The organism is Rhodococcus mengyinensis (genome assembly GCF_048381435.1).
GTDB classification, from domain to species: Bacteria; Actinomycetota; Actinomycetes; order Mycobacteriales; family Mycobacteriaceae; genus Rhodococcus_F; species Rhodococcus_F opacus_D.
Genome location: NZ_JBLWIT010000018.1, coordinates 1 through 57,671, shown reverse-complemented (window position 1 = coordinate 57,671; position 57,671 = coordinate 1). Strand labels below are relative to the sequence as shown.

The window sequence follows — 57,671 nt, the reverse complement described above, 5'->3', positions numbered from 1 at the left end:
GACCGCGACCTGGAACCGTTCAGCCGCCCGCCGCAGCGGCCACCCATCATCAACGACACATTGAGCAAGGCGCAGGCGACCCGTTTCGGACAACGGGGCATTTACGGTGGACCACGAAGACCTCCTGAGTGCTCATAGTCCGCGTAGGCGAGATCCGCCAGTAGCCGGGGGCCGAGGCCGGGCCAGCTGAACGTGCCCTCGAGGACCAGGTTCTCCCCGCGGGACAGACAGATCTCGGTGATGATGTCGAGGAGTTTCGTCGACTCGGTGTGCACCAGGGTGGCGAGTTCGCGGGGCATCAGCCGGTGCCCGTCCGCGAGGTCGATTGTCAGCAGGTCGGTGTAGACGCCCTGCTCGATGGAATCTCGGAGCAGGTAGTCCTTGATCGTGTCCGCATCGAGCACCCGCCATCCCTGCCCGGCGAGGTGCCGGCGGTCGATGCTCGACGACTTCCCCACCCCCGGTGGGCCGGCGGTTGCCAACGCCAGGTACTGACGGCCGATCCCGACGTCGGTCTGCTCGGCCAGGTAGGCGTCGACGATCGTGTCCCGCGTTCGCCGGCGGGCGACCGGGTCGAACAGGTGAATGGAAGCGGAAGGGCCGTCCTTATCGAGGAGCCCGCCGGGCCGGCACCAGGCCTCGAGGTCGGCGGCGACCGCGGCGGGGTCAGCGCGCATTCGCCCGCGCACGCCGGTCCGCGGTGGCCGCGAGCAGCACCCGGTAGTCGTCGTCGCTCAGGAGGTCGCGGGAGCGTTCGATCTGATCCCACGTCCCCCGCATATAGCTCTCCCCGAGCGGATCATCGCCCGGGACGTGCCCGAAGGTGTACTCCCAGGCCACCAGCTCGGCCATCATCCGCTCGTGGTCGATCCGCTTCGCCGCGTGCTCGAGCAGCACCTCCCGCGGTGAACGGTCGCGGGCCGCCGGGTTCAACCGCAGCTTCTTCACGATCCGGCTGACCTCCGGCTGCGTGACGGCCAGGTTCTTCGCGATCACCCGCTGCGGCACCCGATTGTCCGTCGCGTGCGCCACCGCCCGCAGCAACTTGATCTGCAGCAGTTCCTTCTCCGCCGGGATCGCCCGCAGATCCCGCTCCACATCCTCCAACGCCACCACACACCACCGTTCAACTGCAGTTATACAAAATGGTATCAACTCCGTGGAGGACACCAGGTTGGCAGCCACGACGGCGGGAAGCAGAAGCACCCATGGAGTGGGTACCGATCCGTCGGGGCGCGCCGATCTGCCGAGTGTGTTGACACCGTATGGACAGTCGAGGTCGTCGCGCGCCGCGATCCCCGGGCGTTGATTCCTCTCCGCACAAGATCGGCTGCACCGCGGCGCCCCGACCGCATGGCCGGCACCAGAGCGCCGGGAATGAGGTCGACGGTGTCACCGTGATGGGTCCGCATCGATGGGTTTGGCGGTGGCGGCAACGGCGTTCCACAGAGCTTGGGCGTCCGGATTGGGGAGTGCGCCGGGGCGGGTGGCTACCGCTACGGTCCACACGAGGGAGGCCTCCTCCAGGGGGACCAGCCTGATGGGCACTCGAGTGGCCTGCGCCAGGGAGCGGGGAACGATCGCGACGCCTATTCCGTGTGCAACGAGTTCGAGCAGCGATCCGATTTCGTTGCAGGTCACCCTGATCTGGCGTTCGATACCGGCGGCGGCGAAGGCATCGTCGGTGGCTTGCCGTGCTGCGAGTTCGGTGCTGAAGTCGACGAACACTTCGTCCTCGAGCATCGGAAGGGTGGCTGTCGGACGGTCAGCGAGTCGGTGACCCAGGGGACACGCCAACACCATCGGGTAGGTGGCCAGTGGGGCCAGATGTAGATCCTCGGGTGGATGCCGCTGGGGCATCGTGACGAATGCGAGATCGATCTCGGAGTCGTGCACCTTGTGGAAGAGGTCCAGGGGGAACCCGACCGTGATGGCCACGTTGACATCCGGATTCTGTGCGATGAACTTGCTGACCAGGGCTGCGAGGTCGAGACCCGCGAACGAGGGGATCGATCCGATCGTGAGAGTCCTTTTGGCAGTCCGTTTGCTGCGTCGGACCTGCTCGCTCGTCGCGTCGAGCGCTGCGAGGGCACGGCGGGCTCCCGCATAGAGTTCTCGGCCGGCTTCGGTCAGTTCCACCCGTCGTGCTCGGCGGACGAAGAGTTCCACGCCCAGTTCGCGTTCGAGCTCTTTGATCGACGACGAGATCCCTGGTTGCGAGATCACCAGGCGGGTCGCCGCGCGTGTGAAGGTGCCTTCGTCCGCCACGGTGACGAAGTACTGCAATTGCCGCAGTTCCATTATCACTCCTACTTATGGGAAGCCGTAATTATCGGTATTGGACTCTCTTCAGTTATGTCAGACATGCTGAAGACCGTACGGGAAGTGACCTGCACAACACAGCGCGATGGGACGTGATGACGGATGCTCACCTGTCTTGCCCGGGTGTTCGCCGCAGCGTGTCGAGCGGCCACCACACCCCTCGTGCTGATCGAGACGGTCCGTGCGGTGCAGACGCATACGGGCTCGCGGGGCTTTCCGGCCACAGTCACCGAAGGAGAAAACACACGATGACACAGAACGAATTTGCTCACGGTTGGGCGAACGAGGTGTCGCTGACCGGATTGCCCGCCTCTGGCCGGTGGTCCGCCCTCATCGAGATCGGATGCGAGCGGTTCGGCATCGAGGTTGCCGACTCACGGTTGCGGGTGATCGAGGACGTCAGCATCAACGCCACCTGGGACTTCGAGTACGCCGTTTCCGAGCAGGAGTGGACTGGGTTCTGTGCGGTTCCGCCGGCGCGCGGGTTCACCAGCGCACAGGCGATGGTCGCGACTCAGGGCTCGCAGCGGGTGCGTGGTGATCGGGCTGCGTGGGCGCGTGGGGCCGCGGTGGTCGACAGGGTGCTCGACGCGCGCCGGCGCCTGGCGAACGTTGCTCAGCCCGCAGTGGTGCCCAGCCCGGCACCCCGGCAACCAGGTCCAGGTATCAGTCCGATCGAGGGCCGCTATGTGCACCTCGACGTCCAGGGGGTGCGGCAACGCCTCTACTTCGAGGCGGCAGGTGAGGGTCCGGCGCTCGTGTGTTTGCACACGGCCGGTGCGGATTCGCGCCAGTATCGGTACATGCTCGAAGACAGTGAGCTGACCGCGAAGCATCGGGTGTATGCGTTCGACATGCCTTGGCATGGCCGCTCGGATCCACCGGACAACTGGGCCTCGACCCGATATGCGTTGACGACAGAGACGTACGCGGCGACGGTGCTCGGCTTCATCGATGCACTCGGCATCGAGGCCCCGATCTTGATCGGTTGCTCCATGGGCGGTGCCATCGCCCTGTATCTGGCCAGTCGGCACGGAGACCGGTTCACCGGTGTGTGCGCCCTGGAGGGAGGGCTGGGAAATCCGGGACGGTTCGTCGAATGGACCAACAGGAGCGATGTGGACCATTCCACCTTCCTCACCAGCTGGGTCGGTGGCCTGATCGCACCCACCAGTCCGGACGGTCCCCGGAACCAGACCCTGTGGGGCTACGCACAATCCGGACCCGGCGTGTACCAGGGGGACACCTATTTCTACTCGCAGGACCTGCCCAGACACGCGCAGGATCTGTCCCCGGCCACGTGTCCGCTCTACGTGTTCAGCGGCGAGTACGACTACTCGGCAACCACGGAAATGAGCCGCGACGCCGCCCAGCGGCTCGGCGGCGAACTCGTCGACATGCGGACCAAGGGGCACTTCCCGATGTCGGAAGACCCGGTCGGCTTCGCCGGGTACCTGTATCCCGTCCTCGAAAAGCTCACCAGCCGACCCGCACTCTGACAGACACCCACCCACCACGACAGGTACGTCGGCCGCGGTCGACGATCTCAGGAAAACGGTTGATCCACATGAGTTCTCACCCCAGCGCACCACCCGATCACACCTCAGTGACCGATCGACGGGTCCTCGTGGCCACCGGCATCGGCAACTTCATGGAGTGGTTCGACTTCGCGGTCTACGGATTCTTCGCCGTCAGTATCGGACGGACGTTCTTTCCCACCGACAACCCCACAACATCGCTGCTCTCCACACTGGCCGTCTACGGTGTCGCCTTCCTGATGCGGCCCGCCGGGGGCCTGTTCTTCGGCTCTATCGGCGACCGACTCGGTCGTCGGAAGTCACTGTCGTTGGCCGTGGTGATGATGGGAGCCGCCACCGCACTCATCGCGCTGCTCCCCTCCTACGCCACCGCAGGTCTGGTCAGCCCGATTCTGCTCGTCCTGTTGCGGGCTCTGCAGGGGTTCTCGGCGGGCGGGGAATGGACCGGTTCGTCCGCGTTCATCGTCGAGAACGCCCCATCGGACCGGCGCGGTCTCGCGGCCAGCATCGTGCCGGCCACGGCCGCCTTGGCTGTTGCCGCCGGCGCGGGCACCGCGCTGCTCATCAATTCCCTGGTCAGCGCCGAGTCCGTCGACAGCTGGGGGTGGCGCCTGCCGTTCCTCGCCGCCTTCCCCATGACCGTCGTGGGCCTGTACATGCGACTCAAACTCGAGGAGACACCGGTCTTCCGAGAGATGAAGGAGTCCGGCACCGTCGAAGGGTCACCACTCACAGGCGTCGCGCGCCGGGACCTACGATCGCTGGGGATCGCCTTCGCACTGGCCAGCATCACCGTCCTCGGCTTCTACTACCTCGCGACCTACGTCACCACCTTCTTGACGGTCACGGTCAAGATGCCCCGACCCGATGCCCTCGCAGTCGTGGCAATCGGTGCCCTGCTCTACGGACTCCTATGTCCACTCGCCGGCGCAGTGTCCGACCGCATCGGACGCCGACCGGTCTCACTCACCGGCGGCGCGGGTCTGGCAGTATTCGCCGTCCCCGCGTTCCTGCTGATGGCGACGGGACAACCGGCGCTCGCGGTACTCGGCATCGCATTGTTCGGCCTCTTCGAAGCCCTGCACAACGTCACCACCACGGTGATGCTGATCGAATTGTTCCCGCCGGGCACCCGCGCAACCGGAAGCGCCACGGGCTACAACCTGGGAGCCGCGCTGATCGCCGGCCCCGGCCCCCTGATCGCCGCCGCCCTGGCGGCAGCGTTCCCCGGAACTGCAGCACCGGCGATCTACATGGTTCTGGTCGCGGTCGTCGCCACACCGGTGTTGTGGCGGTGGCTCCCCGAGACACGGTGGAAGGGAATCGGACTGAGCGACCACACCGAGACACCCCGAACCACCCACCTCACACCCGAGGTGTCGCGATGACCGGGCTGCCGCTGGCCGGAGTCACCGTCGTCAGTGTCGAACAAGCGGTCGCCGCCCCCTTCGCCACTCGCCAACTCGCCGACCTGGGCGCACGCGTGATCAAGGTGGAGCGACCCGACGGAGGCGACTTCGCCCGCCAGTACGACGAAACTGTCAAGGGATCCTCGAGCTACTTCGTCTGGCTCAATCGGGCAAAGGAGTCGATCACCCTCGACCTCAAGCAGCCGGGCGGGCGTGCCATCCTCGGCGAACTGCTCTCCGGTGCTGATGTTTTCGTCCAGAACCTCGCCCCCGGCGCGGCGCAACGGCTGGGCCTGGATGCGGCATCACTCGCCGATGCACATCCGTCGCTGATCGTGTGCAACGTCAGCGGGTACGGCACCGGCGGACCATGGGATGCCCGCAAGGCCTACGACCTTCTGATCCAGAGCGAAGTCGGGTTGGTATCGGTCACCGGAAACCCGGACTCGGTGGCGAAGGCCGGCATCTCCATCGCCGACATCGCCGCAGGCATGTATGCCTATTCTGGAATCCTCAGTGCCCTCTATGCTCGCGCTCAGACCGGGATCGTCAATACCGTCGACGTCTCCCTCTTCGACGCCCTCGCGGAATGGATGGGTGCCTCCGCCAACTACACCATGTACGGCGGACACCCTCCCGCGCGGACCGGGGCCCGACACGCCACCATCGCACCCTACGGGCCCCACACCACCGGCGACGGGAAGCAGATCGTGCTCGCGATCCAGAACGAACGCGAATGGGCATCGTTCTGCACAACCGTGATGGACTCTCCCCGCCTGGCCGGCGATCCCTCGTTCGGGCGCAACAGCCTCCGCGTCGCCAACAACGACCGACTCCGCGTCCTTATCGACGACCGGTTCGCCGCCCTCGCGTACCGAGAGGCCCGTGACCTGCTCGACCGTGCGGGCATCGCCTACGCCGATGTCAACTCGATCGACGAATTCCTCGACCATCCCGTGCTGGCCACGCGGGGCCGGTGGCAGACCATCGACACCCCTGGCGGACCCGTCGAGGCATTGAAGCCGCCCGCGATCCTCAGCCACACTCCGCCGCACATGGGCCCCGTGCCGCACCTGGGCCAGCACACCGACGCCATCCTGCGCGGGCTCGGGCGATCGGAGTCCGACATTTCCCGGCTTCGCGACGACGCCGCCGTGTGACGGCGGAGCGCTGAACACCTATGCTTCCCGACATTTTTCGTGCAATCGAGAGAGACGCCCCATGACACAAGACGTGCAAACCCGGCCCACACTCCCCGTGCTCGACCTCTACATCGATGGGAAGTCGATCCCCTCGGCGACCGGCCGAACCTACGAGACCACCGACCCCTTCACTCGGCGGGCCGCATCCGTGGTCGCGGACGCGGACGCGACCGATGTCGATCAGGCAGTCGCTGCTGCGCGGGGTGCGTTGGACGGGCCGTGGTCGCATCTGACGGCGCCAGCCCGCGGGCAACTGCTCACTCGACTGGCCCGGCTCATCGAGCGGGACGCGGACCGGCTCGCCGCCCTCGAGACCCGTGAGAACGGCAAATTGCTGCGGGAGATTACCGGACAGGTGCACGCGCTCGCCGGGTGGTACGACTACTTCGCCGGCCTGGCGGACAAGGTGCACGGGGAGGTCATCCCGACCGACAAGAGCAACTTCCTGGTCTACACGCAGAAAGTGCCGGTGGGTGTCGTGGCGGCGATCACTCCGTGGAATTCTCCGCTGCTGCTGCTGACCTGGAAACTCGCTCCCGCACTCGCGGCGGGGTGCACCGTCGTCGTCAAACCGAGCGACTACACGCCCTCCTCGGCGGTGGCGCTCGCGAAATTGGCAACCGAGGCCGGATTCCCGCCCGGTGTGATCAACGTCGTCACCGGGTGGGGCCCGGAAACCGGCAAGGCCCTCGCCAGCCACCCGGGGGTCGACAAGGTCGCGTTCACCGGCTCCACTCAGGTCGGACGCGCGGTCGCACACGCGGCAGCGGACCGGTTCGCGCGGCTGACGCTCGAGCTCGGGGGCAAGTCGGCGCAGGTCGTCTTCGGCGACAGTGACCTCGATGCGGCGACAAACGGCGTCATCGCCGGCATCTTCGCCGCCGCCGGTCAGACCTGCATGGCCGGATCGCGCCTGCTCGTGCAACGCGACGTCGCCGACCGCCTGGTCGACAAAATCGTCGCCCGCGCCGAACAGATCACACTCGGTGACCCGCGGGCGCACGACACCGAGATGGGACCGCTGGCGAACCAACCGCAGTACGAGAAGGTGCTCTCGCACTTCGCCAGTGCCCGCGCAGAAGGTGTCACGATCGCCACCGGCGGTGTCGCGGACACCGACCTCGGTGGCTACTTCGTTCGGCCCACCGTGCTGACCGACCTCCCACCCACCGCCCGCGCGCTCACCGAGGAAATCTTCGGGCCCGTGTTGTCCGTGGTGCGCTTCGATACCGAGGACGACGCCCTCGAGTTGGCCAACAGCACCGAGTTCGGTCTCGCCGCGTCCGTGTGGACCAAGGACGTGCACCGCGGTCACCGCGTCGCCGGCCGACTACGCGCGGGCACGGTCTGGATCAACGCCTACCGGACCGTCGCCCCGCAGGTACCCTTCGGCGGGTTCGGCGCCTCGGGGGTGGGACGAGAAAGCGGGATCAGGGCCATCGATTCCTACCTGGAAGACAAGGCCATCTGGGTAGAGCTCTCCGGGCAGACACGCGATCCCTTCACCCTCGGGTAACCGACCAAGACAACCCACCGGCGGCCCCGACTCCCGACCGCGGTGGCATGGAGAACGAGAAAGATGAACCACGCCGAAGACGACGAATACGAAGTCGTCATCATTCGCTACGGAACGCGGGAAACCCTGCGCAGCAGAGTTTTCCTCAACTATGAAGTGTATGGCGAGTCCGACGGACCCATTCGGATGGATTACTACTTCTGGGTGATCCGCAACGCCCACCGCACGTTCGTCGTCGACACCGGATACAGCGAGGAGGGCGGCCAACACCGGGGCCGCCACCACCTGATCTCACCCGCAACGGCACTCTCGCTCCTGGGCGTCGACCCGGACCACGCGACGGTGATCGTGACCCACGCCCACTACGACCATGCTGGAAACCTCGATCTGTTCCCCCACTCGACCGTGATCCTTCCCGCCACCGAGTACGAGTTCTGGACTGGGCCGTACGCGCAGCGACAGCAGTACCGCCATGCCGTCGAAGACCGCGACATCGCACAGCTGCGGCGCGCCCACCGCGAGGGGCGCCTGCGCCTGCACGCGGGCACCTCGTCCCTCGCACCCGGAATCGAGATGATCGAACTCGGGGGGCACTCCCCCGGCCAGTGTGTTCTCACGGTCAACACCACCGACGGCGTGGTGCTACTCGCCTCCGACGCCACCCACTTCTACGAACAGATCGAGCGGGACATGCCGTTCCACATCGTGGCGGACCTGACGGCCATGTATGCCGGTTTCGACCGGATGAAGGACCTCGTCCGCGACACTCAGGTAATCCTGATCCCCGGCCACGATCCGGCGGTCCTCGATCGGCACCGCCCGTACGAGGGGGATTTGGCCGGCATCGCCGCCTCGATCGGTCAGGTGGCCGTCCGCACCTGACACTCACGCCACGACCCGGGGTGTAACCCTCGGACCGGGTAGCCACGCCGCCAGCCGGCCACCCGATAGAAGCCCCCGGGCGATCCCCATCACGCACCGAAGAACCCCACCGGAGACGACGATGTTGTACGAACTCGCCACGCTGACGCTCAAGCTGCACACCATCCCCCGAGCACTACCCCGGCTCGCGGACTACACCAACTCCCCGGACACAGCCGGACGCCTCCTGGGATGCTGGGAGACCGAGCACGGCGTGATCATCACCAGGCTGCTAGTGCTCCGTGCCTTCGAGGATGCTCAGCAACTCACCCACGAACGGGACCGACTGTTCAGAAGTGACAACCCCTTCGGCATCGGGGAGTTCCTCGAATCGTTCACCGCCGAAACCTACCTGCAGTTCCCGTTCCTCGAGGAGCCGATCAGGCCCGGAACCTATGGCCCGGTCTACGAATTCCGAACCTACCGACTCAAGGTGGGAGGTCTCGAACCGACGATGGCCGGGTGGGCGAAGGCCGCGCCGGAACGCACCCAACTGTATCCCCTCACCACCGTCATGTACGCCACCGACGGCCACCCCCGCATCACACACATCTGGCCCTTCCCCAGCCTCGACGAACGCCTGAGAATACGCCGCAAGGCAGTCGAGATGGGCATCTGGCCGCCGCAGAACGGCCCCGAAAGTATCGCGCACGCAACCTCCACGATTGCGATACCGGCCTCCATCTCCCCCCTGAACTGAGCCCGCGTCGGGGCAACCATCGACCCTCGCGGAAACCGGCGGCTTCGACGTGGTCGGGGCGACACCTCGGCCACCCGCGCGACCAGGCCTCGAAACCCGGGCTCCAATTCCCCACCATCACATCGTCAGAAACGCCCAGAAAGAAACGAGGAAGTTCCCATGTCCGAGAATCTCTACGACACCGGTCTCAGCATCCGCAAGGCCGTGGCCGGTGAACAGTACGTCGACGCATCGCTCGCCAACGCCGACAACTTCAATCTCGACTTCCAGAAACTCGTCACCGAGTACTGCTGGGGAGCAGTGTGGGGGCGAGAGACCCTCTCCCACAAGACTCGCAGCATCATCAACATCGCCGTGATCTGCACCCTCAACCGGCCGCACGAGCTGAAACTGCACGTCAAGGGCGCCATCCGTAACGGGGTCTCCAAGGACGAAATCCGGGAAGTCCTCATGCAGGTCGCCGTCTACGCCGGAGTTCCCGCCGGTGTAGACGGATTCCGGCTCGCACGCGAGGCACTCGACGAACTCGACGCCGCGGAAGCGACCCGCGCATGACCACACCACACAGCGGTGTCGTGGGCTGGATCGGGCTCGGCAACATCGGCGGCCCGATGGCAAAGCGTCTACTGCAGGCAGGGATCCGAGTCCTCGGCACCGACCTCGACGCAAAAGCGGTCGCCGCGTTCACCGACGCCGGCGGCGAAGCCGCACACTCTGCCCGCGAGATCGCCGAGCAGGTCGACACGGTCTTCCTGAGTGTGCCCAACGGTGCCATCGCTCGCACCGTCACCCTCGGCGACGACGGCCTCACCCAGGGCAGCAGACTGCGCCGAGTCGTCGACCTGTCGACGATCGGCGCCAGCGCCGCCGAAAGCCTCGACCGAGACGTGACCGCCGCAGGTCTGGCGTGGATCGATGCGCCCGTCAGCGGAGGCGTGGCCGGGGCAATGAAGGGAACACTCAGCGTCATGGCCTCCGGAACCCCAAGCGCGGTGGAGGACATCGTGCCCTATCTCGAGCATTTCGGGACGGTGTACCGGGTCGGCGACCGCGCCGGACAGGGACAGGTGATGAAACTCGTCAACAACTACCTGTCAGCGGCGGCACTGGCGACGACATCCGAGGCACTCGTCGTCGGTGTCCAGGCCGGATTGGCACCGACCACCATGCTCGAAGTCCTCAACGCCAGCAGCGGACGCAACAGCGCCACCCTCGACAAGTTTCCCCGCGCGATCGTGCCCCGCCTGTTCAACCTCGGATTCTCCACCGGCCTCATGGCCAAGGATGTTGGACTGTTCACAGACCATGCACGGCAACTGAGAGTGCCGCTGTGGGTCGGATCCTCAATCCAACAAATCTGGGACCACACAACCCACCAGAACGGGCCCCATGCCGATTTCAGCAGCATCGTGCAACCCTACGAGCGGTGGGCTGGTGTCGAAGTGGCCGAACAGCCGTCCACGACCGACACCGACTGAGCGCCATCACATGGCACGACTGCTCGGAGAGCAGGATGCGCTACCGCCGGATCCGGCGGTAGCGCATCGACGTGGTCATGGCGAGCATCGCCGTGTGGCCGCACCCGTACAATCCACCACGAGCGTACAAATCCACGACACGGCAACACCTACCAAGCAGATCGCTCGGCGGCTGACCGTGATCGCATCGGCAGAGATTCCAGTGGACGCACCCCTCGGCGACTGCAACCAGTCGCGGTGTAGGGGCGACCGGTTAGGCAATGTGCGACAGCGTCCCGTCCATGCCACCAGCGCAGCACTAAATATCCTGTCAGGAAGCCCTTTTCAAAGTTCCGACAACGAGCAATATGCCAACTAGGCCGCGGTGATCTCGCACCAGAACTCGGCCGAGCCCGACGTCGACCCCAAGAACTTCGGGACTACAACCTCGAAGGCCGAGTCAGTCGGGTCGAGCAGATCCCAACGACCCTCGGCTGCTCCTCACATTCGATGAAAGGATTGGGGGCAAGGCCAGAAGTCTCCCGGCTGATCAGCGCCCGGGCCACCAATTCGAAGGAAACCCTGGCGACGATCGACCGAGGCCGCCTCAGTGCTCACTTCCCGCCTGTTCCACGACCCACGCGGCAATCTTTGCGCGGGAGGTGAATCCGAGTTTGGCCAGTACATGCTCCACGTGTCCCTGAGCTGTGCGCGGCGAGATCACGAGTCGAGCTGCGATCTCCTTGTTGGTCAGACCCTCGGCGACCAGGTCGGCGACCTGACGCTCTCGCTTGGTCAGCTTCGGCGACGTTTCCGCGGAGGCCGGGGAAGTTGGCGCAGGCTCGCCGAGAGCATAGGCAATGGCGGCTTCGAGCCCCAGGGACCGGCCCTCCCGGCGGGCCGCCTCGTATGCTCGCTCCCCGAGAGTCCGACGACTCGATTGCTCGCACTGCTCATGGTGAGCGAGCATCGTCGGGAACACGACTCCGGCGCTGCCGATGGAGTGCCCGAGGGCTTCGGCCGCTGCGATCAGGACGATCGCGCGATGCGCGTCATTCTCGCCTGCGGCGAGCCAGCCGAGGCCTTCGAGGCAGGTGGCGACGGTTCTTGGGCTGTTCACCTGCCGCGCCAGACGCAGCGACTGTCCGAGTAGCCGTGCCGCCCGAACCGCGTCACCCTGCCGCCACACTGCAACGCCCATACCCCACAGCGCGTACGCGCGGTACATCGATTCACCGCGCGCTTCCGTGGTTGCGCGGACCTGCTCGTAGCACTCGATTGCCTGCTCAGTTCGCCGAGGAGTTCGTGGGCTATCCCGAGCATGTGTAGGGCCCCGATGTGCAGTGGATGGTTCTTGCGGCTGGTGAAAGTCGCGAGGGCACTGTGCAGGAGCGCAGGTGCACGACCGAGATTCCCGCTGAAGAGCGCGAGCATTCCGTCGGAATAGGCCACGAGTGCGCGGACCAACGGGTCGGTCGACTGTTCGGCCAGTGCGCGCCCCTCCGCCACGAGTGCGGTTCCCACCGAAATGTCGCCCTGCAGTTCGGCCAGCACGCTGTCCGCGTACAGCCCCTTGACTCTTTCGCGGGTAGGCAGCCTCGGAGCGCTGACCAGGAGACGGTCGAGCCAACGCCGTCCCTCGCTGTACCAGCTCTGCGAGATCCAGAAGGGGAACAGGGCGGCGGCGAGACGCAGTCCGGTCTCGGGACTGTCGGTCGCGCAGAACTCCAGCGCCTCTCTCAAATTCGCCTGCTCCCGCCCGAGCCGGGCGATCCAATCCAACTGCCTCGAGCTTATCCACTCGTCTTCCGCCGCAAGTGCCAACTTCTCGTACCAATCCCGGTGCTGCCTGCGAAATTGGTCGTACTCACCGCTCTCCTGCAATTGCATGCGACCGTAGTCGCGCAGAGTCTCGAGCATCCGGAACCGGACAACGGTGCCGGCTTCTTCGCGGATCAGTATCGACTTGTCCACCAGTGAGGTCACCAGGTCGAGGAGATTTTCCGGATTCAGGCCGCGACCGCCGATCTGTTCGGCGGCGTCGAGTTCGAAGCTTCCGGCGAACACCGCCAACCTCGACCACACCGCCTGCTCATCCGGTGCGCACAGCTCGTAGCTCCAGTCGATACACAGCCGGAGAGTTTGCTGCCGTGAGGGCGCCACCCGGCTGCCTCGAGTCAGCAGTGCATAACGATCGGTGAGCCGCGCCAGGATCTGCTCGGGGGACATCGCCCGCAGCCGAGCCGCCGCCAGCTCGATCGGTAGCGGCAACCCGTCCAGTCGGTGGCAGATTCGGGCGACTGTATCCTTGTTGGTGTCGGTGAGCTCGAATCCCCGGACGGCGATCGCGGCGCGGTCGACGAACAGGGTGACCGCGTCGTAGCGGGGTAGGCCCTGCAGCGTCGACTGCCGATCCGGATCGGGCACCGTCAGTGGCGGTACTCGCAGCGCCGCCTCCCCGCCGATCCCCAGGGGTTCACGACTCGTGGCGAGGACCCGCACCCCTCGGCAGGCGCGCAACAGGGTCTCGACCAGCCCGGCCGCCGCGTCCACGATCTGCTCGCAGTTGTCGAGAACCAGCAGCAATTCCCGGGAGGCCAGGAACTCCAGCAATACCTCGTGCAACGGTGTCCCCGCCTGTTCACGCAACCCGAGCGCGGCGGCCACGACCTCGCTCAACGACGTGCCATCGGACAGCTCTCCCAACTCGACCAGCCATACTCCGTCATCGAACTCACGTCGCATATTCTCGGCCACCCGCAAGGCCAGACGGGTCTTGCCGACACCGCCGATCCCGGTCAGCGTCACAAGATGGGAGTCCGACAGCATCGCTTTGGTGTCCGTCAGTTCACTCCGACGCCCGACGAAGCTGGTGAGCTCGACGGGAAGGTTTCCCTTGGCGCCCCGAGAAGCATGTGACGTCGGTTGGCGGTGCGCCAACGTAATGTGCTTGGCAAACGGTGAATCGTCTGGAACCGGTGATTGCTGCTGTGCGCCTGATTCGGAGTGCAGAGACATCTCGTCGACGGGGAAGCCGTGGCGCCGCTGGATCCGCCGCAGTTCGTCACCGAGCTCAGCAGCCGAGGGCCGGTCCCGAGGATTTGCGGCCATCGCGCGTCCGATCGCCGCTGACACGTCGTCGTCGATTCCGTGCTCGCGTAGGTCCGGTACCGGCTGGGTGGTAATCCGCAGGAACTGGGCCACCACCTGCTCGCCGCTGCGTCGCTCGAAGGCAGCATGACCGGTCAGGGCGCTGAACAGCGAGGCGCCGAGTCCGTATACGTCCGATGCCCGACTCGGCGGATCGCCACGGAGCACCTCTGGGGCTGTGAACGCCGGCGAGCCGGTCACTGTGCCGGTGCCGGTCTCGAATCCGCCGGAGATGTGTGCGATCCCGAAGTCACTCAATGCCGGATCTCGGTAGTCGGTGAGCAGAATATTTGCGGGCTTGATGTCACGGTGCAAGATCCCGAGCCGGTGAGCGGTCTCCACCGCTCCGGCCATCTTCACCCCCAGCCGCAGCGTCTCGTAGATCGGGAGCGGCCCGTGTCGGCGGATTCGCGCATCCAGCGAGTCCTGCGTGTGATACTGCATTGCAATGTAGTGGAGACCGCACTCGGTGACGCCGACTTGCAGCACGTTGACGATATTCGGGTGTCCGCTCAGCCTGCCCATCGCCCGCTGTTCCCGGAGGAATCGCGCTCGATTTACCTCGTCGAGGTCTGCGGTGAGCACCTTCACTGCGACGATACGGTCCATGTCCGGCTGAGTGCAGCGGTAGACTACGCCGAACCCGCCACGCCCGATCTCCTCGGCGTTCTCGAACCCTTCTGCCCCTAGCTGCGCAGCGACCGCTGCGCCCACGTTGCGTTGAGTTACGAGTGGATCATCATCTTCGGCCATCAGCTATCCAGCGATCCATCCGATCCGCGACGCTCGACGCCGCGCATACTCACCGTGAGAACCTGTGTTCTCAGGGTAACGCCGCCACCCGATGCCTCGGCCCTGTCTCGTCGTTCTCTCAACCTCGATCCGTCGGGGAGTTCAGCCGTCCGGGACTGCCCGTCCGGGTCGCACTCGGTCTGTCGCGAAGCAGACAGCACCGCTCGCTATGTTTGCGCCTGACAGAGATATGTCCACCGCTCGAACTCAATCCGATCCCGCTCGTCAACGTCATACGAGTCGAGACGATCCACGCAGTCGTGCCGCTTGCAACTACGACACTCGTTACCCGGTCCGGTCATCGCAGGCTCGAGTCTCGAGGTTCGAGCTGTATCAGGATGCAACGATGCGCTTTGGTAGGAGAATCCTCCCGGTACTGCGCGGCAGTGGGGCGTTGATTCGTCGGCCATCGGGCGAGCTGCCTTCGGAACGTTTTCTGGAGTCGCCATTCCTTGCGTTCTTCCTCAGTGAAACCTCCCCAAGTGCCGTGGGGTTCGGCCGTTTCCAACGCGTGGTTCAGGCATGCCGCTCGCACTGGACAGCGATCGCAGATCAGTTTGGCGGCACGTATCCGCTCCGCCCGTGCTTCGCCGCGTTCGTTGTCCGGATGGTAGAAGATTGTCGTGTCGGTGCCACGACATGCAGCGGACAACTGCCAGTCCCACACCTCGGAGATCGGCGTAGGTAGTTTCAGTAGCTTTGCTGGCATCCCTATTCCTTCGTGACTGCCCGGATGCCGGGAACTGACTGGCCCGTAGTGTACGAAGCGTTCGAGTTTGCATCCGGTCTCGGCGGAGAAGAAACTTCACGGAGGCGGGGGCCAGGTCCCGCTCGAAGAGTTCCAGGAACCGCTTCTGGTCGTGCCCGGGAGCGTGGAAGACGAGGTGGTTCAACCCGGCGTCGAGGTACGGGCGGATCTGCGCCACCGCCTCGTCCGGATCCGACGCCACGATCCACCGCTTCGCGACCTGCTCGATCGGCAACGCATCCGCCGCCTTCTCCATCTCGATCGGATCCTCGATCGAATGCTTCTGCTCCGGCGTCAACGACAACGGCGCCCAGAACCGCGTGTTCTCGAGCGCCAACTCCGGATCCGTGTCGTACGAAATCTTGATCTCGATCATCTTGTCGATCTCCGCGACATCCCGCTCGGCCTTGGCCGCCCCCTCCGCGACCGCAGGCATCAACTTCTCCGTGTACAACTCCATCCCCTTACCGGACGTGCAGATGAACCCGTCACCACTGCGACCGGCGTACCGGGCCACCACCGGACCACCCGCAGCGATGTACACCGGGATCCCGCCCTCGGGCACGTCGTAGATCGACGCCCCCTTCGTGTTGAAGTACTCGCCCTCGAAATCCACCCGGTCACCGAGCCAGAGTTCCCGCATCAACCGGACCGCCTCCCGCAGGCGCGCGAACCGCTCCTTGAATTCCGGCCACTCCCCGGCAAAACCGGTCGCGATCTCGTTCAGCGCCTCGCCGGTACCGACACCGAGCATGATCCGCCCCGGATACAGACAACCCATCGTCGCGAACGCCTGCGCCACCACCGCCGGGTTGTACCGGAACGTCGGCGTCATCACCGACGTCCCCAACTGCAACCGCTCCGTCCGCTCCCCCACCGCCGTCATCCACGCCAGCGAGAACGGCGCATGCCCGCCCTCGTGCCGCCACGGCTGAAAATGATCCGACACCGTCGCCGAATCCATCCCGTGCCGCTCCGCCAGCACACCCAACTCCACCAACTCCCGCGGACCGAACTGCTCCGCGGACGCCTTGTAACCCAACTTCATCATCATGCCTCTACCAATGCTTTGAGTGGTTCCAGAACCTCACCCGCGAATCGCCTGAGGGTGTCTGCGGCGGCGAAGTCGTGGAACCGGAGGACGAATAGTTCCACTCCGCGTTCGTGTTCCCGCTGAAACTGCTCGACCAGCTGCGCGGTAGTGCCGACGAGGGCGGCTCCCCACGCAGGTACCGGCATCCGCCGCGCAGTCAGTGCTGCCACGTGTTCGACGTCCGATTCGTCCGCTGCCATTCCGACGGCGTACTGGGCGGAGATCCGTGCTCGACCTTTCAGCTCGGACAGTTCCTCGAGTCTGTTCCGCGCTCCCCCGACGCAGTTCCACCAGTCGGCGTACCGGGCGACCAGCGGCATGGTCAGCGTCGGGCCACCACCGCCGATGTGAATGGGAATCCGGCCGTGCACGGGACGTGGAAGTCCGAATGCATTGTGCAGCTGGAACTGCCGACCCTCGTAGTCGAAGGGCTCGCCGGTGAACATCAGTTCCAGGATCTCGAGAGTCTCCCCCAGCGCTTCCGAGCGCTCACGTTTGGATCCGAGCGGAAATCCGAACGCGGACAATTCAGCCTCGACGGAGCCCCAGCCCAGTCCCAGATCGAGCCGCCCCCCACTGATCTGGTCCAAGGTGGCCGCCATTTTCGCGAGCAGCGCGGGATGCCGGAGCGGATTGCATCCGACGAGGTGGCCGAGTCGTATCCGCGACGTCACAGCCGCGACTGCCGTCAGCAGAGTCCAGCTTTCGAGCATGTCGCACGGAGGAGCGCCCGGCGCGTAGAGGTGGTCCATCAGCCAGAAGGAATCGAACCCGCACTCTTCCACCACCGTCGCGGTCGCGAGTACGGAGGTCACATCCATCTTGAACTGGGGAACGTAGACGCCGAACTGCAGGTCACCCATCCGGTGGCGTACGTCGGCCGTCACGGCTGCCCGGGTAGCAGTCGCAGGAACAACGCTTCGGCGTCGGCCAGCAGTTCGTCGCCGTCGAGGAGGCGCCCCGTGATCCACGTCTTGCGGCCGTCTATCCGGTCGATGGATGCTTCGACTCGCAACTTCCGGTGGATGGGGGTGATCTTCCGATAGTTCACCTTCAGGAACGCCGTCCGCGATCCCGGCTGTCCCTTGATACTCACGAAGATCCCGAGCAGATCGTCGAACAGTAGCGGGATGGTGCCGCCGTGGACGGCACCGTTTCCGCCCAATTGGGCGTCGGTGAACTCGACGACCGCGACCATGGTCCGGTCGCGTAGTTCCTGGACCGTGTACGGGATCAGCACCGGATGTCCCCGGCCGGTCAGATCGGGCCGGCGGGGGTAGCGTTCGAGTTCGGGCACCCGGAACTCGGTCAGCCGCTCCGTCGCATCGCGGAACTGCCGGTTCAACTGCGCCATGAGTTCGACCGAAGGCGCTGCTGCACACAGTGCGGATTGCAGTTCACGGAACGTCTCGACGAGCTCACCGAACTCGCGGCTCCCCGGCATTTCCTCCGCCACGTCTCGCGCCCACTCGCCCGGTTGATAGGGGGACGTCGTCACGTATTCTTCACTCGGCACAGTCGATTTGGGCACTGTGACTCCTTCGTCTCGCTCCTGATCGTGGGAAGCGGAGGCCCGCGCGCTCCGTCGGAACGCGCGGGTCCGCTCGATTTTCGTGCCGGGGACACCGCCGGGTCTATCGGCTGATCAGCCGTTCGCTCATCATCGCGATGTCGCGCTCGAAGTCGTCGAAGCTACGGCTCGATGGCTCGATCGTGATCCAGGTGACGCCGGCGTCCGCGTAGGCGCTCAACCGCGGTGCGAGCGCGTCGCAGAATGCGGTCGAATCGCCGGACTGCTGCAGTTCCTTCTCGAAGGGCACGAACGAGACGTCGATGGACGATTTACCGGCTTCGGCCCGCTTCTTGTTCTGCGCGGAGATCATCTCGCGGAGGCTGCCGATGTCTTCGAGCGGCGGAGTTCTCGTGATCTCCGCCATTTGCGCGGACTGCGCCATCGGCATCCATCCGTCCGCCGATTCGACGACGCGACGTCGGGCTGCCTTGCTGTTGCCCCCGATCCAGATCGGTGGTCCCCCCGGCTGCGCCGGCAGCGGGAGCGAGAGGTGGTCGCTGCATCCGAACTCCGGACCGTCGTGATCTTCGCCCACCCACGTGGAGCGCATCGCGGCGATCGCCTCGTCCAGCAACTTCCCGCGCCGGGCGAAATCTGCTCCCAGCGCGTTGAACTCGGTCTCGAGATAGCCCGCGGCCATGCCGAGGGTGAACCGTCCACCCGACAACAGGTCGAGGCTCGCTGCCGATTTGGCCCCGAGGTAGGGGCTGCGATACGCGGCCACCATCACGTAGGTGATGAGTCGGATCCGTGTCGTTGCCTCCGCTGCCATACTCAATGCGACGAACGGGTCGAAGGCGTGGTGACCACCGTTGGCCAGCCACTTCTTGTCCGGGTACGGGTGCTCACTCATCGCGAAGCCGTCGAACCCCGCATCCTCGACGTGCTTGGCGAGCTGCCCGAGACTGCTGTCGCCGATCCACTGCGGGTAGTGCTTCACCGCACGCATCGGGAACATCAGATTGAATTTCAGATCCATGTCCCTGGGTTCCCCTTCACTTCAGCAGGTCACGGGCTATGACCACCCGTTGGACCTCGGTGGCGCCCTCGCCCAGCCGTTTCACGCGCAGGTCGCGAAACCACCGCTCGAGTGGCAGTTCGTCGGAGAGCCCGAGAGCGCCGTGGATCTGGATGCACCGGTCGATCACCTTGTACGCCACCTCGGTGCCGTACATCTTGGACACGGAAGCGTCGGTGCGCACGTCCTTGCCGAGATCCGCATTCCACGCCGCCTGGTACATCAGCAGTCGCGCGGCCCGCAGTTCCACTTCGCAGTCGACGAGCATCCACTGGATACCCTGCTTGTCGGCGAGTGTGCCGCCGAACACCTCCCGGTCCTTCGCCCACCGGCACGCCATGTCGAGGGCCGTCTGGGCAATGCCGATGGGACCGGCTGCGTAAATGATCCGGCCGTGCACCAGAAAGTCGGAGGCGAGGGCGAACCCTCTACCCTCCTCGCCGATCAGGTTGTCGACGGGGATGTGCACGTCGTCGAAATGCAGCTCGTACGGGGCGAACGACGCCATCACCCCGATACGGTGAAACGACATCCCCGGAGTGTCCTTCTCCACGATGAAACAGGAGATGCCACTCCGGCCTTCCCCGGTCCTGGCGTAGACGACGCCCCAGTCTGCCTTCTCGGCGTGACTGGTCCACATCTTGCTCCCGTTGAGCACGTAGTGGTCGCCGTTGCGGACTGCCTTGAGCTTGATCGCCCGTGCGGGATCCGATCCCCCGGACGCCTCACTGATCGACGTATAGGCCTTGGTTGCCGTGCCGTCGATGATCGGTTGTGCGTACTTGCGGAACTGCTCTTCCGTCGCCTTGTACATCACGTTCGGCGGATTGCCACCGAACGCACCCAACGCCGGGAAGAACGCACCCATACGGCATTTCGCGGCCTCCTCTGCCACGACGACCTGCCCCAGGACGCTGAGCCCGGCACCACCGAACTCCTCCGGCGTCTGCATCGCCCACAACCCGAGCGACCGCGCCTTCTCCTGCAACGGAATCAGTTGTTCACGGGGCAGCCCTGCCGCGTCGTGCGGCAGGGTCGCCTCGAGGGGATGCACTTCGGACTCCATGAATCTGCGCACGGTGTCCCGCAGCATGCGGAACTCCTCGGGCAGTTCCCAGGCGCCGGTGACGGAGGACTGTTCGACAGTGGTCACGTCCGTTCCTAGACCTTCTGGCCGAAGCGTCGTGCGCGGGCGTTGGCGAGCTGCGGCTCGTGGTTCGCGTCGTACTGCGCGATCCACTCTTCGGGGAGCTTGCCCCAGGCCTCGTTGATCTTCAAGCGCTGGCCGGGATTCAAGATTTCGGCTGCGACGACATCACCGACGAAGATCGAGCTCTCCTGGACGTCGAGCGTGCCGACGATGCGGGCCTCGACGTAGCTGTGCGCGTCGAGCAGGATCGGGGCTCCGGTGACTCCGGTCTTGGTGCGCAGCTTCGAGAGCTTGTCCCCGTCACGGCCAGAACTGCCGCCCAGCGTCATCAGGATCTCGAGGGACTTCTCCAGCTGCTCGTCCTCGGCGCTGAGCATGTGCATGACGAAGATGCCGGAGTTCGACACCATGTCGTGTGTCTTGTTGTACTTGGTCAAGCTGATCGTGGCGCGGGGAGCTTCGGGAATGATGCTTGCAGAACCCGCCGAGAGAGACATCAGGCCGTTACCGAAGCCACCGTCGATGGTGGTGATGGCAACCGGAAAGGGGCGCAAACCGGCAAGTACTTTGTTGGCCGCATCGTTGTCGACAGTCATGGTGTGTTCCTTCATCTCGGGTGTGTTGGTCGGTGATCCGAACCAGCGAATGTGGAGCCTGAGTTCAGTCGATGGTCCACGTGTTGTGGCCGTTGAGGGTGGCCTGCAGGTCTGCACCCCCGGTCGATCTCGCCGCCGCCACCTGGTTCCGGACTGCGTCGTCGTAGGTGGGGCGTGTCACCGAACGGATGATGCCGGTGACGGTGTAGTTCAGACTCTGATCCGACAGACGCGAGAGCGCGTAGGCGTACTCGGGGTCGTCGGTGTGGGCGTCGTGGATCACGATGTCGTGTGGTGCGACATCACCGGCATTCGCCACCTGCAATCCGAAACCTCGTCGTACGACGCACAGTTCGCCGTCGTCACCGAACGTGATCGGATCACCGTGCCGCAGCGGGATCAGTCGTTTTGCCGCTTCTTCCTTGCGGAGGGCGTCGAACGATCCGTCGTTGAAGATCGGGCAGTCCTGCAGGATCTCGACGAATGCCGTCCCGCGGTGGCGGGCGGCGGCCATCAGCACCTCCGTGAGGCCGGCACGGTCCGAATCGAGGGCCCGGGCGACGAAGGTGGCTTCGGCGCCGACGGTGAGGGACATGGTGTTGAACGGCGCGTCGACCGATCCCATCGGTGTGGACTTGGTGATCTTGCCGACTTCCGAGGTCGGTGAGTACTGCCCCTTGGTGAGGCCGTAGATCCTGTTGTTGAACATGAGGACTCGCATGTTCACGTTGCGGCGAAGGGCGTGGATCAGATGGTTGCCGCCGATCGACATCGCGTCGCCGTCACCGGTGACCACCCAGATCGACAGGTCGGGACGGGTGACCGACAGGCCGGTCGCGAGGGTCGGTGCCCGGCCGTGGATGGAGTGCACCCCGTAGGTCTCCAGGTAGTACGGGAAGCGGGAGGAGCAGCCGATGCCCGAGATGAACGCGATGTTCTCCCGCTTGAGTCCCAATTGCGGAAGCATGCTCTTGACGGTTGCCAGGATCACATAGTCGCCACAACCGGGGCACCAGCGCACCTCCTGCGTGGACGCGAAGTCCTTCGCCTTCATCGGCACCTCCGACTTCGGGACGGTGTCGAGGGCACTGAGCCCCAGTTCGAATCCACGAAGATCGGACGGGATGACACTGGTCATGGGAGAGCTCCAATCGAAGAACTGTGGGTCGCAGAGCTAGCGCGTGACCACGGCCGCGCGGGCGGCCGGGGTCTTGGCCGATTCGGAGGCGGCGAGGGTGCCGCCGAATTCCTGGAGAAACGCTTCGTGTAGCTCGTCCGCCCGGAACGCCATCCCCGACACCTTGGTGACGGGCTGGATGTCGGCGTCGAACCGGGCGCGCAGCAGCATCGACAACTGGCCGAGGTTCATCTCGGGGACCAGGACACGCCGGTACCCGGTCAACACCTCGGCGAGGTTCGTCGGCATCGGATTCAGGTGTCGCAGGTGCGCACGAGCGATCTTGTTGCCGCCACGGCGCATTCGCCGGACGGCTTCACCGATGGGGCCGTAGGACGAGCCCCAGCCGATGACCAGCACGTCGGCGTCACCGTCGGGATCGTCCACGATCAGATCGGGAACCTCGATGCCGGCGATCTTCGCCGCCCGAATCCGGGTCATCAGTTCGTGGTTGACATCGGTGTACGAGATGTCGCCGCTGCCGTTTTCCTTCTCGAGTCCGCCGATCCGGTGCTCGAGACCGGCGCTACCGGGAACAGCCCAGTCGCGGGCGAGCGTCTGCGGGTCACGGGCGTAGGGCAGGTAGCCGCCGTCGGCGCCACCACCGTGCCCGGTGACGGCGAACGCCGGATCGATCGGAGGTAGCGCACCGACGTCCGGGATACTCCACGGTTCCGAGCCGTTCGCGATGGCACCGTCGGACAGTACGAGAACGGGGGTGCGGTAGGTGACGGCGATCCGCGCGGCCTCGAGGGCGGCATCGAAGCAGTCGGCGGGCGACTGCGGCGCAATCACCGCCACCGGGGATTCCCCGTTGCGGCCGTACAGGGCCTGCAGGAGGTCGGACTGTTCGGTTTTCGTCGGCAGCCCGGTCGAGGGTCCACCTCGTTGCACGTCGACGATGACCAACGGCAGTTCCGTCATGACGGCCAGCCCGATCGCCTCGGACTTGAGGGCGAGTCCGGGACCCGATGTGCTCGTCACGCCCAGGGCACCCCCGTAGGACGCACCGAGCGCCGCGCCGATACCGGAGATCTCGTCCTCGGCCTGGAATGTGACGACGCCGAAGTGCTTGTGCTTGCTGAGCTCGTGCAGAATGTCCGAGGCCGGCGTGATCGGATACGTACCGAGGAAGAGGTCCATGCCGGACGTCCGGCCTGCTGCCAGCAACCCGTAGGCCAGGGCGGTGTTGCCCGTGACCTGCCGGTAGGTTCCGGCGGGCAGCGTCGCCGGCGCCACCTCGAAGCTCGTGGCGAACGATTCGGTGGTCTCGCCGTAGTTCCACCCGGCCCGCAGGGCCAGGACGTTGGCCTTCGCGATGTCCGGTTTCTTGGCGAACTTGCTGCCCAGAAACTCCTCGATGGCGGCGAGGGGCCGTCCGTACATCCAGGACAGGACTCCGAGTGCGAACATGTTCTTCGACCGCTCGGCGTCCTTCTTGCCCAGCCCGACCGATTCCACGGCACCCAATGTGAGGGTGGCCATGGCGATCTCGTGAATCTGGTAGTCCTCGAACTCGGCGGTCTCGAGGGGGTCGCCGTCGTACCCGACCTTCGACAGGTTCCGCTTGGTGAACTCGTCGCTGTTGACGATCAGTGTGCCACCGCGAGGCAGGTCGCCGATGTTCGCCTTCAGCGCGGCCGGGTTCATCGCGACGAGGACGTCCGGGCGGTCACCCGCGGTGAGGATGTCGTACTCGGCGATCTGGATCTGAAAGCTCGATACACCGGGAAGTGTTCCCTGTGGTGCCCTGATCTCGGCCGGAAAGTTCGGCTGCGTGGCGAGATCGTTCCCGAAAGCGGCTGCCTCGGCCGTGAACTGGTCGCCCGCCAGTTGCATGCCGTCGCCGGAGTCGCCGGCGATCCGGATGACGACCTGTTCGAGTTTGGTGACCGGCCCGGTCGCCGATTGCGTCGTGGATTCCATCTGACTACCGATTTCCCTTCGCCGATTCCGAGGCCAGAGCCCGTATCGACTGGTCGAGGTACCCGAGCAAGCTCGCGGTGAAGATGTCGTTGTCGTCGCCGGCCACCATGTGGCCGGCGTCCCTGACGTCGACGACGTGGGCGTGCGGGATCAGTTCGCGCATCTCCGCGACGCCCTCGTCGGATACGACGTCGGACTCCTTGCCGCGCACCAGCAGGACGGGACAGGTGATGTTGCGTGCCGCCCGGCGCGAACGTTCGTAGATGACTGCGCTGACCGGCGTATCGGGGTGGGAGCCCGCATCGTCGTTGAACATGACGCGGGGATCCCAGTGCCAGTGCCAGCGACCGTCGCGCAGCCGGAGGTTCTTCTTCAGGCCTTCGAGGTTGCCGGAGGACCGGCGGCGCGGGTTGTACGCGGAGACCGCCGCGGAGGCTTCCTCGAGGGAGCCGAAGCCGTCGGGTGCGCTCCTCATGAACTGCCGGACCCGCTGTCCGCCCGCCACCTCGACACGTACCGCGATGTCGACGAGCACCAGAGCCTGTGCGAGCTCGAAATCCTCACCGATCGCGATCAACGACACCTTGCCGCCGAGGGAGGCGCCGACCAGAGCCACCGGAAGGTCACCGTGTTCATTTCTGACATGCTGGACAGTTAGACGGACATCTTCCGTCATGATCGACATGCCGTAGTTGCCGGATTCGTCCCACTCGCTGTCGCCGTGGCCGCGGAGGTCGACGGCGTACGCGATCCAGCCGGCTGCCGCCAGGCGTTCACCGGTTCGACGCCACGAGTGCCTCGTCTGGCCGCCGCCGTGCAACAGGAGGACGATGCCAGCAGGTTTTCCGCTGGCACCGGACCTTTTCCACCGGTCTGCCGAGAGTCGAAGCCCCGCCCCCTGGATGCTCAGCGTTTCCGGAACATCCGAAGGCTCTACGTCGAGCTCCATCCGAACCGCCTTTCTCGTGGGCTGCACCGCGCGTGGGGCCACACCGGGAGTTTGTCTCGGCGGCCCGGGCGAGGACTCGAGGTACCCACCCGCCCGGGCTGCCGTTCCCTTACTTTATCTGACAGTTGTGTTCATTTCTAGTCTTTCGGGGCCGGAACTTCGATCACGACTGCGCCGGCCTGACCGCCACCCGCACACATCGCCGCGACGCCGAAACCGCCACCCCGTCGACGCAACTCGTTCATCAGCGTGACGACCATCCGCGCGCCCGAGGCGGCCACCGGATGACCCAGGCTGCATCCGCTACCGGCGGTGTTCACTATCGATTCGTCGATCCCGAGCTTCTTGCACGCCGCAACGGGAACCGACGCGAAGGCCTCGTTGATCTCCCACAGGGCCACGTCGGCGATCGAGATTCCGGCCCGGTCCAGCACCTTGGGGATCACGTCCAGCACCGCAAGCCCGGTGCGCGCCGGGTCGACTGCCGTCGCCGCCCAGGACTTCACGGTGGCGAGGGCTGTGAGTCCGGCCTCGGCCACGAGGTCACTGCCCACGATCGCCACCGCAGCGGCAGCATCATTGATGCCGCTGGCGTTACCCGCGGTGATGGAGAAGTCCTCGATCTCGGGATGAAGGACCTTCAGGCTCGCCAGCTTCTCCGCGGTCGAACCGCGGCGCGGATGTTCATCGGTGGAGAATTCCACCACCGAGCCATCCGACTGGAGCACCTGCACTGGGACGATCTCGTCCGCGAAGGCACCGGAATCGATTGCGGTGAGCGCCCGTTCGTGGGACCTGAGTGCCCAGGCATCCATTTCCTCGCGGGTGATACCGACCTCGCGTGCCGTGTTCCATCCCACCGTGATCGACATGTCCATATTAGGTGCCTCGGCGGAGTCCGGGTGTGTCGGCGGCATCCACTTGTCGGTGAACTCGTCGATGGTCCCGGGAGTGCGGAACTTCTGCAGCGGGCCGGTGGAGGTCGACTGGGTGCCGCCGGCGATCACCGCGCGTTCCGCTCGCGCGATCACGGAAGCGGCAGCGTGACCGATCGCGGTGAGGCTGCCTGCGCAGTGCCGGTTGACAGCCTGTCCGGGCACCTGGAGCATCCCGGCGACCACCGCCGCGTGCCGGGCGATGTCGCCGCCGCCGTAGTTGGACTCGGCGAGGATGACGTCGTCGATCTGCGACACCTCGAGCCCGGAGCGCTTCTGCACTTCTTCGAGTACGACGCGGGCGAGTTCCATGGCGGTGGTGTCGCGCAGAGTGCCCTTGAACGCCGTACCGATGGGTGTACGGGCACCGGCGACGATGACGGCTTCGATCTTTCCTGATTCTGACACTGTCCAGTCCTTCGATAGTGGGATGCGCGGGGTCAGCCGAGCGTGAAGGGGTCACGGGTGTCGCCGGTCAGCTCGACCCACACCGCCTTGGTTTCGGTGAAGTCCTTGACGGCGTCGATACCGTTCTCGCGGCCGATGCCGCTGGCACCCATGCCGCCGAAGGGCACGCTCGGGGCGACGGCCCGATACGCGTTGATCCAGATCGTGCCGGCACGCAGCTTGCCTGCCACTCGATGCGCCCGGTGAACGTCCTTGGTCCACACCGAACCCGCGAGACCGAACTCCGTGCCGTTCGCAGCCGCGACGGCCTCGTCCTCGTCGGTGAACGTGGAGACGACCAGGACGGGTCCGAACACTTCCTCGGCCACGGCGCGCATGTCCGGTGTGACATCGGTCAGGACGGTGGGCTTGACGAAGTAGCCACCGAGTTCCTCCGCTGCTTCGGCACCGTAGGCGATGGTCGCTCCCTGCTCGCGCGCCGACTCGAAGTGCGACAGCACCTTCCGGAACTGCGGCTCGTTGGAGACCGGCCCCATCTCGGTGGCCGGATCCCGCGGGTCCCCGAGGACGATGGTCGATGCCCGGGCCACGATCTTCGACACCAGTTCCTCGGCGACACTCTCGTGTACGAGCAGGCGCGACCCGGCGAGGCAGGTCTGTCCCGTCGCCGCGAAGATCCCTGAGATGACGCCATTGGCAGCGGCATCGAGGTCGGCGTCGGGGAACACCACCTGCGCCGACTTGCCGCCGAGCTCGAGCGTGAACCGGGTCATGTTCTCCAACGCGGCCTGACCGACTTTGATGCCCGTACCGGTGGAACCGGTGAAGGCCACCTTGTCGACGCCGGGATGCGACGCGAGAGCGGCGCCGGTCTCGGGACCCCATCCGGTGACCACGTTGATGACCCCGGGGGGGAAGCCCGCCTCCTCGAAAAGCCGCGCGAAGGCGAGCGTCGACGCGGGTGTGTGGTCACTCGGCTTGACGACGAACGTGCATCCCGCCGCCAGTCCCGCGGCGAGCTTCCAGGTGAGCAGCAGCAGGGGCGAGTTCCACGGCGTGATCGCACCGACGACGCCGACCGGTTCATGCTTCGTGTACACGAGGTAGTTGGGCTTGTCCGTCGGAATGACACCGCCCTCGAGCTTGTCTGCCATGCCCGCGTAATAGTAGTAGTACTCGGGCAGGCCCTTCATCTGTCCGGACATCTCCCGCAACAGCTTTCCACCGTCGCGGACCTCGAGCTCGGCGAGGTTGTCCGCCTCCCGGGCGATGACGTCGCCGAGCTTCCAGATGAGCTTGCCGCGGGCCGTCGCGGTCATCCGGCCCCACGGACCGTTCAGTGCCTCCCTTGCGGCACGAACCGCACGGTCGACGTCCGACGCGCCACCGTCGGGCACCGTGGCCCAGGGCCTTCCGGTGAACGGGTCGAGGCTGTCGTACGTTCTGCCCGACTCGGCTTCCACCTCGGCGCCGCCGATCAGCAGCGGAAACCGGATCACTTGTTCTGTAACGACGCTGCTGCTCACAGCACACTCCTTGTTCGGTGGGGCAGGTTCAGCGGAATCGCGGCTTGCGCTTGTTGGTGCGGGAGTCGACGTCGTCCCTGCCGTTGTTTCCGATCTGGGTGTAGGACAGGCCGTTGCGCAGTGCCATCGACGGCATCATGTCGAGGGATTCCCAGATGGCACGAACCGTGCCCTGGATGGCCTCGGGGCGCCGCCCTGCGATCTCGGTTGCGAGTTCGTGGGCGCGATCCCACAACTGCCCGGGTTCGGTCACCTCGGTGACGATTCCGGCCCGCAGAGCGGTGTGCGCCGTGATGCGTTCGTCGCTGCCGAGCAGCGCCCACCGCATGACCTCCCCGAAGGGGATTCCGCGTGCCAGCATGCCGATCGGCTCGAGGGCGGAGACCCTGCCACCGTTTGCATGTGGGTCGAAGAAGGTCGCGTCCTCCGAACAGATCACGATGTCGGACTCGTTGACGAAGTACATCGCGCCGCCGGCAGCCATGCCGTTCACCGCGCAGACGACCGGCTTCCACACCTTGTGCTGCCGGGGGCCCAGCAGCACTCCGGGGTCTTCCTGGTTCCACTGGTTCAGGTGGGTCCACCAGGGCGGTGCACTGACATCGACTCCGGTGCAGAAGGCCCGCTCCCCCTTGGCGCGGACCACCGCGACATGGATGGCGTCGTCGTCCCGCACCCGTGCCCACACAGCGGCCATTTCCCGGGTCATGGCCTCGTTGAAGCAGTTCAGTTGGTCCGGGCGGTTCAGGGTGATAGTGGCAATATGGTCCGCGATCTCGAATTCGATGGTGTCGAAAACTGTTTCGGTCACGATCGGCTCCACTCGTGTATGTCCCGAAGGCGTCGGTTGCGAACTGTCTTCGGAGGCGAACCGCTTCCGCAGTTCCGGTTTGACGATCTTTCCCATCGCGTTGCGCGGCAGCACGTCGAGCACCTCGACCTGCTCCGGGAACTTACGGATGTTCAGACCGACCTCGTGAAGGAACTCCCGCAGGTCCTCCAGGGCAGGCGGTCGGCCGGGATTCGCCGGCACCACCACGGCACACACCCGCTCGCCGCTGTTCGAGTCCGGCACCCCGATCACCGCGACGTCCGCGACAGCTGGGTGGCCGATGACGGCTTCCTCGACTTCACGCGCCGAGATGTTCTCCATCTTGCGGACGATGACGTCCTTGATGCGGCCGGTGACCGCGAGGCAACCATCGGCGTCCACATAGCCCAGGTCGCCGGTGCGGAAGAATCCGTTCCGGTCGAGCGTTCCCTCGTCCAGTGCGCTGTCCACGTACCCCTTGAACAGCTGCGGTCCGCGCACCCGGATCTCCCCGATCTCACCGGTCGCCGCGTCTGTCTCGTCGGTGCGAACGATCCGGACCGCACCCCCACCCGCGGGAAAGCCTTCGAAGACCGCGTGCTGTTCGTCCGTGTCGTCCGGAGTACCCCAGGTGATGTAGGGGCATTCGGTCATTCCGTAGCCCGAGATGACACCGACCCCGCCGAGTGCGGTCTTCGCCGCAGCGTGCTGCGCACGTGGTCGCGGTGAACCACCCGCAAGGGTGGCCCGTGCGTGAGGAAACAGCGGAACCGCACCCCGTTCACGGGAGAGGCGAAGGTACTCGTTCGTGAACGGAAGACCAGAACCCACCAGGGTGACGTTCTGCTCGATCAGAAGATTCGCCGTCTCTTCGGGGACGAAAGTCGCGCTCACGATGAGGGCGTGTCCGACGACCACCGCGTGCAACAGGTGTGCGATGCCCCCGATGTGGGCGACCGGCGCCAGCGCAGCGCAGCGATCCTCCGGACGGGCCCGGACGTTGGTGACGAAAGTCGCCGCTGCCGCGAGGAGTCCGCCGTCGGTGTGCTTGACGCCCTTGGGCGCTGCGGTGGTACCGGAGGTGTAGAAGATCCACGACACGTCGTCCGGGTCCGCGGGATGCGCCGGTGGCGGCAGGACCGCCGGGTCGCCCAGTTCCCAGCCCCCGTCGACGACGAGTACCTCCAGGCCGCGGGCACTTCCGGCCGCGACCCGCGCCGCCATGTCCGCGTAGTCGTAACCGCGAAACGTCCGGGGCACGATCAGGAGGCGCGAACCGACCTGCTCGCTGATGAATGCGATCTCCGGGTCACGCAGCATTGTGACGAGTGGGTTCTGCACCGCACCGAGCCGCGACAGGGCCACGGCCAGAGCCATGGTCTCGACCGTGTTCGGCAGTTGCCAGGACACCACGTCCCCGGCCCGAATCCCCTTCGTGTAGAGCGTCGCCGCGATACCTTCCGCCAACCGCCGGAATGCGTCGAAGGAGAAGGAACGCCGCGTTTCGTCGACCGCGAACTCGGCGGACGGGGTGATGGCGGCTCTCGCCGCCAGCGTTTCCCAGATCGATTCCACCTGCACTCGGCTCGCGTCGACCACGCTCTGGGCGCTGACCATCGCCTGTTCTCCCTACTCCGCCGAGACCCGGAGGTCGTCGGCGATGACGCGCTTGAGAATCTTGCCTGCGGGACCGAGAGGGAAGTCGCCGCGGTAGACGAAGCGCCTGGGCTGCTTGTACCCGGCCAACTCCGCCCGGCACAGCGCCGTCAGCTCGGCAGTGAGGGCGTCCTCGTCCACGTCACCGCGCGGGACGATCACGGCGACCGGTGTCTCGCCCCACTCCGGGTCGGGAATTCCCACCACGGCGACCATCTCGACCTGTGCGTGGTGTCCGATGACCCGCTCGATCTCCGCCGGGTACACGTTGAATCCGCCCGAGATGATCATGTCGGTCTTGCGCCCGGTGATGTGCAGATAGCGCTCCTCGTCGAGGTAACCAAGATCGCCGGACCAGAGACCGGTGGAGCGGAACGCCTCGGCCGTCTGCTCCGGGCGGTTCCAGTACCCGACCGCGTTCGCTTCGCTCACGATCACGATCTCCCCGATTTCACCTGCAGGGAGTTCGTTGCCGTCGGCGTCCACGATGCGGATGGAACACATCGGTGTCTCCTGCCCACACGAGGTGAGGATCGAGGTCTTGCCCGCCACCATGTCCCGGTGATCCTGGGGCGTCAGGATCGTCGCCTGCCCACCGCATTCGGTCAGACCGTATCGCTGCTGCATATCGCAGCCGAGCATGTCCATGGCCTTTCTGGCCAACCCCGGAGGGACGGGCGCCGAACCGTAACTGATTCGGCGCAGGCTGGACATGTCCCGTGCGGGTCCCTCCTCCAGGATCCGCAGGGTCCGCTGCAGCATCGTCGGGATGAAGGTGGTGAACGTGACTCCGCTGCGCTCGATCTCGTCGATGACGGCCTGGGGGTCGAACCGACGGTGGATCACCATCGTCTGCCCCAGGTAAGTCCAGGACAGGGTGCGCACCATCCCACCTGCGGTGAAGAAAGGGGTGGTGGCGAGAAAGACGTCCGAACGATCGCCTTCGGTGACGAGAGTGGTGTCCACGACCTGCGCGAGCATCCCGCGGTGCGTGTTCACAACCCCCTTCGAGCGGCCCGTCGTTCCGCTCGTGTAGAGAATGAACTGGATGTCGTCCGGGGTGAGATCCGCCGGAGTCGGGTCGGTGGATCGGGCACCGCGCAGGGCCGTCTCGTACTCGGCGCCGGCGACGCTGCCCCCGATCTCGAGAACCGGAGCCAGGTCGTTCAGTTCCGCGCCGAACCGCTCCACCTGGTCTGTGTGGACGATCGCGCCGCGAGCTCCCGAGTCGTCGCGGACATGCGCGAGTTCGTCGGGAGCAAGCCGGATGTTCACCGGCACCGCGACGAGCCCGGACTTGGCCAGAGCATAGGTGATCTCCGGCCATTCGATGCAGTTGCGGGCGATGACGAGGACACGGTCGCCCTTCGCCAAACCCTGGTCGAGGAGATGGTTCGCCAACCGCCGGGCCCGTTCGTCGACCGTCGTCCACGTGTGGGTTCGATCGCCCTCGACGACGGCCGGCTTGTTCGGGTATCGCCGTGCGTTGTTCCGTGGGATGTCGCCTACTAGCACTGTTCCTCGCAAATTGATTCTGGAAGGCGGCGCCTTCGATGTGGTCGGAAGGCGGCGCCTTCGATGTGGTCGGAAGGCGGCGCCTTCGATGGTGGGGTGCGTTGTCGGTCAGATGAGGAAAGCGAGTGTGTCCACGGGGCCGCCCGCGCTGATGAGATGGACCGTCTTCCCTGCCAGCTTCAGTCCGCCCGGAGTGCGGCGCACACGGTGGATCACCCGGCCGGCCCAGACCCGCTGGGAGTAGCGGTACTCGAAGAGCGCGAAATTCGATCCGACGGTCACGGTGTCCTCGTCGGTGTCCAGCACCTCGGAGTTGCTGAGCAGTCGGCGCATCACCGACGGCGGGGTCTGCGAATGCCGGTTTCCGGTGTTGAGCTGCGCCACCCGGCTCTTGATGCGACGGCGGTTGTCGTAGATGTACGACAACCGGGTCTTCGGGTCGTCGTCGGGATGCATGGGGACCCAGTAGAGTGCGTCGTCATCCCACAGGAGTTCCCACTCGGAGTACCGGGCCTCGTCCGCGAGGCGCGCCTCGAGGTTGAGGAACGCCGCGATGTCGGCGTCGGGCGCGGGCAGCGGGAGGGGTGCCCTCTGCAGGGCGGGGGCCGCCGAATTCTCCACGGTGGTCATCCTCAGATCTCCTGTCCGACGACGCTCGCCCACTGGCGGTAGAAACCGCGCTGCGGGGTCTCGGCGCTCTTGTCGCTGTTGACGATTCCGGTTTCGTCTGTCACATCGGTCTCCAGACCGCGGGACAGTCGCAGCCACTCGGGGTCCCGGGCGGCGAGGCCTGCCTGATTGCGCATGCCGATCTCACCGTCGTCGGCGATCAAGAATCCGGCCGGGCCCATCGCACCCTCCGAGCGGCGCAGCATCCGCTCGTTCATGCGGTCCTGCCCGGGGAACAGCGCTGCCGTCGTGTAGGCCACCGTCTCGTCGGGACCGATCGGTTCGACGTACATGATGTTCATCTCGGCGAGGAACAGGTTGGGCCAGATCAGGGTATGCGGCGGGCCCACCACGAGTGAGTCGTGCGTCTTCTCGGGACCGTGGGCCGCCTCCAGCGCCGCGACGTACTCGGGCAGCTTCTCGCGGGGTGTGCGCCCGTACCAGACGAATTCCTCGTCCAGCTTGCGGTACTCCGCCGAGTAGTCGATCTCCGAGTGCCCGCCGCCCATGTCGCGGACCACGACGTCGACCTTCGACGGAATGTGCGACACCTTGGCCGGCCGGATCGCGTCGTAGACCGATGCGTGGGTGAACAGCGCGTGGTAGCCATCGACATTGTTCTCCACCACCATCTTCCAGTTCGCGTGGTGGAGATGCTTCATCCAGTTCGACCGGAGGTCGATGGTACCCGTCGGTGACAGGTTGAGCAGTCGGTCGATCGCTTTGGTCGCGTTGCCGAGATGTTCCTGCAGTGAGATACCGTCCGCTGCGAGGGACGCGAAGAGGAAGCCGCCGTAACTGTCCACGCGCGGGGCCTCGGCCATGCCCAGTTCCGAGCGCACCTTCTGGAACGCCTCGCCGTATCCGTTCCGCATCGGAACCGCGGTGAGCGATCCGTCGTTGCTGAAAGTCCACCCGTGGTACGGGCATCGGAAGGAGTTGGCGTTGCCCATCTCCGCGTTGCACAGCTTGTTCGCGCGGTGCGAACAGCGGTTGAGCAGGACCCGGATCTTGCCGTCCTTGCCGTGGACCACGACCACCGGGTCGTGGCCGATGCGGCGGGTGAGGTAGTCACCCGGCTCGCTGACCTCGCTCTCGTGCGCTACGTAGACCCATCCTTTCCGGAAGATGGTGTCCATCTCGCGCTGGAAGATCTCGGGCGAGGTGTAGACCGAACCGTGCACGCGATCGTTCTGCACGATGCGCGCGACGTCGAAGTCGTCGGGCACCGTGGTCGGCGTCGATTCCATGGTGGTCATGAGTGGGCCTCCGTCTCGATTGGGGCTGTGGTCCGGGCGGTCGGCTCAGCCGAACTCGTTGTATTGCTGTATGTCTCGGTGATGCATGCGGCAGGAATCCATACGCCGCCCAGTTGCCGGAAGGCGACGTCGACGGTGTCGCCGATGCGGGGCGGGCGAGCCGTCGGGTGAAGCGTGGTCATGATCAGACGGTGCCCGGCGGACAGCTCGACGTCGAGGATCGCGTAGGGCTCGGCCGTCCGCACCAGTCCCGGCTCGAAGCGGTGCATGGTCGTGGCGGAATGGACGACTCCGGTCGGTTCGACCACCCGCCAGTCGCTCTCGCTCGACCCGCAGCCGTCGCAGACGTACTGCTCGAGGTCGAGTGGAATTCCGCAGCGGGCACAAAAGGGCAGGGCGAGTTCGCCGCGGGCGCTCGCCTCGTAGAGGGGCGCGAGCGGGTCGCCTGCCACATCCGGCACGAGGCCGGGATCGAGCAGCCAGTCGGTGCAATCCGTCGTCGTGGTCATGCAGCTCTCTCCAGGATCATGGCGGCATGGTGATCGACACGGCCACCGATTCCACCGACGAGAGCCGTACGGGCATCGGGCACCTGGCGCTCGCCTCCCTCGCCACGCAGTTGGATCATCGCCTCCGCAAGGGGCGTCATGCCCTGAAGGTAGAAGCCGGACAGCTGGCCGCCACCGGTGTTGACGGGAAGTGCGCCACCCCGGCTCGTTCCACCGCCTCGTACGAACTCGCCCGCCGGTATTCCGCCGGTGAGCCCGTATTCCTCGAGGAGGAGGAGCGTGACCACCGAGAACGGGTCGTAGAGCTGGGCGATGTCCAGGTCCGTCCGGGACATTCCCGCCTGGCCGAGCGCGTCGTCCACGGCACGCGCACCACCCCCGAACCACGACTCTCCCCCGGCACGACGACGCCGGACCGGGTGATCGCGACCGGTCCCCCGGACGACGAGGCGAACGGCGTTACCGACGCCGGGATCCCCGCTGAGGACGACGGCGACCGCACCGTTCACGGGCCGGGCACAGTCGAGGCGGCGCAGCGGATCGGCGATCATCGGGCTGGCCAGGTACCCCTCGTCGTCCAGCGGCTTCGTCACCACCGCATCGGGATTGCCCAGCGCCCACGCCCGCGCGGTCGTGGCGACAGCACACAGGTCGGTGGCCGTGCCTCCGGTGAGGTGCATCCATCTCCGGGTGAGCAATGCGTAGGTGGGCACCGAACCCAGCAGTCCCGATGCACGTTCGAGTCCCCGCGTCCCGGTGTTTCCCCCGCTGTGCGCGTATGCCGACCCGGCGCCCTTGCCTTCCACCAGCGGGGCGTCGGCGAAGACACAGACCACGGTCCGGGCCGCGCCGGCGTCGATGGCGGCCTCTGCCCGCTGGATCATCGCGATCGTGGTGGCGCCCTTGATCTCGACGTGCTCGAGAAGTCGAAGATCCGAGAATCCGCCCTGGGCCGCGAACGTCACTCCGAGGCGGTCGGGCCGTACACCCTGTGAGGACCCGACGAGAAGTCCGTCGACGTCGGCGTGCGTGATTCCGGCGTCGGCCAGAGCCGCCCGGGTCGCCTGGCAGGCGAGTTGGAGCGGGGTGTCACCGGGCTTGAGCGACATCGTGGTCAAGCCCAGACCGACCAGGTCGACCGTCACGACACGTCCCTGGTGAGAGGGCGAACCGTCCCCACCGGCCCCAGCGAGCGGTCGCGGTGCTCGTCGCGGTAGTTGCCGACGCGCATCCACTCCTCACGGTCCTGGGGGGTCGCGAGGCACAGGCTCGCGAGCTCGAGCGGTGAGAGGAAGATGTGATCTCCCGTCTCGGCGTCCTCGACCAGCAACCTGGGACCGTTCCCGGTCGTATCCAGCGACACGCGGACCACGGCGAACTCGTTGGCCAGCTGCGCCAGCTCCCGTCGCTCGACCGCGCGGGTCTCCTCATGTACCGACATTGCCCTCAGCTCTTCTCGTGACCCGCCCGCGACGGACTTCGCAGGCGGTCCGGTGTGTGCTTCGCGTCCGGGGAGGCTTGCCCAAACGACTGAACACTTCTCATAGTCATATCGTATGTGAGTGTCAGAAACAATGGTCGATATCCGAAGACCGCAATCCTGGATCCTCAGGAATTCCCAGTTCACAGCTATTGAAATACCCCAACCCAAACGTGCACACTGTGCATAATAGGGTCAAAAGAAGACACAACCGTCAGATCGATGTCCGGCCGTGGCGCCGCCGTCGAATCCAGGAAGGCCTGTACATGAGCGAGACAACGATGACCGTCCCGGCCGTCGCCACCGACCACTACCGAAGCATCTGGGGCTTCCTTCGCGAGCTCGACTTCCGTCAGGGATTCGTGGATGTCGACGGCGTGCGGACACGGTTCGCCGAGGCAGGCTCTCCCGACAAGCCGCACGCGATCCTGCTCCACGGAACCGGTGGCCACTGGGAGACGTTCGCCCCGAATCTCGCCGCACTGAGCGAGCAGTACCACTGCGTCGCCATCGACATGGTGGGCAACGGCTTCTCCGAGAAGCCCGACCACGATTACGAAATTGCGGTCTACGTGCGGCAGATACTCGCCGTGATGGATCACTTCGGGATGTCGAAGGCGCACTTCATCGGCATGTCACTCGGGGCATGGGTCTCCGCCGCCGTTGCCGTGCAGCGTCCCGACCGCGTTCACAAGCTGATCCTGATGTCGCCGGCCGGGCTGATCGCCACGGCGTCCAACATGGCCCGGATCCGCGCCGAGCGCACTGCCGCGGTCGAGAACCCTACGTGGGAGTCGATCCACAAGGTCTTCGAGCACCTCATCGCCGACGAGGACAACCGTCTTCCCGACCTCGTCGCGCTGCGTCAGGCCATCTACCGACGCGACGACACCCGCGACACGATCGACCACCTGCTGATCCTGCAGGACGCGACGGCGAGGGATCGCAACCTCATTCCCGAGGAGCAGTGGAAGACCATCACGGCACCGACCATGATCGTCGCGTCCGGAAAGGACCACGGCGAGTACCAGAACACGGCGCGCACCGTCGCCAGGCTGATCCCCGACTCCGAGGTCTTCGAGATGCCCGACGTGCGCCACTGGCCACACTTCGAGGACCCGGCGAGTTTCAATCCGGCGGCACTCGCCTTCCTCGGCAAGTGAGCAACCACCATGCCTGAATCCGACACATTGAGCGCGGAGGCGATCGCCGACACCGCGCGCCGCCTCTACGAGGCCGAGAAGACGCGGGTGCCCATTCGCCAACTCTCCCTGCAGTATCCGTCGATGACGATCGACGACGCCTACGCGGTTCAGCGGGCGCTCGTCGACCTGAAGGCGGCCGACGGACGCAGCGTCAGAGGCCGGAAGATCGGCCTCACCTCCAAGGTCATGCAACGTGCGGTCTCGATCTCCGAACCCGATTACGGCGCGATCTTCGACGACATGTTCTTCGACGACGGTGGAACTGTGCCGGCCGGACGATTCATCCGGCCCCGCATCGAGGTGGAACTCGCCTTCATTCTCGGCGAGGACCTGAAGGGCCCCGGGGTGACGCTGTACGACGTCCTGAGCGCGAGTGAGTACGTCACCCCCGCTCTCGAGATCCTCGACGCCCGCGTACAGATGAGCGATCCGGAGACCGGCCATCTCCGCACCATCGTCGACACCATCGCGGACAACGCCGCGGACGCGGGAATCGTGCTCGGTGGCCGGGTGGTGAAGCCCATGGACGTCGACCTGAGATGGGTGAGCGCTCTGTTGCTGCGCAACGGCTCCATCGAGGAGTCGGGCGTCGCCGCTGCCGTGCTCAACCACCCCGGCAACGGGGTGGCGTGGCTTGCGAACCGGCTCGCACCGCACGGCGTACCCCTGAGGGCCGGCGAGGTGATCCTGGCCGGTTCGTTCACCACCCCGATCTTCGCCGAGCCCGGCGACACGTTCGTCGCCGACTACGGGCCGCTGGGAACGGTTTCCTGTTCGTTTGCGAGGGAAGTCGGCTGATGCAGAACCGATGGGCAGAACTGTTGCGCGCCGACCGCCCGAAGATCGGCATGTGGATCGCATCCGGCAACGCGTACAGCGCGGAGATCTGCGCCGGCGCAGGGCTCGACTGGCTCATGCTCGACCTGGAGCACGTTCCCAACGACATTCGTTCGACACTCGCGCAGCTGCAGACGCTCGCGGCGTACCCGGTCGAGGTCCTCGTCCGGCCGGCATCCGGCGATCCCGTGGCGATCAAGCAGCTCCTCGACATCGGGGCAACCAACCTGATCGTGCCGATGGTGGAATCGGCAGAGGATGCACGCGCACTCGTGGCGGCTACGCGCTATCCCCCGCTGGGCATCCGCGGCGTGGGCAGCGCCCTTGCCCGCGCATCACGGTGGAACCGAATTTCTGACTATCTGCCTACCGCAGACGAGAGCCTCACCCTCACCGTCCAGGTCGAGTCGACGGAGGGTCTCGACTGCCTGGAGGAGATCCTCGCCGTCGACGGAATCGACGCGGTCTTCATCGGCCCCGCAGATCTCGCAGCCTCGATGGGTTACCTCGGGAAGCCGGAGAGCCCCGAGGTCGTCGAAGTGATCGAAAAGGCAATCTCCGTCATCGCATCGTCCGGCAAGGCCGCCGGCGTCAACGCCTTCAACGAGACCATCGCCCGCCGGTACATGTCGGCCGGCGCTCGCTTCATCCTCGTCGGTGCCGACGTGACCGTCCTGGCCCGGGGCAGCGAGGCCCTGGCCCGACGGTATTCGGCCGATCCTCATCAAACGGCCTCAAACTCTTTAATCTGACAATACTGTCACTTATACTCGAGTGGTCGAGTGCGGATCTTCGCGATCCGCCGCTATGGAAGGTCTCCTATGGACTTGGACTTCACACAGGAACAGGTGGAGTTCCGCGACCAGGTACGTACGTGGCTGGTCGAGAACAAGCCCCGTGATCCGCGCCCGCGGGACGACGCCGGTATTCGCGAATACGACATGGCCTGGCAGAAGACCCAGTGGGAAGGTGGATGGGCCGGAATCGCCTGGCCGAAAGAGTATGGGGGCGGCGGCCTGACCCTCCTCCAGCAGTTGATCTGGTACGAGGAGTACGCGGCCCAGGGACTGCCCGGAATCGATGCGAGCTTCGTCGGTCTCAACCACGCCGGCCCCACCCTGATCACCCGCGCCACCGAGGAACAGAAGGCATTCCACCTGCCGAGGATCCTGCAGGGTGATGCCGTGTGGTGCCAGGGGTTCTCGGAGCCGGAGGCCGGCTCCGACCTGGCTTCCCTCAAGACCAGGGCCGTCATCGACGGCGATCATCTCGTGGTGACCGGTCAGAAGATCTGGACCAGTTTCGCCAAGTGCGCGGACTACCAGGAACTGTTGGTACGCACCGATAATGCGGGGTCGAAGCACCAGGGCATCACCTGGGTGATCTGCGACATGCACACACCGGGCATCGACGTCCGTCCCATCGAGACCATCGAGGGCGGTGCCGAATTCTGTGAGGTTTTCTACGACGACGTCCGGATCCCCGTCAGCAATGTCGTCGGCGAAATCGGTTCCGGTTGGAGTGTCGCGATGTCGACGTTGTCGTTCGAGCGCGGAACCGCCTTCACCGCCAACCAGGTTCGCCTGGCGGGGGTCGTCGAGGACCTCATCGAGTTTTCCCGCGACCACGTCGGACCGGACGGTCGACGACCGGCCATCGCGGACGACGAGATCTCCCGGCGGCTGGCGCGCGCCCGATCTTCCGTCGCGTCACTGCGGGCGATGACCTACGTGGGGATCTGCCAGAACATGCAATCCGACACACCCGGACCGCGCGGGTCGATGCTCAAGCTCCACTACGCCGATCTGGCAAAAGAAGTTGCCGCGCTGGCAATGGACATCGTCGGCGCCGAAGCCCTCCGCGGAACCTCGCGATGGGACCACCACGGTTGGGTCGGAAACTACTTCCATTCCTTCTCTCAGTCCATCGGCGGCGGAACGTCCGAAATCCAACGGAACATCATCGGGGATCGCATCCTCGGCCTTCCGCGCTGACAGAAAGCAGAGATCATGAACCTTCTCCCCTCCGAGGACCAACTCGAACTAGTCTCCGCAGCAGTCGATTTCATCAGCACCCGCATGCCGATCGAGGACATCAGGCGGCGTGCGCGCGAGGAGTCGTCGGTCGATCGGAGCGTGTGGGCCGAGGGCGCCGCACTGGGCCTGCTCACTCTGGGGCTCGACGAGAGCCACGGCGGCTCCGGCCGGCCCCTCGACGACGAGGTACTCCTGTTCGCGGCCCTGGCCGAGCACCTTGCAACAGGTCCGTTCCTTGCCTCCACGCTGGCCACCCGCGTCAGTGCGGCACACGGCGACCAGGATCTCACCGACCGCATCGGGTCCGGAGACGCCATGGTCGGACTCGGCGAACTGCGCGGGGACGGCGCCATCGATCAGGACGGGTTCAAGGGCTCGTTCGACCTGCTGGACTGCGTCGGCGTCAGCCACGTGCTGCTCGTCGCTCAGCACGGAGCGGCTCTGGTCGAGATATCCGAGTTCCCGGACGTCACCCCACTCACATCCATGGACCCGGGAACCCGGCTCGCGACGTCGACCGTCGCCAGCGGGCGCGTGCAGCACTGGCTGCCCGCCCAGACGGACCCGATCTGGATGCGCGCCATGGTGCTCACCGCGGCCGGCCTGTCCGGCCTCGCCGAGGCGACGCTGCGGCTGTCAACCGAGCACGCGAAAACGCGAATTCAGTTCGGACGCCCGATCGGCGTGAACCAGGCGATCAAGCACGCCTGCGCCGACATGGCGGTAGCCGCCGACGCGGCACTGTCGCAGACCCTGTTCGCTGCGGTGAGTCTGCAGTCGGGGCGTGCGGACGCGTTGTTCCAGATCCTCTCCGCCAAGTCCGTCGCCGCCCGGGCAGCCGTGGGCAACGCGGCGTCGAGCATCCAGGTCCACGGCGGAATGGGTTACACCTACGAGCACAACGCGCACCTCTACCTCAAGCGGGCGCACGTACTCACCCACCTATTCGACGAACCGGCCGACGTGCTGGCCGAACTTCTGGAGCAAGGAGCACCGCAGTGAGCCGAAGAGTTGCCATCGCCGGTGTCGCGTTGTCGGACGTGGGACGGGTCGACGACACGAACGCCTACGAACTGATGGGGCAGGCGAGTCGCAGGGCCCTCGCCGACGCGGGACTGCGCCCCGAGGACGTGGACGGGCTCGCCTCCACCGGGCAGGGCACGTTGCCGCCCACCGATGTCGGGGAGTATCTCGGCCTGAAGCCTCGCTGGGTCGACTCGACATCGGTGGGCGGGGCCTCGTGGGAGGTCATGCTCGCCCATGCCGCGGACGCGATCTCGGCCGGTCATGCCGACGTGGTCCTGCTGACGTACGGCTCGACGGCACGCGCCGACCTGCGCAAGGGACTGCGGACCGCGAACATCAACTGGGGTTCGCGAGGACCGTTGCAGTGGGATGCGCCCTACGGCCACACGCTCGTGTCGAAGTACGCGATGGCGGCCCGACGGCACATGCACCAGTACGGCACGACGATCGAGCAACTCGCCGAAGTGGCAGTGTCCGCACGGTTCAACGCCAAGGACAACGAGGAAGCGTACTATCGCGACCCCATCACCATCGACGACGTGCTCTCCGGCCCCATGATCGCCGATCCGTTCACAAAACTGCACTGCTGCATCCGCTCGGACGGCGGCGCCGCGGCGGTTCTCGTGGCCGAGGACCGAGTGAAGGACCTTCGTTCCGAACCGGTGTGGGTACTGGGCACCGGCGAGGCCACGTCACACATGCTCACCAGCCAGTGGGACGACATGACCGTCGGGCCGGCATCGATCACCGGGCCGCTGGCGTTCGAACGCGCGGGGTTGACGCCCACGGACGTCGACATCGCCGAGGTCTACGATGCGTTCAGCTACATGCTGATGCTCACCATGGAAGACCTCGGTTTCTGCGAGAAGGGTGAGGGCGGCGCCTTCGTCGAGAAGGGCACGCTGCGGCTGGGCGGCGAACTCCCCACGAATACCGACGGCGGCGGACTGTCCGCCTGCCATCCCGGTCAGCGCGGACTGTTCCTGATCGTCGAGGCCGCCAGGCAGCTGCGCGGAGAATGCGGCCCGCGGCAGGTGGAGAACGCGAAGATCGCCTGCGTCAGCGGCACCGGGGGTTGGTTCTGCTCGAGCGGCACGGTGCTCCTCGGATCAGAAGCACCGTGACCGTGTCTGCGACGGTCGGCGGTCCAGCCGCTCCCACCGCGGTGACCGGGCCACCGGTCGTGGGCGAATTCGCCAACACGCGGGCATTGCTCGAGGCGGCGGCTCGGATACACGGCGGCCGAGATGCGTATGTGGAACAGGACGGCACGCGAATCGGTTTCGCACAGTGGATCGGCCGGGCCCGCCGACTCGCCATCCATCTGGCAGAGCGTGGGGTACGCAAGGGTGACGTCGTCGCACTGATGTTGCCTTCGGGCATCGACTATGCGGTCTGCTATTGTGCCGCAGCGTTTCTGGGTGCCGTCACCACCGGCTTGAATCCGCGACTCGGCCCACGCGAGACCGACTCGATCCTGCTCGGCGTCACGCCTGCGCTCGTGATCCGCGACTTCGATGCGGGCCTGCCCGAAGTTCCCGAGGGGATCGCCGTCCTGCCCCGTTCGGAACTCGTCGCTGCCGAGGGACGCGCTGACGACGCACTACCCGGTGTGGTCCTCACCCGCAGCGACCCTGTCTCGATCATTTTCACGAGTGGAACGACCGGCCTCCCCAAGGGGGCATGGTTCGATTCCGACAATCTCGCAGCGTCCGCGATGGCGTCCGGCATCATGAGCGCCCCCTACGACCGCCGACTGTCGTCGACGCCGTTCCCGCACGCAGGTTTCATGTCGAAACTCTGGGACCAACTGATCTGGGGAACGACCGTAGTCATCTCCCCCGTTCCGTGGTCGGCCGCGAAAATGTTCGCGGCGCTGAAGGACGAGCGGATCACGGTCGGTGGAGGAGTCCCCACCCAATGGGCAAAGCTGCTCGACGAACCCGGCGTGAACCGTGAATCCCTGCCGCACCTTCGCGTGGGCGTCGTCGCAAGCGCGCCCGCCTCGCCCGAACTGGTCGAGAAGACCGCCGCACTGATCGGGGTTCCCCTCGTCGTTCGATACGCCATGACCGAATCTCCCACCGTCTGTGGCACCGAGCCCACAGATCCGCCGTCGGTGCAGTTCCGGACTGTCGGCCGTCCCCAGACCGGGATGACGATCCGGGTCACCCGCGAGGACGGCGCCGAGCTGCCCAACGGGGAGATCGGACGCATTCGCGTGAAGGGCGGCTGCGTGATGCGGGGCTACTGGAACGCCCCCGAGCGCACCAGGGAAGCCTTCGACGCCGACGGCTACTTCGTCACCGGCGACCTGGGGATGCTGACCGAAGAAGGCAACGTGGTCCTGGCCGGCCGGACCGGAGACCTCTACATTCGCGGCGGCTTCAACGTCCACCCCGTCGAGGTCGAACAAGTGCTCGCCGAGCACCCGGAGGTCCGGGACGCAGCGGTGATCGGGTACTCCGCTCCGGTGATCGGGGAGATAGGAGTCGCGTTCGTCGTTCCCGTGTCTCCCACCAAGGCACCGTCGTTGCCGGAACTCCGCGCGTGGATCACCACGCGACTCGCGGACTACAAGGCACCCGATCACCTCGTGCTCGTCGACGAGATTCCGCTGACCGCCATGTCGAAGACCGACCGGGTCCGGTTGCGGGAACTCGTCGACGCGCACCCGCCGACCCGGCGAAACACAGAGAAGGGACCTCGGGCGTGATCGACGAACACGAAGCGCTCCTGCACGAGACCGTGACCACCGACCGCCTCGCGAACCTGCGCGATGTCGGCGGTCTGCGTCTCACCGACGGCGGTACCACCCGCACCGGAATCCTCTACCGCAGCGATGCACCCTACTCCGGGGACTCGCTACCCGAACATGTTGCACCGTGGCCACCCGTCGCGGTCGTGGATCTGCGCTCGACCGCCGAACGCGATCGCGCACATTTCGAATGGACGCAACCGACGGTCTCCCACCACCGGCCTCTGCACGATGCTGCGGCACCGACCGACCGTCGTCCACCGGATCTCACCGCACTGTACTTGCAGATCCTCGATACCGTACCCGACCGCGTGGCCGGTCTGCTCGCGCTCGTGGCCAGGGCGGACGGCCCGATTCTCGTGCACTGCGCGGCAGGCAAGGACCGCACCGGCGTCGTGGTCGCCTCGCTTCTTCTCGGTGCAGGAGTCGAGCCCTCCGAAGTGATCGCAGACTATCTTGTGACGGCCGGGAACATGAACGACCTCCGCCGACGGTGGACGGCCCGGTCGCACGCGGGTCAGCATCGTCCCGTCGTGGACGAGAAGTGGTTGCTCACACCGGAAGAAGCCATCACCGCAGTCGTCGACCGGCTACAGGGGTGGCGCACCGGTCCGGACGGCTGGCTCGTCGATCACGGTGCCGACCGAGACGACCTGCGGGCGTGGCGGTACCGACTGCGTGCCTGATGTCACCCCGCGATGGACAGTCCCTCACCCGACTCACACACACTGACGAAAGGTAACGCCATGAAGGTCCACATCGAACTCGAGCAATGCGAAGGCCACGGTATGTGCGCCGCCACCGAACCGGACCTCTATGAACTCGACGACGACGGATTCGCCGCCTCCACCGATTTCGATGTGGCGGAGTCGCAGATCGGGCAGGCCGAGTCCGGCGCCTCGGCCTGCCCGATGAGTGCGATCAAGCTGCTACGCAGCTGAATCGGTATGAGGTCAGCTGTTACGAGTACCGAAGTCGATATCGGCCCGTCCGGAGATGGGTGTGAAACCGTCTCTGTCCATCCAGGACGGGTGCGCCACATGCCCCTCGGCCGGACGTGCCCAATCGACCCAGTCGCCCCAATCACGCCGACTGAGTGGGGAATCCGGCATCGGAAATTTCGACGACGCCTCGCGGAACTCGGCGGCGAACTTCTTCATCTCGTACATCACCCACCAGTCCTCCTGCGCGGACCACTTTCCCCGGCCCGCATACGTGAGTACCTGTAGTGAGTCGAAACCGAGGGCTGGTGCACCCGGTTCCGGATTGTCGGCGCGGTTGACCAGTTTGTACACCACCCGATCGTCGTCGATCGTGTACCAGACGAGCGGGTTGTACACATGCGGGGCGGCACCCATGGTGCCCTCGAGATAGCGCGAGATCTCCGAGGGCCCGGTGAACATGCCGTAGAAGTGATCTCGGTAGATACCGTCGTCGGTGAACAGCTGCGCCATCGCGTCCCAGTTCTCCGAAATGGGGCCCACAGTGAAGTAGTGCCGGAAGGCGCCCTCCACTTCGGTTCGGTCATATCTGGTCATGTGTTGCCTTTCAGACGTGCGCGGAAGAATTGTCGGGGCCGGGGAGAAGTACCGCGAGCGGGGAGACGTCACCGAGCGATCGCAGTAGGTCGTTCAGGTGGGTGCAGGATCCGACACCGTGGAAGTCCGAGCCGACCAGGCGCTCGATCTCCGTGACCTTGCGCCCGACGAGGCGTTGCGCGCCGGCCACCGCACCAGGGCATTCCGGCCAGGGCAGGACCCGCGGAGTGACGGTCAACCGCTGCACCGTCAACGTGCGTGAGTCGACCAGAACGTCGGTCCCGTACTCGTGCACCACGGTTTCGATCCCGGCGGCGTTCACGGGTGTCGCGGAACATCGCGTCTACCGACAGTTCCGCGTCATCGACCACACTCACGTCGATCCGCCGAATGCGTCGCATCGACCCCGGCCGAAGTTCACTCATAGGGTGCCAGCCCGCGCCCACCCGGACGAGGTCCGGCGCCTGCGGGCCGTTGACGAGGGGAGGTGCTCCGTCTCGCGCGACGCCCGTCATCATCGTTCCCCCGGTTGCGAACCCGGCACAGTAGTCGGCCCGTGCGAGGGCGCCGCGACCACCGAGGCGCCGCTGCTCCTCTGCGGAGAGTTCGCGGGTCAGTGCATATCCCGAGATGACGGTCGCCACCGGGACGTCGTCCAGTAGTCTCGCGACGACGCTGCCCTGATGGTGAGGTGCGAGGCAATCCCTCACCGCTTTGCGAAACCCTGACGCTGCGGAGAGACCGATCAGTGGTGTGAGGTCGGCCGCCGCGGCGCCGTCGGCGATGTCCGTGACGGTGCGACCTCGGCCAAGGTCGACGTCGACATCGACGGCGCCCCCGCCGGTTCGCGACCACTCCCCTGCCTTGTCCGTCACGACATCGACTCCGGCCCCGCGGAGTTGGAGAAGGTCGGAGTGTCCCCGTGGGCGTTCGATGTCCACAGACGTCGTGCGACGGACCGAACACGGGCGGCGCGCAGGCGTGCTGGTCGACGGTGCGTGGATACCGTGCTCCGGGACCAGAATATTCTCAGTCATGTACGTCATTGATATCTTGTGCCTCAGTGTTTTTCAAGACCGATCGCCATCCCGCGAGACTGTCGCTCGAACGCGCGGCGACGCTGATGTGATCGGACACCGCTCCCCACCGCGCGACCAGCGCGTCCGCGACCTCCTCCACGGAACCCACGACGGCGAACGCTGCGAGAACGTCGTCGTCGATCAGGCTTCGCATGACGTCCCACTCCCCCGCTTTCGACAGTGCATACAACTTCTCGTGAAGTCCGGCCCATCCGTGCAGATCGAGCACGCCCCGATAGGCGGGCGTGGATCCGTAGAAGGCGATCTGCCCGCGCACGTGGTCGCGGGCTGCCGCGATCTCGTCCGCGGTGGTACCGCACGCCACCATTGGAGTGACCCCGATGGTGAAATCCCTTCGGGGCCGGCCCGAACACGACAATCCTTCTTGCACACTGGGTAGTACGACCTCGGCAAGGTAGCGGTCGGTGACGAAGGAATGCACGAGAAATCCGTCTGCGACCTCTCCTGCCACGCGTGACATCGCCTCTCCGACACCGGCGAGTTGGACGGGTGGGCGCCCGAACGGATTCGGCCCGGGATCGAACATCGGTGTCATCAGGGTGTGCTGGTAGAACTCCCCGTCGAAATCCAACGGCGAACCGGTCTCCCACGCGTCCCAGATGGCGTGCAGTGCCTGTACGTATTCGCGCATCCGTGCCGCGGGCCGCGACCACGGCATGCTGAACCGCCGGGTGATGTGCGGCTTCACCTGACTCCCGAGACCGAGCCGGAGCCGTCCGTGTGAGAGCGCCTGCACGTCGTTGGCCGCGACCGCGGTCACCATCGGTGTTCTCGCGAACGCGACGTAGATACTCGTCCCGAGCGTCATCGTCGACGTCGTCTGCGACGCCGCGGCCAGGAGAAGCAAGGGATCATGGCTGGTTTCACCGAGGAAGAAGCCGCCGAACCCGACGTTCTCGGCGCGGTGAGCAATCTCGGCGGCGCGTCCGGTTCCCGGGTCGACGACCACATCGAACGACGGACGCCCACAGACTTCGGATTTCATGTCACTCCAGACGGGAGACGGCAACTCTGCTCGGACCGAGCAGTGTATTAGGTGAACGAAATTGGGAGAGTCTCGCCTCTTCCCTCTGATGATTAGAGCAGATACCTTCTATTCAGTCCACGGAATTGCCCAGGAGGGTACATGGCACGATCAGAAGACGAGACTGCGTCCACCAGTGACGGGCCACCGCGTCCCCGAGCCGCGGATGTGGCGCGGGCGATCGAGGACGAGATCGTCGCAGCCGGGTGGCGGGTGGGTGAGGCACTCGGATCCGAGACCAGCCTGATGGCACGGTTCGAAGTGGGACGTTCGGTCATCCGGGAAGCGTGCCGGATCCTGGAGAGCCGGCACGTCGCGAAGCCCCGCCGCGGACCGGGCGGCGGCCTCGTCGTGACCGCACCCGAGCGGTCCGCTGTGCTCGACCACGCCTCGCTGTACCTCGAGTACGCGGGTTTTGCTGCCGCAGACCTGTTCGAGACGATGGAGACGTTGGAGACCGCCGCAGCAGCGCAGTTGTCCGCAACGATCGATCCCGCGGGAGTCGACAGACTCCGTCAGGTGCTGGCCGAGGAATCCCGCTCGGACGACCTGCGTGCGCAGGCTGTCACCGTGCACACGGAGATCGCCCGCCTGACAGGTAATCCCGTCCTCGAGTTGTTCATGCACATCGGCAACAACCTTGCCCGCATCCACGGCGTCAGCCCGACAGAGGCGGAACGTCGGTGGATCCACGAGCGGAACGTCGAACTGGTCGACGCGATCATCGCGGGGGACGCGCTTGCCGCGCAGCGCAACGTGCGCCGACGCATCCGTGCCATGACGCGGCGACAGGCCGTGTCGGCGGACCGGACACCGACATTCACCGATACCGAAGCAGAGGCCACGAGCGATGACCGACAGTGACAACGCGATCCCCCGCACATCCGACCCCGACGAGGACAGCGGCAACCTTGTCGTCGTCGAGCAACGCGGCAGCGTGCGCATGCTCACACTCAACCGGCCGAGGGTGCGCAACGCGTTGAGCAGATCCCTCAGCGCCGAACTGGTGCACGCCCTCCGCGCGTCCGACGCCGATCCCACCGTCACGGTTGTCCTGCTCACCGGCGCCGGCGGAGCCTTCTGCTCCGGCGTCGACCTGAGGGATCTCGCCGAGAGCGGCTTCGACGGCGCAGATGCGACGGACGGCAACTGCATCACCTACGTCGCCGAACTCGTGACGCCGGTCATCGGTCTCGTCAGCGGCCCCGCAGTGACAGGAGGGTTCGAGCTGGCTCTCGCATGCGACTTCCTGATCGCGGGCGAGTCCGCCCGATTCGCCGATACCCATTGCCGGGTGGGCATCGTCCCTGGTGGAGGTCTGACGGCTCGACTCGCCGAGGCGGTCGGAGTTCGTCGTGCTCGCCAGATGAGTGCCACTGGCTGCTATATCGACGCCCGCACCGCGCTGTCCTGGGGCCTGGTGAACGAGATCGTCGACGACCGCGAGTTGGCCGACCGTGGGTGGGCCGTGGCCGATGCATTCTCGGCGGCCGACAAGCCCACACTCGACGCAGTGTGGAAACTGTACGACGCGGTGTCGGCCGATGGTACCGCCGATGCCGTCCACCGGGAAGCCGCCCTGAACCGCTCCTGGTCGGCCGCCGCGTCCGCCGTCGCAGGGCGCACGGCGGACGTCGTCGCTCACGGACGTGGCCAGGCACGCAATTCCTCACCCGCCGAATAGGATCGGCCGAATCGAAAGGAGCCACCCATGGCTCTGGCAATCACCGACGAACACCGCCAACTCGCCGACGCCGCCACGGCCTTCCTGTCCCGTCACGGTTCGTTGGCCACCGCCCGGGAGTCGCTGGACACATCGAACAAGTCCCTTCCGCCGTTCTGGGAGGCGATGGCGGAACTCGGATGGATGGGCCTGCACCTGCCCGACAGTTACGGAGGCTCCGGATACGGCATCGCCGAGTTGTGTGTCGTTCTCGAAGCGACGGGGCACGGTCTGGTGCCCGGTCCGTTCCTGCCCACCGTGCTGGCGTCCGCGATTCTGTGCGACCACGGAACCGATGAACTGAGGCAAAAGCTCCTTCCTGGACTCGCCGACGGTTCCGTGGTCGCGGGATTCGGTTCCGGTGGCACCTGGGTTGTCGACCACCAGGGACTCGAGGGCCGATCCGAGGGAGTGCTCACCCCTGGCTTCGCCGACGTTCTCCTCCTTCTCTCGCACGAGGACGTCCTCGTAGTCGACGCCGACGCCGACGGTCTGGCCGTGGAGATCCTGCCCGGACTCGATCCCACGCGGCAGATCGGGCGTGTGACCGCACGGAAGGTCCCCATGTCGGCGGTCACCGTCCTGCCCGGTGCAGCGTCCGCGGCCCGGACGCGGCTGCGCACGCTGGCATCGGCCGAAGCCCTCGGCAGTACTCTCGCTTGCGTCGAGATGTCGAAGCGGTATGCCCTGGAGCGAGTTCAGTTCGGTCGTCCGATCGGCACTTTTCAGGCCGTGAAGCACCACCTCGCGAACATGCTGCTCGACGCCGAACTCACCGTGGCCGCCACCTGGGATGCTGCGCGTATCACCGACCCCGACCGAGCCGGCCTCGCGGCAGCCGTCGCCGCGACATACGCGCGCCGCGCGCAAATCTTCTGCGCCCGGACGAACATCCAGTTGCACGGCGGTATCGGATTCACGTGGGACCACGATGCTCATCTGTACCTGCGCCGAGCCGAATCCCTCCAGTCTTTCGTCGCCGAATGCGGTAGTGCCGCACGCGCAGTCGCGGAGGGGTACCGCGCCGACCCGACGCCCCGTCTCACGCTCGACCTTCCGCCCGAGGCGCAGGAATACCGGACGGCGGCGCGAAAGGCCCGCGATCAATGGCAATCGCTCCCCGAGGATCGGCAGCGCGCGTTCCTGGTCGACAGCGGATATCTCGTGCCGCACTGGAAGAAGCCGTGGGGTCTGGCAGCCGATCCGGTCCAACAACTCGTCATCGAAGAGGCGTTCCGCACCACACCGGTTCCCGACCTGTCGATCACTGGATGGATTGCTCTCACCATCTCGGAGTCGGGGACCCCCGACCAGCAGCGACGGTGGGTGAAGTCGGTGCTGCTCGGCGAGACCCAATGGTGCCAGCTCTTCAGCGAGCCCGGGGCAGGCTCCGACGCCGCTGCGATCCGCACATCGGCGGTCCGGGTCGAGGGCGGGTGGCGCGTCACCGGGCAGAAGATCTGGACGAGTCTCGCCCACGAATCCGATTGGGGAATCGCGACCGTCCGTACCGACCCTCGTGCACCGAAGCACACCGGCATCACGATGATGGCCGTCGATCTCGCAGCGGAGGGTGTCGACGTGCGCCCCATCCGTGAACTCACCGGCCAGGCCGGCTTCAACGAGGTATTTCTCGACGACGTCTTCGTGCCGGATTCCGACGTTCTCGGCGAGGTAGGAGCAGGGTGGAAGGTCGCGCGAGCGACCTTCGGCAACGAGAGGGTGTCGATCGGAGCCGGTGCGGGATCCGTTCCTCTCGCCGCGACCGATCTTCTCGCAATGGCCGCGAACGAGGACCTCCGCGAGGTCGGTGAACTGCTGGCCGAAGGCCACGCGCTCCGACTGCTCAACGTCCGGCAGGCCTCACGCGCCGTGCAGGGGGTCGACCCCGGTCCGGAAGCAGCCCTGTCCAAGCTCGTCAAAGCCGAACACTCCCAGAAGATCACGGACCTCGGTATGCGTCTGGGCGGGTTGGCCGCAACGACCGGCGAGCTTCCGGTGGTAGAGGAGTCGTATCTGTTCGCCCGCTGCCTCACGATCGCCGGGGGCAGCTCCGAGGTGATGCGCAATCACATCGCCGAACGCATCCTGGGACTTCCGCGAGACCCGATACTGACCTGAAACACGTGAACGGCCTCGGTCCCGAGGGACCGAGGCCGTTCATCAATTTCGACTCTGCGGCTATCCGCCGAATCGCAGTCCTGCGGCCCGGGTCCGGAAGACGTCCGTGCCCATGACTGCGCCGAGCTTGTTCGCGTCCCAGCGTTTCCCGCCGTTGGAGACCGTGGAGACCGGTGTCCAGCCCTGGAGCCACTGAATGTTCTCGCCGAGCGCCTTGATGACCTGCCCGCTCACATGCCCCGCCTCCGGGCTGGCGAGCCAGGCGACCACGGGTGAGCCGAGGGACGGATCCTTCGGATCGAACTCGTCCTCGTCGCGCTCGTCCGGTTCGATCGGGGCGTCGGCGCCGGCCATGGTGGCGGACATCCGAGTGCGGCCACCGGGGCTGATCGCGTTGACCGTCGCACCGATCGACGCGAGCTCGAGGCTGAGCGTCTGGGTCAGACCGACGATGGCGGCCTTGGCAGCACCGTAGTTCGATTGGCCGAAGTGTCCGAGCAGGCCGGCACCGGACGTGGTGTTGATGATCCGGCCGTAGACCTTGGAACCCGACGCCTTGGATTCCTCCCGCCACTTGCGGGCCACCGCGCGGCTGGTCAGCCAGCTACCTCGCACGTGCACACGCATGACGAGATCGAAATCGTCCGCGCTCATGTTCCAGATCGCCCGGTCACGGACGATGCCCGCGTTGTTGACCACGATGTCGAGCCGTCCGAGCTCCGAATACGCACGTTCGACCAGCCAGTCGACCCGTTCTTCGTCGCCGACGTCGCTGAAGTCGGAAATTGCCTCGCCGCCACGATCTTTGATGATCTGCACGACCTCGTCGGCGACCTTTCCGGTGCCCTCCCCGTCGATCGAGGTCCCGAGGTCGTTGACGATCACCGTCGCGCCATGCTTGGCAAGTTCCAGGGCGTGCCCACGACCGATGCCGTGGCCCGAGCCCGTGACCAGCGCGACCTTACCGTCGAGCAATCCGCTCATTGTGAGTGTCTCCTTGCAATTGTCGAATGGCCCGTGCGTCTACACACCGGCAGGACGGAACACCGTGGCATCGATGTCTTCGGTGATCGCCCGAAAGTCCACCTGCACCGGCATACCCACTTCGAGATCGGAGGGTTCGCAACCTTCGATGTTGGTCATCAGTCGCGGCCCTTCCTCGAGTTCTACGATCGCCGCGACGTAGGGCAGCCTTCCTTTGAACGGATGCAGATCGTTCACGTACACGGTGGAATAGGTGTACAGGGTTCCTCGCCCGCTCGCCTCCACCTGGACGACGTCCTCACTCCAGCAGCGCGGGCAGAACGGACGCGGATAATGGTGGACTTTCCCGCAGGCGTTACATTGTGCGATGAGGAGGCGACCGCCCTTCGCCGCGTCCCAGTACGGGCGGCTCTCGTTCTCGATGGTCGGGATGTCGGCGCGCGGCTTCTCGGCCGGGGCTGCGGAAGTCTGGTCAGGCATGCTGGTCACCACCCTACGAAGTCCGCGGAGCGCTTCTCCACGAATGCACGTACGCCCTCGCCCGCATCGTGCGAGTAGGACTGGATCTCCTGCGCCATGGCCTCCTCGGTGAAGGCGCCGGCTCGGTCGCCGTCCGGCGAGTCGTTGAAGAGTCGTTTCGTCAGCGCGATCGCACTGGTGGGCGCAGCAGCCAGTCGACCGACGAAATCGTCCACTGCCGAATCCAGTTCGTCCACCGGAACGACGCGGTTGACCAGGCCCAGAGACAGTGCCTCCCGAGCCGGAAGCTTCTCGCCGAAGAAGACCATCTCCTTGGCCTTCTGCATGCCGATCCTGCGCGGCAGCAGGTACGCGCCGCCGCCGTCCACCACCAACCCACGCTTGACGAAGGACTCTGCGAAGTAGGCCTGCTCAGTCGCGATCACCAGGTCCGACGCATAGGCGAGGTGAGCCCCGATGCCTGCCGCGGCGCCCTGTACGACGGTGACCACCGGCTTGCCACAATCGAGCACTGATGCCACCAGGCGTTGCGCTCCGTTCATGATCGTGCGCATCGGCGCGGTCACCCGTTTGACGTTCTTCGCATGCCCGTCAGCGAGTTTCACCACGTCTGCACCTGCGCAGAAGTGCCGTCCGTTCGCTTTCAGCAGGACCACTCGGACATCGGTATTCACATCCGCTTCGGCAAACAACTCGATCAGCAGGTCGCGGTCGTCCGGCCTGATGGCGTTGGCCGCATCCGGTCGGTTCAAGGTGATCGTCATGACCCCTTGTTCCACCCGGTGCAGAACGGATGTGCCGACGTCCCGCTCGGCGATCGTCTCGGTCACTGTTTCTCCTCGCGAATTGTCGTCACTTGACTGTGTAGTGCGCGTCGAGATGTTTGATGCCGTTCAAGAAGTTCGACCGCAGCACCGCAGGCTCCCCCACCGCCCGAATATCCGGGTACCGCCGGAACAGTTCCCGGAACGCGACGTCGAGTTCGAGTCGCGCGAGGTGTGCACCCAGGCAGAAGTGCGGTCCGGGAGCACCGAACGCGAGATGCGGATTGGGGTTGCGGGAAATATCGAACGTGAACGGATCTACGAACACGGACTCGTCACGATTGGCGGAGTTGTACCACAACACCACCTTGTCGCCCTGAGAAAACACCTGCTCTCCCAGGCGGACACCGTCTCGCGTCACCGTGCGGCGCATGTGCACTACGGGACTGGCCCACCGCAGCAATTCCTCGATGGCTGCCGGCGCCAGGCGATCGTAGTCCGCCATCCAGATGTCGCGCTGGTCCGGGTTTCTCGTGAGTACGAAAAGTCCGTGTGTGATGACGTTGCGGGTCGTCTCGTTGCCCGCGCCCACGAGCAGAATGAAGAACTTGGCCATCTCCTGGGGAGTGAGATTCTCGCCCTCCGCCGCCACGAGTTTGGTGATCAGGTCGTCCTTGGGATGTGCGATTCGCTCTTCCGACAGCGATCGCAGTAGGTCGATGAGCCCTTCGCTGGCCGCGGTCACAGCCTTGCCGATACCGGCCGCGGATTGATCCTCGATGTACTCGGCATCGCTCGCACCGAGAATGGTGTTGGTGGCCTCGAGAATGAACTTCTCGTGCTCACGAGGTATGCCCAGGAGATTGTCGATGATGCGGAGGGGCAGCAATGCCGCGAAGTCGCTGACGAAGTCGCACTCCCCCGATGACGGCATCTCGTCGAGGATCTCCCGGACGGTGGTCTCGACCTCTCTCCGGATACCCTCGAGGCTCTTGTTCGTGAAACCGCGGGAGACTATCTTGCGCATGCGGGCATGCTCGGGGTTGTCCATGTCGATGATCGAGCCGCGATACTCGCGGAGCTTCTGCGGCTGGTCGAAGATCTGCGTACCCTCACCCGAGCAGAAATCGTCGGGCCGGCGGCTGACCTCGAGCACGTCCGCGTGACGGGTCAGGGCCCAGAAGCCCTTCTCTCCGTCACCCGCCCGACCCGGCAGCGGGACGAATGCACGCGGATTGTCGCGGCGCAGGCCTGCGAACAACGCATCACGTTCTGCCGCCCCGTTCTGCCACCATGTGAGGTCGTTCAGTCGAGTGGACGCGACCTCGTCGGTTTCAATCATTGGCACCGCCTCGATTCTTCGTAAGTGGGGACCCGCGCCGCACGGCACCTTCGGCCGACGGCCGAGTCGGACTGGGATGGTCGCGCACCCCACTCCGTGACCGGGTTACTCGCTCACCCGATTCTGGCATTAGTGTCACTAATTGGCAACCACCACTACCAGCGCGTTGATCCACACTGCTTGACTATCGCCGAGTAGCAACTGGCTATATCGTCACCTTGATACCATTCATTCTCGAACGGAGTCGACGTGTCGCCCCAGTCATCACAACCATCTCGAGCCCTTCCCATGCCGATCAGTTCAGCGGCGCTGGTCATCAGCGAATGCCAGCACGGGATTCTGGAACCCGGGAGGTCGGTCTCGCCGGGACTTGCACACGAGGTCGCGCGACGCGGCGTGGTGCCACGCACAGCGCAGCTTGCGCAGGCTTTCCGCGCCCGCGGGCTGCCGGTGTTCCACTGCGTCATCGAACATCGCCAGGACCAGAAGGGGATGCTGCCCAACTCGTATCTCGGGACGATGGCACTGCGGAGCCGCGGGATGAGCACGGGCAGTATCGATGTCGAGATCCCGCACGAACTGGGCCCCGAACCGAGCGACATCGTGAGCAGTCGAGCCACCGGACTGACGGCGTTCTACGGAACGAACCTCGACGCGATGCTGCGGTTGCAGAAGGTGGAAACCCTGGTGCTGGCAGGCGTTTCCACGAACATCGCACTTCCGGGACTTGCCCTCGAAGCCGTGAATCGCGGCTTCGACGTCATCCTTGCAGAAGACTGTACGGCGGGTTCGTCGGACGAGGTACACACCTTCATGGTGGCGAATCTGCTCACCGTGTTGACACGGGTCAGTACGGCAGCGGACGTGATCGACCGGCTACCGAACTGACCTGCCCTGCCCTGCCAGAAGGTTCAGCCCGCCACCGAGGCCAGATTCTCGGCATCGGTGGCGGCGTCGCCGTTGATCGAGAATCCGCCGTCGATCGTCACCAACGCGCCGGTGGAAAACGCCGCCTCGTCCGAGACCAACCAGGTTGCGGCATGAGCGATATCCATCGGATTTCCGATACGGGTCAAGCGTCCACCACCTGTGTGATGACCCGAGTCGCCCCGCGACGACACCACCCGTCCCACGAGGATGCAGTTGGCCCGAATGCCGTCGGCACTGCCCTCCACCGCCAGTGATCGGGTCAGGCTGTTCACTCCGGCCTTTGCGGCACCGTACGCCCCGAAGCCCTTGAATCCGGCGAGAGACTGCCCCGAGGAGATGTTGAGAATCGAGGCACCCTCGGCACGCGCAAGATGGGGCCACGCGTACTTCGATGCCCAGAACACGTTGCCCGTCAACGTTCCCGTCATGATTCGCTGCCACTCGTCCGTCGAGTACTCGTGCAGCGGCTTGACGGTACTCGCGACAGCATCGGTGGGCGCAGCATTGTTCACCAGTGTCGTGAGAGTGCCGAAATGCGCTGCGGTAGCTGCCACCACGTCGCGCACACTGTCCTCCGACGTCACGTCGAGCGGGAAGAACTCCGCTGCACCACCGGCGTCCCGGATTCGGTCGACCACTTTTCGGCCGCGGTCCGCGGTGCGGCCGGTGACCGCCACCTTCGCCCCCTCCGATGCGAAGAGTTCCGCGATCGAACGGCCGATACCTCTGGTCGAGCCGGTGACCAACGCCACCTTTCCTTCGAGTCGTGCTCCCATGCCCGTGCTCACCTTTCACCGTGTGTGTCGTGTCGAAGTCTCGAACGCGCGCCCGAGACGCAGAAGGCCGTTCCGGTGGAACCGGAACGGCCTGAGCGCGATCTACAGAGAATCGCGAAGATTCTCCATGGCCGCCAGGCGGCGATCGACCATGTCCAGAGCGGAGGCATGATTCGGGTCATCGCCGGACTGGGATTTCAACTCGGTGAGCCGGTGGCGTGTCGTCTCGATCTCGTCGTCGAGGCGTTCACCGGCTTCGTCGCGGGTCAGGAGATCCTGGTCGGTCCAGTCTGCCGCGTCGATGTCCTTCTCGTGGGCCATGATCAAATCCCGTCACTTTCTGTCGATGCGGGGGAAGTTGTAGAGCCTGCGGGCGTTCAGTTCGACGATCTTGTGCGCTTCGTCGTCGGGAACATCCTGGAGCAGTTTGGTGGTGTACTGCCGGCTGTTGGGCCAGTTCGAATCCGAGTGCGGGTAGTCGCACTCCCACATGATGTTGTCGATACCGATCTGGTGGCGACGGGCGACACCCTCGAAGTCGTCGATGAAGCAACCGTACATATGCTCGCGGAACAGATCCGACGGACGCACCTCCTTGTTCACGTTCTGATACCAGCGGTGCTTCTCCCACGTCAGGTCGATCCGCTCGAGCAGGTACGGCATCCACCCGATACCACCCTCGGACAGCGCAACCTTCAGATTCGGGAACTTGTAGAACACCGGCGAGAACAACAGATCCGCGGTCGCGTCCATCGAGTTGGTACCGAACAACGCGATCATCACCGCCATCGGCGCCTCCGGAGAAGTGATCGGCGCCTTACCCGAGGAGCCGAAATGCATGCACAGCGGCATCTTCGTCTCCTCCGCGGCGCGGAAGACCGGATCCCAGAAATCGGTGTAGAACGACGGCAACCCGAGCCCGACGGTGTTCTCGGGGAACGTGATCGCCTTCGCACCCTTCGCCGCGCAGCGGTAGATCTCCCTGGCCGCTTCCTGCGGATCCCACAGCGGCAAAATGATCA

The 57,671-nt window shown here is 65.5% G+C and carries 52 protein-coding genes and 4 pseudogenes (1 of these 56 running past the window's edge); 21 read left to right on the top strand and 35 right to left on the bottom strand.

From position 1 onward, the window contains the following. From ACNJ7E_RS02300 to ACNJ7E_RS02285, 4 genes and pseudogenes are all read right to left on the bottom strand, one after another. Positions 1-93, bottom strand: a pseudogene (locus ACNJ7E_RS02300) (leucine zipper domain-containing protein) (its annotated part extends 225 nt beyond the left edge of the window); the annotation flags it as partial. 8 nt (positions 94-101) lie between these two features. Continuing rightward, a complete protein-coding gene (locus ACNJ7E_RS02295; RefSeq protein WP_016881587.1) occupies positions 102-677 on the bottom strand; it encodes a hypothetical protein in 576 nt (191 codons plus the stop codon). Next, complete coding sequence (locus ACNJ7E_RS02290; RefSeq protein ID WP_237724000.1) at positions 667-1,113, bottom strand: hypothetical protein; 447 nt, start codon at positions 1,111-1,113, stop codon at positions 667-669. The genes ACNJ7E_RS02295 and ACNJ7E_RS02290 overlap by 11 nt, the downstream gene beginning before the upstream one ends. A 279-nt stretch (positions 1,114-1,392) precedes the next feature. Continuing rightward, positions 1,393-2,301 (bottom strand): LysR family transcriptional regulator, encoded by a 909-nt coding sequence (locus ACNJ7E_RS02285; RefSeq protein ID WP_418338981.1) that lies wholly within the window; start codon positions 2,299-2,301, stop codon positions 1,393-1,395. 269 nt (positions 2,302-2,570) lie between these two features. Between ACNJ7E_RS02285 and ACNJ7E_RS02280 the strand changes: the two genes are divergently transcribed. The 8 genes from ACNJ7E_RS02280 (at position 2,571) to ACNJ7E_RS02245 (ending at position 11,086) form a co-directional block, all read left to right on the top strand. Further along, entirely contained in the window at positions 2,571-3,821 is a 1,251-nt protein-coding gene (locus tag ACNJ7E_RS02280; RefSeq protein ID WP_016881590.1) for an alpha/beta fold hydrolase, read from the top strand. 107 nt (positions 3,822-3,928) lie between these two features. After that, entirely contained in the window at positions 3,929-5,248 is a 1,320-nt protein-coding gene (locus ACNJ7E_RS02275) for an MFS transporter (protein WP_418338980.1), read from the top strand. Further along, entirely contained in the window at positions 5,245-6,429 is a 1,185-nt protein-coding gene (locus tag ACNJ7E_RS02270; protein WP_016881592.1) for a CaiB/BaiF CoA transferase family protein, read from the top strand. The genes ACNJ7E_RS02275 and ACNJ7E_RS02270 overlap by 4 nt, the downstream gene beginning before the upstream one ends. 61 nt (positions 6,430-6,490) lie before the next feature. After that, positions 6,491-7,987, top strand: coding sequence for an aldehyde dehydrogenase (locus ACNJ7E_RS02265; RefSeq protein WP_418338979.1), 1,497 nt, complete (start codon positions 6,491-6,493; stop codon positions 7,985-7,987). 63 nt (positions 7,988-8,050) lie between these two features. Then, positions 8,051-8,869 (top strand): N-acyl homoserine lactonase family protein, encoded by an 819-nt coding sequence (locus ACNJ7E_RS02260; protein ID WP_016881594.1) that lies wholly within the window; start codon positions 8,051-8,053, stop codon positions 8,867-8,869. A gap of 121 nt (positions 8,870-8,990) precedes the next feature. After that, entirely contained in the window at positions 8,991-9,608 is a 618-nt protein-coding gene (locus ACNJ7E_RS02255; RefSeq protein ID WP_016881595.1) for an NIPSNAP family protein, read from the top strand. Between the two features lie 159 nt (positions 9,609-9,767). Continuing rightward, positions 9,768-10,163 (top strand): carboxymuconolactone decarboxylase family protein, encoded by a 396-nt coding sequence (locus tag ACNJ7E_RS02250; RefSeq protein WP_016881596.1) that lies wholly within the window; start codon positions 9,768-9,770, stop codon positions 10,161-10,163. Then, positions 10,103-11,086, top strand: a complete 984-nt coding sequence (locus ACNJ7E_RS02245; protein WP_237724003.1) for an NAD(P)-dependent oxidoreductase — start codon at positions 10,103-10,105, stop codon at positions 11,084-11,086. Before ACNJ7E_RS02250 ends, ACNJ7E_RS02245 begins: the two co-directional genes overlap by 61 nt. Before the next feature lie 586 nt (positions 11,087-11,672). On the opposite strand, the pseudogene ACNJ7E_RS02240 reads toward ACNJ7E_RS02245, so the two are convergent. The 21 genes and pseudogenes from ACNJ7E_RS02240 to ACNJ7E_RS02140 form a co-directional block, all read right to left on the bottom strand. Continuing rightward, positions 11,673-14,968: pseudogene (locus ACNJ7E_RS02240) on the bottom strand (protein kinase domain-containing protein). A 337-nt stretch (positions 14,969-15,305) separates the two neighbouring features. Beyond that, the gene (locus ACNJ7E_RS02235) at positions 15,306-15,716 is read right to left on the bottom strand and encodes a WhiB family transcriptional regulator (protein WP_016881599.1); all 411 of its coding nucleotides are present in this window, start codon (positions 15,714-15,716) and stop codon (positions 15,306-15,308) included. Positions 15,717-15,822: 106 nt separating this feature from the next. Next, positions 15,823-16,809, bottom strand: a pseudogene (gene fgd, locus ACNJ7E_RS02230) (glucose-6-phosphate dehydrogenase (coenzyme-F420)); the annotation flags it as partial. Next, positions 16,806-17,735, bottom strand: coding sequence for an LLM class flavin-dependent oxidoreductase (locus ACNJ7E_RS02225; RefSeq protein WP_016881601.1), 930 nt, complete (start codon positions 17,733-17,735; stop codon positions 16,806-16,808). The gene ACNJ7E_RS02225 and the pseudogene fgd, both read right to left, overlap by 4 nt. Then, positions 17,732-18,379, bottom strand: a complete 648-nt coding sequence (locus ACNJ7E_RS02220) for a PaaI family thioesterase (protein WP_029538724.1) — start codon at positions 18,377-18,379, stop codon at positions 17,732-17,734. Before ACNJ7E_RS02220 ends, ACNJ7E_RS02225 begins: the two co-directional genes overlap by 4 nt. A gap of 103 nt (positions 18,380-18,482) precedes the next feature. Beyond that, positions 18,483-19,400, bottom strand: a complete 918-nt coding sequence (locus ACNJ7E_RS02215) for an LLM class F420-dependent oxidoreductase (protein ID WP_016881603.1) — start codon at positions 19,398-19,400, stop codon at positions 18,483-18,485. 16 nt (positions 19,401-19,416) lie between these two features. Next, a complete protein-coding gene (locus tag ACNJ7E_RS02210) occupies positions 19,417-20,592 on the bottom strand; it encodes an acyl-CoA dehydrogenase family protein (protein ID WP_016881604.1) in 1,176 nt (391 codons plus the stop codon). An 8-nt stretch (positions 20,593-20,600) separates the two neighbouring features. After that, entirely contained in the window at positions 20,601-21,185 is a 585-nt protein-coding gene (locus tag ACNJ7E_RS02205; protein ID WP_029538728.1) for a flavin reductase family protein, read from the bottom strand. Positions 21,186-21,249: 64 nt separating this feature from the next. Next, a complete protein-coding gene (locus ACNJ7E_RS02200) occupies positions 21,250-22,323 on the bottom strand; it encodes a 2-oxoacid:ferredoxin oxidoreductase subunit beta (RefSeq protein ID WP_418338978.1) in 1,074 nt (357 codons plus the stop codon). A 36-nt stretch (positions 22,324-22,359) separates the two neighbouring features. Continuing rightward, a complete protein-coding gene (locus tag ACNJ7E_RS02195; RefSeq protein ID WP_016881607.1) occupies positions 22,360-24,288 on the bottom strand; it encodes a 2-oxoacid:acceptor oxidoreductase subunit alpha in 1,929 nt (642 codons plus the stop codon). A 4-nt stretch (positions 24,289-24,292) separates the two neighbouring features. Beyond that, on the bottom strand, positions 24,293-25,237 hold the full coding sequence (locus ACNJ7E_RS02190) for an alpha/beta fold hydrolase (RefSeq protein ID WP_016881608.1): 945 nt from the start codon (positions 25,235-25,237) through the stop codon (positions 24,293-24,295). A 137-nt stretch (positions 25,238-25,374) separates the two neighbouring features. After that, on the bottom strand, positions 25,375-26,580 hold the full coding sequence (locus ACNJ7E_RS02185; RefSeq protein ID WP_016881609.1) for a thiolase family protein: 1,206 nt from the start codon (positions 26,578-26,580) through the stop codon (positions 25,375-25,377). 32 nt (positions 26,581-26,612) lie between these two features. Next, complete coding sequence (locus tag ACNJ7E_RS02180; RefSeq protein ID WP_016881610.1) at positions 26,613-28,079, bottom strand: aldehyde dehydrogenase; 1,467 nt, start codon at positions 28,077-28,079, stop codon at positions 26,613-26,615. 55 nt (positions 28,080-28,134) lie between these two features. Next, the gene (locus ACNJ7E_RS02175; protein WP_237724004.1) at positions 28,135-28,920 is read right to left on the bottom strand and encodes an enoyl-CoA hydratase/isomerase family protein; all 786 of its coding nucleotides are present in this window, start codon (positions 28,918-28,920) and stop codon (positions 28,135-28,137) included. Positions 28,921-29,016: 96 nt separating this feature from the next. Then, positions 29,017-30,534: pseudogene (locus ACNJ7E_RS02170) on the bottom strand (AMP-binding protein); the annotation flags it as partial. Positions 30,535-30,546: 12 nt separating this feature from the next. Beyond that, positions 30,547-32,088, bottom strand: coding sequence for a class I adenylate-forming enzyme family protein (locus tag ACNJ7E_RS02165; RefSeq protein ID WP_418338977.1), 1,542 nt, complete (start codon positions 32,086-32,088; stop codon positions 30,547-30,549). A 108-nt stretch (positions 32,089-32,196) separates the two neighbouring features. Continuing rightward, positions 32,197-32,718, bottom strand: coding sequence for an aromatic-ring-hydroxylating dioxygenase subunit beta (locus ACNJ7E_RS02160; RefSeq protein WP_418338976.1), 522 nt, complete (start codon positions 32,716-32,718; stop codon positions 32,197-32,199). A gap of 2 nt (positions 32,719-32,720) precedes the next feature. Then, complete coding sequence (locus ACNJ7E_RS02155) at positions 32,721-34,016, bottom strand: aromatic ring-hydroxylating oxygenase subunit alpha (protein WP_418338975.1); 1,296 nt, start codon at positions 34,014-34,016, stop codon at positions 32,721-32,723. Beyond that, the gene (locus ACNJ7E_RS02150) at positions 34,013-34,525 is read right to left on the bottom strand and encodes a Zn-ribbon domain-containing OB-fold protein (RefSeq protein ID WP_418338973.1); all 513 of its coding nucleotides are present in this window, start codon (positions 34,523-34,525) and stop codon (positions 34,013-34,015) included. Before ACNJ7E_RS02150 ends, ACNJ7E_RS02155 begins: the two co-directional genes overlap by 4 nt. Further along, positions 34,522-35,670 carry a thiolase family protein gene (locus tag ACNJ7E_RS02145; protein ID WP_418338972.1) on the bottom strand — a complete coding sequence of 383 codons (1,149 nt, stop codon included), beginning with the start codon at positions 35,668-35,670 and terminating at the stop codon, positions 34,522-34,524. Before ACNJ7E_RS02145 ends, ACNJ7E_RS02150 begins: the two co-directional genes overlap by 4 nt. Then, complete coding sequence (locus ACNJ7E_RS02140) at positions 35,667-35,966, bottom strand: hypothetical protein (RefSeq protein WP_016881618.1); 300 nt, start codon at positions 35,964-35,966, stop codon at positions 35,667-35,669. The genes ACNJ7E_RS02145 and ACNJ7E_RS02140 overlap by 4 nt, the downstream gene beginning before the upstream one ends. A 305-nt stretch (positions 35,967-36,271) precedes the next feature. On the opposite strand from ACNJ7E_RS02140, the gene ACNJ7E_RS02135 reads away from it, so the two are divergent. The 9 genes from ACNJ7E_RS02135 to ACNJ7E_RS02095 all read left to right on the top strand — a co-directional run bounded on the left by ACNJ7E_RS02135 (position 36,272) and on the right by ACNJ7E_RS02095 (position 44,808). Then, complete coding sequence (locus ACNJ7E_RS02135; protein ID WP_418338971.1) at positions 36,272-37,168, top strand: alpha/beta fold hydrolase; 897 nt, start codon at positions 36,272-36,274, stop codon at positions 37,166-37,168. Positions 37,169-37,177: 9 nt separating this feature from the next. Next, positions 37,178-38,008: a 2-oxo-hept-4-ene-1,7-dioate hydratase gene (hpaH, locus tag ACNJ7E_RS02130; protein ID WP_418338970.1), complete on the top strand. Its 831-nt coding sequence runs from the start codon at positions 37,178-37,180 to the stop codon at positions 38,006-38,008. After that, on the top strand, positions 38,008-38,799 hold the full coding sequence (locus ACNJ7E_RS02125; RefSeq protein WP_418338968.1) for an aldolase/citrate lyase family protein: 792 nt from the start codon (positions 38,008-38,010) through the stop codon (positions 38,797-38,799). The genes hpaH and ACNJ7E_RS02125 overlap by 1 nt, the downstream gene beginning before the upstream one ends. 69 nt (positions 38,800-38,868) lie before the next feature. Further along, positions 38,869-40,041, top strand: a complete 1,173-nt coding sequence (locus ACNJ7E_RS02120; RefSeq protein ID WP_005573266.1) for an acyl-CoA dehydrogenase family protein — start codon at positions 38,869-38,871, stop codon at positions 40,039-40,041. 15 nt (positions 40,042-40,056) lie between these two features. Beyond that, positions 40,057-41,085: an acyl-CoA dehydrogenase family protein gene (locus ACNJ7E_RS02115; RefSeq protein ID WP_016881622.1), complete on the top strand. Its 1,029-nt coding sequence runs from the start codon at positions 40,057-40,059 to the stop codon at positions 41,083-41,085. Further along, positions 41,082-42,233: an acetyl-CoA acetyltransferase gene (locus ACNJ7E_RS02110; protein WP_418338966.1), complete on the top strand. Its 1,152-nt coding sequence runs from the start codon at positions 41,082-41,084 to the stop codon at positions 42,231-42,233. Before ACNJ7E_RS02115 ends, ACNJ7E_RS02110 begins: the two co-directional genes overlap by 4 nt. A gap of 41 nt (positions 42,234-42,274) precedes the next feature. Further along, positions 42,275-43,825 carry a class I adenylate-forming enzyme family protein gene (locus ACNJ7E_RS02105; RefSeq protein WP_418339023.1) on the top strand — a complete coding sequence of 517 codons (1,551 nt, stop codon included), beginning with the start codon at positions 42,275-42,277 and terminating at the stop codon, positions 43,823-43,825. Next, on the top strand, positions 43,822-44,553 hold the full coding sequence (locus ACNJ7E_RS02100) for a tyrosine-protein phosphatase (RefSeq protein ID WP_016881625.1): 732 nt from the start codon (positions 43,822-43,824) through the stop codon (positions 44,551-44,553). Before ACNJ7E_RS02105 ends, ACNJ7E_RS02100 begins: the two co-directional genes overlap by 4 nt. A gap of 60 nt (positions 44,554-44,613) precedes the next feature. Further along, a complete protein-coding gene (locus ACNJ7E_RS02095) occupies positions 44,614-44,808 on the top strand; it encodes a ferredoxin (protein WP_015890824.1) in 195 nt (64 codons plus the stop codon). 12 nt (positions 44,809-44,820) lie between these two features. Here the strand turns inward: ACNJ7E_RS02095 and ACNJ7E_RS02090 are convergent, their stop codons facing one another. The 3 genes from ACNJ7E_RS02090 to ACNJ7E_RS02080 all read right to left on the bottom strand — a co-directional run bounded on the left by ACNJ7E_RS02090 (position 44,821) and on the right by ACNJ7E_RS02080 (position 47,490). Then, positions 44,821-45,405, bottom strand: a complete 585-nt coding sequence (locus ACNJ7E_RS02090; protein WP_037196559.1) for a nuclear transport factor 2 family protein — start codon at positions 45,403-45,405, stop codon at positions 44,821-44,823. A gap of 10 nt (positions 45,406-45,415) precedes the next feature. Then, the gene (locus ACNJ7E_RS02085) at positions 45,416-45,727 is read right to left on the bottom strand and encodes a DUF2889 domain-containing protein (RefSeq protein ID WP_418338965.1); all 312 of its coding nucleotides are present in this window, start codon (positions 45,725-45,727) and stop codon (positions 45,416-45,418) included. 707 nt (positions 45,728-46,434) lie between these two features. Beyond that, positions 46,435-47,490, bottom strand: coding sequence for a TIGR03617 family F420-dependent LLM class oxidoreductase (locus ACNJ7E_RS02080; RefSeq protein ID WP_016881628.1), 1,056 nt, complete (start codon positions 47,488-47,490; stop codon positions 46,435-46,437). Between the two features lie 141 nt (positions 47,491-47,631). On the opposite strand from ACNJ7E_RS02080, the gene ACNJ7E_RS02075 reads away from it, so the two are divergent. Genes ACNJ7E_RS02075 through ACNJ7E_RS02065 form a run of 3 tightly spaced genes read left to right on the top strand, consistent with a single transcriptional unit; the run spans position 47,632 to position 51,373 of the window. Then, positions 47,632-48,393: a FadR/GntR family transcriptional regulator gene (locus ACNJ7E_RS02075; protein ID WP_237724002.1), complete on the top strand. Its 762-nt coding sequence runs from the start codon at positions 47,632-47,634 to the stop codon at positions 48,391-48,393. Continuing rightward, positions 48,380-49,213, top strand: a complete 834-nt coding sequence (locus tag ACNJ7E_RS02070) for an enoyl-CoA hydratase (protein WP_016881630.1) — start codon at positions 48,380-48,382, stop codon at positions 49,211-49,213. The genes ACNJ7E_RS02075 and ACNJ7E_RS02070 overlap by 14 nt, the downstream gene beginning before the upstream one ends. Positions 49,214-49,240: 27 nt before the next feature. Beyond that, on the top strand, positions 49,241-51,373 hold the full coding sequence (locus ACNJ7E_RS02065) for an acyl-CoA dehydrogenase family protein (RefSeq protein ID WP_418338964.1): 2,133 nt from the start codon (positions 49,241-49,243) through the stop codon (positions 51,371-51,373). A 60-nt stretch (positions 51,374-51,433) separates the two neighbouring features. Here the strand turns inward: ACNJ7E_RS02065 and ACNJ7E_RS02060 are convergent, their stop codons facing one another. From ACNJ7E_RS02060 to ACNJ7E_RS02045, 4 genes are read right to left on the bottom strand one after another with little or no spacing between them, the layout of a single operon-like run. Further along, positions 51,434-52,357, bottom strand: coding sequence for an SDR family NAD(P)-dependent oxidoreductase (locus ACNJ7E_RS02060; RefSeq protein ID WP_016881632.1), 924 nt, complete (start codon positions 52,355-52,357; stop codon positions 51,434-51,436). Between the two features lie 39 nt (positions 52,358-52,396). Next, positions 52,397-52,837 (bottom strand): Zn-ribbon domain-containing OB-fold protein, encoded by a 441-nt coding sequence (locus tag ACNJ7E_RS02055; protein WP_051004139.1) that lies wholly within the window; start codon positions 52,835-52,837, stop codon positions 52,397-52,399. A 5-nt stretch (positions 52,838-52,842) separates the two neighbouring features. Next, positions 52,843-53,667, bottom strand: coding sequence for an enoyl-CoA hydratase/isomerase family protein (locus tag ACNJ7E_RS02050; RefSeq protein ID WP_015890815.1), 825 nt, complete (start codon positions 53,665-53,667; stop codon positions 52,843-52,845). A gap of 22 nt (positions 53,668-53,689) precedes the next feature. After that, positions 53,690-54,943 (bottom strand): cytochrome P450, encoded by a 1,254-nt coding sequence (locus ACNJ7E_RS02045; RefSeq protein ID WP_005569380.1) that lies wholly within the window; start codon positions 54,941-54,943, stop codon positions 53,690-53,692. A gap of 288 nt (positions 54,944-55,231) precedes the next feature. Here ACNJ7E_RS02045 and ACNJ7E_RS02040 point away from each other — a divergent pair, with 288 nt between their 5' ends. Then, positions 55,232-55,831, top strand: coding sequence for a cysteine hydrolase family protein (locus tag ACNJ7E_RS02040; protein WP_016881634.1), 600 nt, complete (start codon positions 55,232-55,234; stop codon positions 55,829-55,831). Between the two features lie 23 nt (positions 55,832-55,854). Here the strand turns inward: ACNJ7E_RS02040 and ACNJ7E_RS02035 are convergent, their stop codons facing one another. The 3 genes from ACNJ7E_RS02035 to ACNJ7E_RS02025 form a co-directional block, all read right to left on the bottom strand. After that, positions 55,855-56,649, bottom strand: coding sequence for an SDR family NAD(P)-dependent oxidoreductase (locus tag ACNJ7E_RS02035; RefSeq protein ID WP_418338962.1), 795 nt, complete (start codon positions 56,647-56,649; stop codon positions 55,855-55,857). Between the two features lie 102 nt (positions 56,650-56,751). After that, complete coding sequence (locus ACNJ7E_RS02030) at positions 56,752-56,970, bottom strand: hypothetical protein (protein WP_418338961.1); 219 nt, start codon at positions 56,968-56,970, stop codon at positions 56,752-56,754. A gap of 12 nt (positions 56,971-56,982) precedes the next feature. Next, positions 56,983-57,671: amidohydrolase family protein (locus ACNJ7E_RS02025; protein ID WP_418338960.1), on the bottom strand; the 689-nt coding region annotated here is incomplete at its 5' end.

What these genes read in the sequence shown, in the direction of transcription:
- ACNJ7E_RS02125 (WP_418338968.1), top strand. Translation starts at nt 38,008, where the DNA reads ATGCAGAACCGATGGGCAGAACTGTTGCGCGCCGACCGCCCGAAGATC.
- ACNJ7E_RS02075 (WP_237724002.1), top strand. Translation starts at nt 47,632, where the DNA reads ATGGCACGATCAGAAGACGAGACTGCGTCCACCAGTGACGGGCCACCG.
- ACNJ7E_RS02115 (WP_016881622.1), top strand. Translation starts at nt 40,057, where the DNA reads ATGAACCTTCTCCCCTCCGAGGACCAACTCGAACTAGTCTCCGCAGCA.
- ACNJ7E_RS02260 (WP_016881594.1), top strand. Translation starts at nt 8,051, where the DNA reads ATGAACCACGCCGAAGACGACGAATACGAAGTCGTCATCATTCGCTAC.
- ACNJ7E_RS02070 (WP_016881630.1), top strand. Translation starts at nt 48,380, where the DNA reads ATGACCGACAGTGACAACGCGATCCCCCGCACATCCGACCCCGACGAG.
- ACNJ7E_RS02055 (WP_051004139.1), bottom strand. Translation starts at nt 52,837, where the DNA reads ATGCCTGACCAGACTTCCGCAGCCCCGGCCGAGAAGCCGCGCGCCGAC.
- ACNJ7E_RS02160 (WP_418338976.1), bottom strand. Translation starts at nt 32,718, where the DNA reads ATGACCACCGTGGAGAATTCGGCGGCCCCCGCCCTGCAGAGGGCACCC.
- ACNJ7E_RS02030 (WP_418338961.1), bottom strand. Translation starts at nt 56,970, where the DNA reads ATGGCCCACGAGAAGGACATCGACGCGGCAGACTGGACCGACCAGGAT.
- ACNJ7E_RS02095 (WP_015890824.1), top strand. Translation starts at nt 44,614, where the DNA reads ATGAAGGTCCACATCGAACTCGAGCAATGCGAAGGCCACGGTATGTGC.
- hpaH (WP_418338970.1), top strand. Translation starts at nt 37,178, where the DNA reads ATGCCTGAATCCGACACATTGAGCGCGGAGGCGATCGCCGACACCGCG.
- ACNJ7E_RS02155 (WP_418338975.1), bottom strand. Translation starts at nt 34,016, where the DNA reads ATGACCACCATGGAATCGACGCCGACCACGGTGCCCGACGACTTCGAC.
- ACNJ7E_RS02195 (WP_016881607.1), bottom strand. Translation starts at nt 24,288, where the DNA reads ATGGAATCCACGACGCAATCGGCGACCGGGCCGGTCACCAAACTCGAA.
- ACNJ7E_RS02090 (WP_037196559.1), bottom strand. Translation starts at nt 45,405, where the DNA reads ATGACCAGATATGACCGAACCGAAGTGGAGGGCGCCTTCCGGCACTAC.
- ACNJ7E_RS02285 (WP_418338981.1), bottom strand. Translation starts at nt 2,301, where the DNA reads ATGGAACTGCGGCAATTGCAGTACTTCGTCACCGTGGCGGACGAAGGC.
- ACNJ7E_RS02065 (WP_418338964.1), top strand. Translation starts at nt 49,241, where the DNA reads ATGGCTCTGGCAATCACCGACGAACACCGCCAACTCGCCGACGCCGCC.
- ACNJ7E_RS02215 (WP_016881603.1), bottom strand. Translation starts at nt 19,400, where the DNA reads ATGGATCTGAAATTCAATCTGATGTTCCCGATGCGTGCGGTGAAGCAC.
- ACNJ7E_RS02280 (WP_016881590.1), top strand. Translation starts at nt 2,571, where the DNA reads ATGACACAGAACGAATTTGCTCACGGTTGGGCGAACGAGGTGTCGCTG.
- ACNJ7E_RS02190 (WP_016881608.1), bottom strand. Translation starts at nt 25,237, where the DNA reads ATGGAGCTCGACGTAGAGCCTTCGGATGTTCCGGAAACGCTGAGCATC.
- ACNJ7E_RS02255 (WP_016881595.1), top strand. Translation starts at nt 8,991, where the DNA reads ATGTTGTACGAACTCGCCACGCTGACGCTCAAGCTGCACACCATCCCC.
- ACNJ7E_RS02295 (WP_016881587.1), bottom strand. Translation starts at nt 677, where the DNA reads ATGCGCGCTGACCCCGCCGCGGTCGCCGCCGACCTCGAGGCCTGGTGC.
- ACNJ7E_RS02205 (WP_029538728.1), bottom strand. Translation starts at nt 21,185, where the DNA reads ATGACTGTCGACAACGATGCGGCCAACAAAGTACTTGCCGGTTTGCGC.
- ACNJ7E_RS02120 (WP_005573266.1), top strand. Translation starts at nt 38,869, where the DNA reads ATGGACTTGGACTTCACACAGGAACAGGTGGAGTTCCGCGACCAGGTA.
- ACNJ7E_RS02080 (WP_016881628.1), bottom strand. Translation starts at nt 47,490, where the DNA reads ATGAAATCCGAAGTCTGTGGGCGTCCGTCGTTCGATGTGGTCGTCGAC.
- ACNJ7E_RS02135 (WP_418338971.1), top strand. Translation starts at nt 36,272, where the DNA reads ATGAGCGAGACAACGATGACCGTCCCGGCCGTCGCCACCGACCACTAC.
- ACNJ7E_RS02040 (WP_016881634.1), top strand. Translation starts at nt 55,232, where the DNA reads ATGCCGATCAGTTCAGCGGCGCTGGTCATCAGCGAATGCCAGCACGGG.
- ACNJ7E_RS02250 (WP_016881596.1), top strand. Translation starts at nt 9,768, where the DNA reads ATGTCCGAGAATCTCTACGACACCGGTCTCAGCATCCGCAAGGCCGTG.
- ACNJ7E_RS02265 (WP_418338979.1), top strand. Translation starts at nt 6,491, where the DNA reads ATGACACAAGACGTGCAAACCCGGCCCACACTCCCCGTGCTCGACCTC.
- ACNJ7E_RS02270 (WP_016881592.1), top strand. Translation starts at nt 5,245, where the DNA reads ATGACCGGGCTGCCGCTGGCCGGAGTCACCGTCGTCAGTGTCGAACAA.
- ACNJ7E_RS02140 (WP_016881618.1), bottom strand. Translation starts at nt 35,966, where the DNA reads ATGTCGGTACATGAGGAGACCCGCGCGGTCGAGCGACGGGAGCTGGCG.
- ACNJ7E_RS02035 (WP_418338962.1), bottom strand. Translation starts at nt 56,649, where the DNA reads ATGGGAGCACGACTCGAAGGAAAGGTGGCGTTGGTCACCGGCTCGACC.
- ACNJ7E_RS02235 (WP_016881599.1), bottom strand. Translation starts at nt 15,716, where the DNA reads ATGCCAGCAAAGCTACTGAAACTACCTACGCCGATCTCCGAGGTGTGG.
- ACNJ7E_RS02150 (WP_418338973.1), bottom strand. Translation starts at nt 34,525, where the DNA reads ATGACCACGACGACGGATTGCACCGACTGGCTGCTCGATCCCGGCCTC.
- ACNJ7E_RS02060 (WP_016881632.1), bottom strand. Translation starts at nt 52,357, where the DNA reads ATGAGCGGATTGCTCGACGGTAAGGTCGCGCTGGTCACGGGCTCGGGC.
- ACNJ7E_RS02045 (WP_005569380.1), bottom strand. Translation starts at nt 54,943, where the DNA reads ATGATTGAAACCGACGAGGTCGCGTCCACTCGACTGAACGACCTCACA.
- ACNJ7E_RS02200 (WP_418338978.1), bottom strand. Translation starts at nt 22,323, where the DNA reads ATGACCAGTGTCATCCCGTCCGATCTTCGTGGATTCGAACTGGGGCTC.